The 56,566-nt window shown below is 56.9% G+C and carries 50 protein-coding genes and 8 pseudogenes (1 of these 58 cut by a window edge); 34 read left to right on the top strand and 24 right to left on the bottom strand.

Going from position 1 to position 56,566, the window contains the following annotated elements; genetic code table 11:
- From D3M70_RS08415 to D3M70_RS08405, 3 genes are all read left to right on the top strand, one after another.
- Positions 1-1,353, top strand: the 3' portion of a protein-coding gene (locus D3M70_RS08415) for an ABC transporter ATP-binding protein (RefSeq protein WP_256659767.1). 498 nt of this gene lie to the left of the window's left edge; only the last 1,353 of its 1,851 coding nucleotides appear in the window; the start codon falls outside the window, past its left edge; its stop codon occupies positions 1,351-1,353.
- 110 nt (positions 1,354-1,463) lie between these two features.
- Entirely contained in the window at positions 1,464-2,537 is a 1,074-nt protein-coding gene (locus tag D3M70_RS08410) for an NAD/NADP octopine/nopaline dehydrogenase family protein (protein ID WP_165869759.1), read from the top strand.
- A 372-nt stretch (positions 2,538-2,909) separates the two neighbouring features.
- Positions 2,910-4,073, top strand: a complete 1,164-nt coding sequence (locus tag D3M70_RS08405) for an MFS transporter (protein ID WP_062391087.1) — start codon at positions 2,910-2,912, stop codon at positions 4,071-4,073.
- Between the two features lie 247 nt (positions 4,074-4,320).
- On the opposite strand, the gene D3M70_RS08400 is transcribed toward D3M70_RS08405, so the two are convergent.
- Entirely contained in the window at positions 4,321-5,697 is a 1,377-nt protein-coding gene (locus D3M70_RS08400) for an L-serine ammonia-lyase (protein WP_120125333.1), read from the bottom strand.
- 128 nt (positions 5,698-5,825) lie between these two features.
- Between D3M70_RS08400 and D3M70_RS08395 the strand changes: the two genes are divergently transcribed.
- The 6 genes and pseudogenes from D3M70_RS08395 (at position 5,826) to D3M70_RS08370 (ending at position 11,173) form a co-directional block, all read left to right on the top strand.
- Positions 5,826-6,740 carry a LysR substrate-binding domain-containing protein gene (locus D3M70_RS08395; RefSeq protein WP_120125332.1) on the top strand — a complete coding sequence of 305 codons (915 nt, stop codon included), beginning with the start codon at positions 5,826-5,828 and terminating at the stop codon, positions 6,738-6,740.
- 360 nt (positions 6,741-7,100) lie between these two features.
- Positions 7,101-7,357, top strand: a pseudogene (locus D3M70_RS08390) (DNA polymerase ligase N-terminal domain-containing protein); the annotation flags it as partial.
- Positions 7,346-7,681, top strand: coding sequence for an MbcA/ParS/Xre antitoxin family protein (locus D3M70_RS33940; protein WP_305955078.1), 336 nt, complete (start codon positions 7,346-7,348; stop codon positions 7,679-7,681). The pseudogene D3M70_RS08390 and the gene D3M70_RS33940, both read left to right, overlap by 12 nt.
- A gap of 653 nt (positions 7,682-8,334) precedes the next feature.
- Positions 8,335-8,652, top strand: coding sequence for a hypothetical protein (locus D3M70_RS08380; protein ID WP_120125331.1), 318 nt, complete (start codon positions 8,335-8,337; stop codon positions 8,650-8,652).
- Positions 8,653-8,983: 331 nt separating this feature from the next.
- Entirely contained in the window at positions 8,984-9,646 is a 663-nt protein-coding gene (locus tag D3M70_RS08375) for an HAD family hydrolase (protein WP_120125724.1), read from the top strand.
- 282 nt (positions 9,647-9,928) lie between these two features.
- Entirely contained in the window at positions 9,929-11,173 is a 1,245-nt protein-coding gene (locus D3M70_RS08370) for a hypothetical protein (RefSeq protein ID WP_133306447.1), read from the top strand.
- Positions 11,174-11,304: 131 nt separating this feature from the next.
- On the opposite strand, the gene D3M70_RS08365 is transcribed toward D3M70_RS08370, so the two are convergent.
- Positions 11,305-11,793: a helix-turn-helix domain-containing protein gene (locus D3M70_RS08365; RefSeq protein ID WP_256659766.1), complete on the bottom strand. Its 489-nt coding sequence runs from the start codon at positions 11,791-11,793 to the stop codon at positions 11,305-11,307.
- A gap of 276 nt (positions 11,794-12,069) precedes the next feature.
- Between D3M70_RS08365 and D3M70_RS08360 the strand changes: the two genes are divergently transcribed.
- From D3M70_RS08360 to D3M70_RS08350, 3 genes are all read left to right on the top strand, one after another.
- On the top strand, positions 12,070-12,801 hold the full coding sequence (locus D3M70_RS08360) for a metallophosphoesterase (protein WP_120125329.1): 732 nt from the start codon (positions 12,070-12,072) through the stop codon (positions 12,799-12,801).
- Positions 12,801-13,115, top strand: a complete 315-nt coding sequence (locus tag D3M70_RS08355; RefSeq protein WP_120125328.1) for a hypothetical protein — start codon at positions 12,801-12,803, stop codon at positions 13,113-13,115. The genes D3M70_RS08360 and D3M70_RS08355 overlap by 1 nt, the downstream gene beginning before the upstream one ends.
- Before the next feature lie 167 nt (positions 13,116-13,282).
- Positions 13,283-13,780 (top strand): hypothetical protein, encoded by a 498-nt coding sequence (locus tag D3M70_RS08350; RefSeq protein ID WP_120125327.1) that lies wholly within the window; start codon positions 13,283-13,285, stop codon positions 13,778-13,780.
- Positions 13,781-14,149: 369 nt separating this feature from the next.
- Here the strand turns inward: D3M70_RS08350 and D3M70_RS08345 are convergent, their stop codons facing one another.
- Positions 14,150-14,716 (bottom strand): hypothetical protein, encoded by a 567-nt coding sequence (locus D3M70_RS08345; RefSeq protein WP_256659765.1) that lies wholly within the window; start codon positions 14,714-14,716, stop codon positions 14,150-14,152.
- A 160-nt stretch (positions 14,717-14,876) separates the two neighbouring features.
- A complete protein-coding gene (locus D3M70_RS08340; protein ID WP_256659764.1) occupies positions 14,877-16,142 on the bottom strand; it encodes a hypothetical protein in 1,266 nt (421 codons plus the stop codon).
- A gap of 184 nt (positions 16,143-16,326) precedes the next feature.
- Between D3M70_RS08340 and D3M70_RS08335 the strand changes: the two genes are divergently transcribed.
- The 4 genes and pseudogenes from D3M70_RS08335 (at position 16,327) to D3M70_RS32900 (ending at position 21,269) form a co-directional block, all read left to right on the top strand.
- Positions 16,327-18,510, top strand: coding sequence for an AAA family ATPase (locus D3M70_RS08335; RefSeq protein WP_120125325.1), 2,184 nt, complete (start codon positions 16,327-16,329; stop codon positions 18,508-18,510).
- A gap of 559 nt (positions 18,511-19,069) precedes the next feature.
- On the top strand, positions 19,070-20,017 hold the full coding sequence (locus D3M70_RS08330; protein ID WP_120125324.1) for an STM4504/CBY_0614 family protein: 948 nt from the start codon (positions 19,070-19,072) through the stop codon (positions 20,015-20,017).
- 16 nt (positions 20,018-20,033) lie between these two features.
- Positions 20,034-20,398: pseudogene (locus tag D3M70_RS08325) on the top strand (histone-like nucleoid-structuring protein, MvaT/MvaU family).
- A gap of 55 nt (positions 20,399-20,453) precedes the next feature.
- On the top strand, positions 20,454-21,269 hold the full coding sequence (locus D3M70_RS32900; RefSeq protein WP_256659763.1) for a hypothetical protein: 816 nt from the start codon (positions 20,454-20,456) through the stop codon (positions 21,267-21,269).
- Between the two features lie 399 nt (positions 21,270-21,668).
- Here D3M70_RS32900 and D3M70_RS08315 read toward each other — a convergent pair whose 3' ends face one another.
- The 4 genes and pseudogenes from D3M70_RS08315 to D3M70_RS08300 form a co-directional block, all read right to left on the bottom strand.
- Positions 21,669-22,307: a hypothetical protein gene (locus D3M70_RS08315; protein ID WP_120125323.1), complete on the bottom strand. Its 639-nt coding sequence runs from the start codon at positions 22,305-22,307 to the stop codon at positions 21,669-21,671.
- A gap of 118 nt (positions 22,308-22,425) precedes the next feature.
- Entirely contained in the window at positions 22,426-24,111 is a 1,686-nt protein-coding gene (locus D3M70_RS08310; RefSeq protein WP_120125322.1) for a hypothetical protein, read from the bottom strand.
- Positions 24,108-25,010, bottom strand: coding sequence for a hypothetical protein (locus D3M70_RS08305; RefSeq protein ID WP_120125321.1), 903 nt, complete (start codon positions 25,008-25,010; stop codon positions 24,108-24,110). Before D3M70_RS08305 ends, D3M70_RS08310 begins: the two co-directional genes overlap by 4 nt.
- 212 nt (positions 25,011-25,222) lie before the next feature.
- Positions 25,223-25,984, bottom strand: a pseudogene (locus D3M70_RS08300) (mechanosensitive ion channel family protein); the annotation flags it as partial.
- A gap of 175 nt (positions 25,985-26,159) precedes the next feature.
- Here D3M70_RS08300 and D3M70_RS08295 point away from each other — a divergent pair.
- A complete protein-coding gene (locus tag D3M70_RS08295; RefSeq protein ID WP_120125320.1) occupies positions 26,160-27,500 on the top strand; it encodes a DEAD/DEAH box helicase in 1,341 nt (446 codons plus the stop codon).
- Positions 27,501-27,610: 110 nt separating this feature from the next.
- Here D3M70_RS08295 and D3M70_RS08290 read toward each other — a convergent pair whose 3' ends face one another.
- Positions 27,611-27,886 carry a hypothetical protein gene (locus D3M70_RS08290; protein WP_120125319.1) on the bottom strand — a complete coding sequence of 92 codons (276 nt, stop codon included), beginning with the start codon at positions 27,884-27,886 and terminating at the stop codon, positions 27,611-27,613.
- A 181-nt stretch (positions 27,887-28,067) separates the two neighbouring features.
- Between D3M70_RS08290 and D3M70_RS08285 the strand changes: the two genes are divergently transcribed.
- The gene (locus tag D3M70_RS08285) at positions 28,068-28,478 is read left to right on the top strand and encodes a transcriptional regulator (protein ID WP_120125318.1); all 411 of its coding nucleotides are present in this window, start codon (positions 28,068-28,070) and stop codon (positions 28,476-28,478) included.
- A gap of 153 nt (positions 28,479-28,631) precedes the next feature.
- Here D3M70_RS08285 and D3M70_RS08280 read toward each other — a convergent pair whose 3' ends face one another.
- From D3M70_RS08280 to D3M70_RS08265, 4 genes are all read right to left on the bottom strand, one after another.
- Positions 28,632-29,504 (bottom strand): DUF6279 family lipoprotein, encoded by an 873-nt coding sequence (locus tag D3M70_RS08280; RefSeq protein WP_120125317.1) that lies wholly within the window; start codon positions 29,502-29,504, stop codon positions 28,632-28,634.
- Between the two features lie 62 nt (positions 29,505-29,566).
- The gene (locus D3M70_RS08275) at positions 29,567-30,310 is read right to left on the bottom strand and encodes a TorF family putative porin (RefSeq protein ID WP_120125316.1); all 744 of its coding nucleotides are present in this window, start codon (positions 30,308-30,310) and stop codon (positions 29,567-29,569) included.
- 161 nt (positions 30,311-30,471) lie between these two features.
- Complete coding sequence (locus D3M70_RS08270; RefSeq protein WP_120125315.1) at positions 30,472-30,957, bottom strand: hypothetical protein; 486 nt, start codon at positions 30,955-30,957, stop codon at positions 30,472-30,474.
- A 186-nt stretch (positions 30,958-31,143) separates the two neighbouring features.
- Positions 31,144-31,323, bottom strand: a complete 180-nt coding sequence (locus D3M70_RS08265; RefSeq protein WP_037012170.1) for a hypothetical protein — start codon at positions 31,321-31,323, stop codon at positions 31,144-31,146.
- A 380-nt stretch (positions 31,324-31,703) separates the two neighbouring features.
- Between D3M70_RS08265 and D3M70_RS32895 the strand changes: the two are divergent.
- From D3M70_RS32895 to D3M70_RS08255, 3 genes and pseudogenes are all read left to right on the top strand, one after another.
- Positions 31,704-32,052, top strand: a pseudogene (locus D3M70_RS32895) (S1-like domain-containing RNA-binding protein); the annotation flags it as partial.
- A gap of 1 nt (position 32,053) precedes the next feature.
- Positions 32,054-32,495, top strand: a pseudogene (locus tag D3M70_RS32890) (GntR family transcriptional regulator); the annotation flags it as partial.
- A 130-nt stretch (positions 32,496-32,625) separates the two neighbouring features.
- Entirely contained in the window at positions 32,626-33,030 is a 405-nt protein-coding gene (locus tag D3M70_RS08255) for a DUF2177 family protein (protein ID WP_120125722.1), read from the top strand.
- A 124-nt stretch (positions 33,031-33,154) separates the two neighbouring features.
- Here D3M70_RS08255 and D3M70_RS08250 read toward each other — a convergent pair whose 3' ends face one another.
- A complete protein-coding gene (locus tag D3M70_RS08250; RefSeq protein WP_120125313.1) occupies positions 33,155-33,535 on the bottom strand; it encodes a hypothetical protein in 381 nt (126 codons plus the stop codon).
- A gap of 240 nt (positions 33,536-33,775) precedes the next feature.
- Here D3M70_RS08250 and D3M70_RS08245 point away from each other — a divergent pair, with 240 nt between their 5' ends.
- The 3 genes and pseudogenes from D3M70_RS08245 to def all read left to right on the top strand — a co-directional run.
- Positions 33,776-33,967: a CsbD family protein gene (locus D3M70_RS08245; protein ID WP_120125312.1), complete on the top strand. Its 192-nt coding sequence runs from the start codon at positions 33,776-33,778 to the stop codon at positions 33,965-33,967.
- A gap of 243 nt (positions 33,968-34,210) precedes the next feature.
- The gene (locus tag D3M70_RS08240; protein WP_120125311.1) at positions 34,211-35,260 is read left to right on the top strand and encodes a YihY/virulence factor BrkB family protein; all 1,050 of its coding nucleotides are present in this window, start codon (positions 34,211-34,213) and stop codon (positions 35,258-35,260) included.
- A gap of 60 nt (positions 35,261-35,320) precedes the next feature.
- A pseudogene (gene def / locus D3M70_RS08235) lies at positions 35,321-35,853 on the top strand (peptide deformylase); the annotation flags it as partial.
- An 87-nt stretch (positions 35,854-35,940) separates the two neighbouring features.
- Here the strand turns inward: def and D3M70_RS08230 are convergent.
- On the bottom strand, positions 35,941-36,771 hold the full coding sequence (locus D3M70_RS08230; protein ID WP_120125309.1) for a class I SAM-dependent methyltransferase: 831 nt from the start codon (positions 36,769-36,771) through the stop codon (positions 35,941-35,943).
- 302 nt (positions 36,772-37,073) lie between these two features.
- Complete coding sequence (locus D3M70_RS08225) at positions 37,074-37,490, bottom strand: GNAT family N-acetyltransferase (RefSeq protein ID WP_375232942.1); 417 nt, start codon at positions 37,488-37,490, stop codon at positions 37,074-37,076.
- A 108-nt stretch (positions 37,491-37,598) separates the two neighbouring features.
- Between D3M70_RS08225 and D3M70_RS08220 the strand changes: the two genes are divergently transcribed.
- The 7 genes from D3M70_RS08220 (at position 37,599) to D3M70_RS08190 (ending at position 43,159) form a co-directional block, all read left to right on the top strand.
- Complete coding sequence (locus tag D3M70_RS08220; RefSeq protein ID WP_120125307.1) at positions 37,599-38,540, top strand: fatty acid desaturase; 942 nt, start codon at positions 37,599-37,601, stop codon at positions 38,538-38,540.
- 15 nt (positions 38,541-38,555) lie between these two features.
- Positions 38,556-39,335 carry a phosphate/phosphite/phosphonate ABC transporter substrate-binding protein gene (locus D3M70_RS08215; protein ID WP_120125306.1) on the top strand — a complete coding sequence of 260 codons (780 nt, stop codon included), beginning with the start codon at positions 38,556-38,558 and terminating at the stop codon, positions 39,333-39,335.
- Positions 39,336-39,746: 411 nt separating this feature from the next.
- Complete coding sequence (locus D3M70_RS08210) at positions 39,747-40,256, top strand: sigma-70 family RNA polymerase sigma factor (RefSeq protein ID WP_120125305.1); 510 nt, start codon at positions 39,747-39,749, stop codon at positions 40,254-40,256.
- 60 nt (positions 40,257-40,316) lie between these two features.
- Positions 40,317-41,330, top strand: a complete 1,014-nt coding sequence (locus D3M70_RS08205; protein ID WP_120125304.1) for an ABC transporter substrate-binding protein — start codon at positions 40,317-40,319, stop codon at positions 41,328-41,330.
- A gap of 167 nt (positions 41,331-41,497) precedes the next feature.
- Complete coding sequence (locus tag D3M70_RS08200) at positions 41,498-42,046, top strand: GNAT family N-acetyltransferase (RefSeq protein WP_120125721.1); 549 nt, start codon at positions 41,498-41,500, stop codon at positions 42,044-42,046.
- Between the two features lie 106 nt (positions 42,047-42,152).
- Complete coding sequence (locus D3M70_RS08195; protein WP_120125303.1) at positions 42,153-42,662, top strand: hypothetical protein; 510 nt, start codon at positions 42,153-42,155, stop codon at positions 42,660-42,662.
- 59 nt (positions 42,663-42,721) lie between these two features.
- Positions 42,722-43,159 carry a nucleoside deaminase gene (locus D3M70_RS08190; RefSeq protein ID WP_120125302.1) on the top strand — a complete coding sequence of 146 codons (438 nt, stop codon included), beginning with the start codon at positions 42,722-42,724 and terminating at the stop codon, positions 43,157-43,159.
- Between the two features lie 128 nt (positions 43,160-43,287).
- Here the strand turns inward: D3M70_RS08190 and D3M70_RS34110 are convergent.
- The 5 genes and pseudogenes from D3M70_RS34110 to D3M70_RS08170 all read right to left on the bottom strand — a co-directional run.
- Positions 43,288-43,725, bottom strand: a pseudogene (locus D3M70_RS34110) (methyl-accepting chemotaxis protein); the annotation flags it as partial.
- A 99-nt stretch (positions 43,726-43,824) separates the two neighbouring features.
- Positions 43,825-44,607 (bottom strand): annotated as a pseudogene (locus D3M70_RS34105) (PAS domain-containing protein); the annotation flags it as partial.
- A gap of 466 nt (positions 44,608-45,073) precedes the next feature.
- Positions 45,074-46,075, bottom strand: a complete 1,002-nt coding sequence (locus D3M70_RS08180; RefSeq protein WP_120125300.1) for a diaminopimelate epimerase — start codon at positions 46,073-46,075, stop codon at positions 45,074-45,076.
- An 80-nt stretch (positions 46,076-46,155) separates the two neighbouring features.
- A complete protein-coding gene (locus tag D3M70_RS08175; RefSeq protein ID WP_120125299.1) occupies positions 46,156-46,758 on the bottom strand; it encodes a LysE family translocator in 603 nt (200 codons plus the stop codon).
- Positions 46,759-46,811: 53 nt separating this feature from the next.
- Positions 46,812-47,648: an AraC family transcriptional regulator gene (locus D3M70_RS08170; protein WP_120125298.1), complete on the bottom strand. Its 837-nt coding sequence runs from the start codon at positions 47,646-47,648 to the stop codon at positions 46,812-46,814.
- 389 nt (positions 47,649-48,037) lie between these two features.
- On the opposite strand from D3M70_RS08170, the gene D3M70_RS08165 reads away from it, so the two are divergent.
- On the top strand, positions 48,038-48,379 hold the full coding sequence (locus D3M70_RS08165) for a hypothetical protein (RefSeq protein WP_120125297.1): 342 nt from the start codon (positions 48,038-48,040) through the stop codon (positions 48,377-48,379).
- A gap of 49 nt (positions 48,380-48,428) precedes the next feature.
- The gene (locus tag D3M70_RS08160) at positions 48,429-49,589 is read left to right on the top strand and encodes a PQQ-dependent sugar dehydrogenase (RefSeq protein WP_120125296.1); all 1,161 of its coding nucleotides are present in this window, start codon (positions 48,429-48,431) and stop codon (positions 49,587-49,589) included.
- A gap of 394 nt (positions 49,590-49,983) precedes the next feature.
- On the opposite strand, the gene D3M70_RS08155 is transcribed toward D3M70_RS08160, so the two are convergent.
- The 3 genes from D3M70_RS08155 to D3M70_RS08145 are packed head-to-tail and all read right to left on the bottom strand — an operon-like array spanning position 49,984 to position 54,889.
- Entirely contained in the window at positions 49,984-51,327 is a 1,344-nt protein-coding gene (locus tag D3M70_RS08155; protein WP_120125295.1) for an HlyD family type I secretion periplasmic adaptor subunit, read from the bottom strand.
- A gap of 12 nt (positions 51,328-51,339) precedes the next feature.
- Positions 51,340-53,502 (bottom strand): type I secretion system permease/ATPase, encoded by a 2,163-nt coding sequence (locus tag D3M70_RS08150; RefSeq protein ID WP_120125720.1) that lies wholly within the window; start codon positions 53,500-53,502, stop codon positions 51,340-51,342.
- A gap of 31 nt (positions 53,503-53,533) precedes the next feature.
- Positions 53,534-54,889, bottom strand: a complete 1,356-nt coding sequence (locus D3M70_RS08145; protein ID WP_120125294.1) for a TolC family outer membrane protein — start codon at positions 54,887-54,889, stop codon at positions 53,534-53,536.
- A gap of 421 nt (positions 54,890-55,310) precedes the next feature.
- Between D3M70_RS08145 and D3M70_RS32205 the strand changes: the two genes are divergently transcribed.
- On the top strand, positions 55,311-56,566 hold a 1,256-nt coding region (locus D3M70_RS32205), incomplete at its 3' end, for a retention module-containing protein (RefSeq protein ID WP_177418392.1).

The following is a 56,566-nucleotide window of genomic DNA, read 5'->3' as shown; positions in this document are numbered from 1 at the left end:
CATCAGTTCTCGGGAGGAATGCGTCAGCGCGTCATGATCGCGATGACGTTGGCCTGCAATCCCGCAGTGTTGATCGCCGACGAGCCGACCACAGCCCTTGATGTGACCATCCAGGCGCAAATCCTGGAGTTGATCAAGGAATTGCAGGCGCAAGAGCACATGGCGGTTGTGTTCATCACTCATGATATGGGCGTGGTTGCCCAGATAGCAGATCGTACATTGGTCATGTATCGCGGCGATCTGGTAGAAACGGCTTCCACATCGGAGATTTTTTCGGCGCCTCAGAAGCCGTATACAAAAGCGCTTTTGTCTGCAGTGCCCGAACTCGGATCAATGGCAGCTGAACCGTCGCCTAAGCCGTTTCCGATCTATGACATGGCCGCTGGAAGCAATGTCCCTGCGCCCGAGATGAAAGACAGTGTGCGTCATACCAAACCCTACCTCCTGGAGGTGTCTGGCCTGACAACTCGGTTTGATGTGCGGTCTGGTTTTTTCAAGCGCGTCACTGGCCGAGTGCATGCGGTCGAAAACGTGAGTTTCAATCTTAGCCAAGGTGAAACGCTTGCAATTGTTGGGGAGTCCGGGTGCGGCAAATCGACGACTGGACGACTCATCACGGGGCTCCTTGATCCAACCCATGGGTCAGTCAAGTTGGAGGGTGTCGAGCTCGGGTCTATCACGCCAATGGAGCGTGCCAGGAAGATCCAGATGGTCTTCCAGGATCCTTATTCGAGCCTGAATCCACGACAGACTGTAGCTCAATCGATCATTGAGCCGCTCAGAGTGCATGGGCTTTACGATGCCAAGCGATGTGAAGAGGTCGCCATTGAGTTGCTCGTAAAAGTGGGGCTGCCCGCCGATGCTGCTTGGCGCTTGCCGCACGAGTTTTCTGGCGGGCAGCGTCAACGTGTGTGCATTGCTCGGGCTCTGGCGTTGAGACCAGGCACGATTGTCGCTGACGAGGCGGTTTCGGCCTTAGATGTATCGGTAAAAGTCCAAATTGTGAATCTGTTGCTCGAATTGCAACAAGAGCTGGGCTTGGGCTTCATATTCATTAGCCATGATATGGCGGTAGTTGAGCGTGTGAGCCACCGAGTGGCGGTGATGTACATGGGGGAAATAGTCGAGATTGGGCCTCGTGCCGCAATCTTTAACGATCCTAAACATCCCTATACACGCCGTTTGATTGACGCAGTACCTATTCCTGACCCTGCACGAAAGCAGGTGCAGCGAGTGTCTGCCGGTACTTTGAGAACTCCGTATAAAGCGCATGATTTCATTCCTCCGGCACGGGTGTATCACCAAGCCGGGGAGGGTCACTTTTACATGGAGCCCGAAGGCGAATGGTGCTGAGTCTGAGCTAGCGGTTCAGGTATTACCATCATCAAGTAACGAAATGCAGTGCTGTTTCTCGGTGTTTATTTTGAGACCCGGGACGGCACTGCTTCACCTGGGATTTGAAAATGCAGTCATACAAAGTAGGAATTATCGGAGCTGGTGGCATTGGCCTTGCTTACGCGGCATGGACTGCAAATCGTGGTAACGGCGTCACGATTTGGAATGGGCGCTCCTCGGATCAGCCTTCGTTGGGACGCCTCAAGTTGCATGCAACGGGGGTGTTAGAGGGAAGTGTGGACGTTGATAGAGTCAATAACGCTGAGGACACGGTTTCAGCGGCTGACGTGGTAATTATCTGCTTGCCTGTGAATGCGCACCGACAGGCAATTGATGCTGCGCTCCCAAGCTTGAGAAGCGGCCAGACGGTTATCGTAAGTTCAATGGGCTCGTTGTCGGCGCTTTATCTTCGGGAGCGCGCGAGGAACCTGGGGGTAGATCTTGTCGTCGCCAGTTTTGGCACAACTGCACTTACCGCGCGAAGGGTTTCGGAAGACAAGGTCAATATCATGGTGCGTCGCCCATCGCTGGGCGTCTCCTGCTTGCCAGCTTCAAAAGTTGAAGATGCGCAGCGTGTATGCAGTGATTTATTCGGTAGTGATTTCGTGGTGGATGAAAACCCACTGATGTCGACATTGAATAATACCAATGCCGTTTTCCACGCTCCGCTTGCTATCCTTAATTGGACGCGTATCGAACGAAAAGAAAGCTGGCCTCAATATCATTATATGACATCTTATGTGTGCAAACTCATTGCGCAGCTTGACGCTGAACGATTGAATTTGGCCTCTGCTTTTGGATGGCAGCTTAAGACTTTGGGGCAGAAACTGAAACAGTCATTCGGTATCCAGTCCGAAGGTTTGAAAGAAATTGCGGAGGAACTACACCAGAAGAGGGGTGGGCCGCCCGGGCCTATTGAAGTAGACACCCGATACATTTCTGAAGATGTGCCATACGGTTTGGAGTTCACTTTGGCGTTGGGGCGCATAGCCAATGTACCGATGCCGGTCACCCAGAGCATTGTTGCAATGTCGGCCCTACTGCTGCCAGATGGCTTGTCTAACGAAAACGACCTGGTTGAAGGACTGAAGCTTGAGTCCGAGTCCATGGAAGGGCTACTGGCTCGTGTAGCTGCAGCGTAAGCTGATACCTGACGTAGTGCGTGGCTATAGTCTGAGCGGGGAGTGGCTGATGTCCATGGCAGTTATTTATCACATGGAATCACCACTGAGATTTCCCCCGCTCGGCGGTGGATCCATCAGATTAGCTTATAGGGTGCGTGTATATTTTTATTTTATTCCGTCGGTGGATAATGCCAAAATTAAGACCTGTGATGCGGCGCGGTCACATAATGCTCACATCATTGTCGCCTCTTGCTCTCGTTCACACCCTTAGATACAGGGGCAAGATGATTTAATCCTTTGTACTTTTCCTTGAGCCCCACGCGGCTCAGGGATTTTTTGTTTTCGAGAGAAAAGTTAATGTGCGTTACACTACCGTAGTGAGTGCATAACATGTCACGCTCCCAATTGCTTTTGATACTCTGTGCTCAAACCCTCATGCTAGCGGCATTCCAAGGGTTGAAGCTAGCAGCGCCTCTGTACGCGCTTTCCATAGGTGTAAGTGACGGAGCGGTAGGGGCGCTTGTGGCACTATTCGCCGCAAGCCAGATATTTCTCGCCATTCCAATTGGACGCTTTGCCGACAAAAAGGGGCTGCACGCCCCAATGGCTTATGCTGCAGTGGGATCCGGTGGAATGCTTTTCTTGGGGGCATTGCATCCGGAAATAGTGATAATTTCAATGATTGCCGTTGCGCTGGGGGCTGCAAACTGCGTCACTTTGATTGTCATGCAGCGTCACGTCGGGCGGGCTGATCTAAGCGATGAAGCTCGTCGAAATTACTTTGGCTGGCTCGCGATATCGCCCGCTTTATCAAGTTCTTTGGGCCCATTGGCTGCCGGGCTCATCATAGATTTACTGACACCAGCCAAAGGCGATTATGTGGCCTTTCAGTATTGTTTTGCATTTTTGGCACTTTTATCCTGCTCGTCGTGGTTGTTCACCCGTAAGGTAATCGCGATGCGCAGTGCAAGTGTCCCAGTTGCGATTAAGGCGCCTGCTTGGGATCTTTTGAAATCTGCAAATTTCAGGGGTATTCTATTTATTAACTGGCTCCAATCTACGGTTTGGGATGTGCACTCGTTTATCGTGCCTGTTATAGGCTTTAAGGCCGGCTACAGTGCTTCAATCATAGGCGTAATATTAGGTGGTTTTGCTTTTGCTGCAGCAGCGATCAGGTTGGTCTTGCCAATTTTGAGTAAGCGCTTTTCAGAAAAACAAATCATTGCTTGCTCATGTGTAGTGGCAGTCATAGTGTTTTCGATTTACCCATTTGCGCACAACCCGTTGATGATGTTCACGTGCTCTACTGTGCTGGGCGCAGCATTAGGATGTGTCCAACCTATGATATTGACGATGTTAGTTCAAGTAACTCCACTGCATCGTCAGGGCGAGGCATTTGGTATCAGGCTTACGGCACTGAATGCATCAAATTTTCTTGTGCCAATAGTCGCCGGTTCGTTTAGCGGGTTGGTCGGCTTGAGCAGTATTTTCTGGATGGTCTCGGCTCTGATGATCCTGGGAATTCCCAAGATTCGCAATATTCAGATTCGTTGAGTTCTGATGTGAGTCGCGACAGCGTTGTATCCCGACTGACCTAGAGCTCGATGGTTGGCAAATTAGTTCGATAACGCTCGCCTTCGGTTTTCCACTGCGGGATAGGCAGACAGCTGTTATGGCACATGCCTTGTCTGTTTTGAAGGGGATGGAGGAGTAATCGTTGATCGCTTAGTCATCGTCAAATGCGATTTGCTCCAGGTGGCTCCATCGACAGTTTCGAGGAGCCACCTTCAATCAGCGTGGATCAGCACTCGATCAGATTGACTGCTAACCCGCCCCGCGATGTCTCCTTGTACTTATCGTGCATGTCAGCACCAGTGTCTCGCATTGTCCGAATCACATGATCGAGGGAGATAAAATGCTCACCGTCTCCGCGAAGCGCCATCTGCGCCGCGTTGATCGCTTTGACTACCGCGATGGCATTGCGCTCGATGCACGGTACCTGGACAAGGCCTCCCACCGGATCACATGTCAGCCCCAGATTGTGCTCAAGGCCAATCTCTGCAGCATTTTCAACCTGCTCAGGGGTTGCCCCCAATATCTCGGAAAGGCCTGCTGCGGCCATTGCACAGGCCGAGCCGACTTCGCCTTGGCAGCCGACCTCTGCACCCGAAATAGACGCGTTTTTCTTGCACAAGATCCCGACAGCGGCGCAGCTCAAGAAGTAGCGAATGACGTCGTCGTCGCACGCCTCAGGGTTGAATTTCATGTAGTAATGCAGCACCGCCGGGACAATTCCTGCTGCCCCGTTTGTAGGCGCCGTCACCATCCTCCCGCCAGCGGCATTCTCTTCATTCACCGCCATTGCAAACAGGTTTACCCACTCCATCGCGCTCATGGTAGAAACGATGACGTTGGGCTTCTCAAGGGCCAACAAGCTTTGATGGAGCCGGCGAGCCCGTCGGCGGACTTGCAGCCCTCCAGGCAAAACGCCTTGTTCCTCCAACCCCTTTTCAACGCACTCCTCCATAGCGGCCCAGATCTTAAGAATCTCAGCTTTGATCTGAGCTTCAGTACGCCAGGCTTTCTCATTTTCCATCATCAGTTGCGAGACGCTCAGCCCATGCTCCTTACAAAGCCTGAGCAGTTGTGCACCGCTGGAGAAGTCATACGGCAACACGGTTTGATCGGAGTCGAGCACGCCGCTCGCCGCTTGGTTGGCGTCGACTACGAACCCGCCACCTACGGAGTAATAGGTCTGCTCAAAAAGCTTCCCGTTCGGGCCATAAGCGCACAGGCTCATGCCGTTGGGGTGGTAGGGAAGGCTTTCATCGAGCATAAGCATGTCTCGCTCCCATATGAACTCGACGGGATGCTCATCCCCCAAGCTGAGTATCGAGGTGCTACGAAGAGCATCTATGCGCACGCCGATTTGGGAGGGGTCAACCTGATCAGGCCATTCGCCCATCAGACCCATCACGGTCGCACGATCACTCGCATGGCCAATGCCGGTTGCCGAGAGCGAGCCATAAAGGCGCACCTCAACCCGTTCAGTCCTGTCCAAGATCTGCGAAGCACGCAATTCGTCGATGAACAACGCACCTGCGCGCATCGGGCCAACCGTGTGAGAGCTGGAAGGGCCGATACCAATTTTGAACATGTCGAACACGCTGATCGCCATTGCAAATCACCTCCAAGAATTTCATCGAGGGGATATCAGTTTTCCCCTTTGCTTGGTCGTTATCTTTGGCTGTCAGGGCGATGGGGACAAACGATCCTTCCTACCCAATGTATTAGCAGGTCTCCTCAATGAGCCGAATCGTGAACGCTCAAATGCATGCCTCACTTCAGGTGTTTGCTTGCGCGGCGCGACATTTGTCGTTCACGAGGTGTGCGGATGAACTGCATGTGACGCCTGGGGCAATCAGCCAGCAGATTCGGCACTTGGAAGAGCGTCTTGGCTTTGCGCTGTTTCACAGAGTCGGGAGAGGCTTGGAGTTGACGGCTGAAGGTCAGCGTCTGGCATCTGTTGCCAATGAGGTACACAGTCGGATCAGTGAAGAGCTGAGGATCCTGCATTCGGGGCGGATTGGTGGCGTGTTGAAGCTCAGGTGCATCCCCTCATTCCTCAGCAAATGGCTAATGCCTCGCTTGCCAGAGCTGCAAGCTGACTACCCAGACATGGAGCTGCGAGTCGTGGCCGAGGATAGCAGTGGATCTCTGCGCGACGATGATTTTGATTTGGCTATCGACCTGAACGACGGCAGTTACCCTGGACTGCTCACAACGCCATTGCTGGAGGAGGAGTTGTTTCCAGTTTGCTCCCCCGCGCTGTTGAAAGGAAAACCGCCCTTGGATTCGCCCTCTCAACTGGTGCACTACCCGTTGTTGCACGACATAACGGCATGGCGGGGAAGCTATGAATATGCAGAGTGGGAATTTTATTTGGCAGCGATAGGAGTGTCTGGAATTGACGTCCGACGAGGCCACACCTTCAACCGAAACCATCTGACAATCGAAGCTGCAAGGATGGGGATGGGCGTGGCGATCGCACGGAAAGCGCTGATCACCGATGAGCTGGAGCAGGGGTCGTTGATCGTACCGTTCGGGCATCCCATTGCAGCGCGGAAAAAATATGTGCTGGCTTACCGAGAGGGCGCCTTGAATACACCTTCTCGGAGAGCAGTGCATGATTGGTTAGTAGCCCAGGCAAGCAATGCATGAAGCGGTGGAAGGTGCTCGGATGCGGCCCCTTTCCCGATGAACCACAGCGATGGCGGACGCATCGAATGGTAATCCAGTTCCAGCCTTGATCATGTGATCTTACCTACACCGAGGCAATTAGCGGGCTGTCCCTCGCTACCCTGAGGATCGCTCCATGGTTAGCTTTCCTGATCTTCAGCGTCGACCATCCGGAAGCGGCAGGACAGCTACAAGCGCTGAATGAGGCGAATGCTCTAGAAGCCGGTGAGCTTTGTTCGCGCTTCGAGACACTATGGTTTCGCAGATTCTGGGCGCAGAGGCAAAACAGCGTGGTTTTTCGCCCGAAGCGTTGGTGCAGGAGCGCATCGGCAAATCGAGCCAATGGCAGGCGAACCGGACACAGTTCCAGGCCTTGAAAAGTACAACGAGATGCGCGACTTCGGTGCCTCGCCTGAGTCTTCAGGTTTATCCAGAGCCACGAAGCGAAGCAGACACTCCGAACCCCAGGCCCTGCAGTTTTGCGTGTAAAACACGACGCCACCAGGCTCCACTACGATTTCCGTTTTGAGCTCAACGGCACGCTCAAGAGCTGGGCCGTACCTAAAGCCCCATGCTTCGATCCGAAAGTGAAGCGGCTATGCTCCATCAGCTATTGCGCGCATGATAGCTGTCTAACCAATAGGGCTAGCATCCATTTGGTTTCTCACCGTGAGGTCTCCGTCGAGATTAGCCATGATGATCTCGTGGTCGCCAAGACTCAGGAGGGGGTTGTGGATTATTTGAAGCACACATTGGCTGAGGCCGAGAGGGTGTTTGGAGAGAAAAGCAAGGCAGCCGCTTGGGTGTCGCAGCCACGAGCTGTGTTCGGCAATAAATCTGCTTTGGAGCTCGCGTGCGATGAGGCGGGGTATCAGAGGGTGAAGGAACAGCTGGCCCGTTTGGAGCAGGGCTTCGTCTGCTAAGCCAGCTTCGCTTCCTACCAAGAGACGTTTCTTCTCACGTAAAGATTTTCGGGGCAGGCTCGGACAAACGTGCATGAATGAGACGTTTCTTTTAGATATGCGACATTCTGTTCACCCCCCCCCTCTTGAAAATTTTTAAACGAGACGGAGTTTTTATTTTTGAGGGCAAAAGAAAAGCGGTGATGTCTCGGCAACCCCGTTCCGGCAGGATCCTGCTGTGTTTTTCCATCTGACAGTTCCGAATTTCGCTTACTCGGTCTACAGGGTAAGACAGTGCTCTGCTGGCACCGAATCGGGTGGGGGGCTAGGAGGGATCGCCTTTCTTTGCAGCCGTAAGGCTGCTGCTTATGCTTTGTTTACAAACCAATCGGTCTATTTTTAAAAAAATCAATATATAGTAGTTTTTATGATGTTTGTCGGTAATTTTGCCTATATGTGGTGTTTTGGTGGTGGCTGAATCTGCGGGTAAAGGTTAGGCCTGACGGGCTGTTTAAACGCTGGGTAGGAATTTCGTAGCGTCACTTGCTCTGTTTGGGAAGGGGCTGTTCCTTGCAGTGTACAATTTATGACCTGGGCCTCCTCTCGCCCATTTCGGTGGAGGCGATCGGTATGAAGATTGTCCACCCGTCATCAGTGGTGTTTGAGATCGAGATATGAGTAAGACCCTTAGCGAGGAAGAGATGAGAGCGGCGCTGTTCGGTGACACCGCTGGGCCTGTCGGCGGGCCAATTCAACATCAACCCCAACCCAGGGCAGTACCGGCGACAAAGACACATGGGGTTAAGCGCCTGTCCTCTAGGTTACGCGTCACTATGCGTGTTACTAAGGAGTTCGAAGGGGAGGAAGAAGTCTTCGTCCATGATGCGAACACGCTGAGTACGCTGATCGCGGAGGCCGAGGCCAAAACAGCGGCGAAAAAGAAGAAGTATCGCTATTTCGATGTGATTTCAGTGACACCGGTTCAGGTGTGAGCGCTTCGTCCCGCAGCATCTTGAATAGAGCCGTGCCCTAATCAGTTTAGTTTCGGTATGTGAGAGGTATGGATGCGTTCTAAGCGTGAGCAACGGCCCGAAACAGTGATCTGCGGGAATCTCAAATGTGCGAGGACGCTGAGTTTCTGCGGTTACCGGCAGGGGTATGTCGACGACGAAGTTGAACCAGATCGAGTCCATTGGCGGGCATACCCACTCCTCGATGGCGACTCTGTGTTATGTCCATGCGGGCACTACACGGCTTACTACAACCCTGCAACGCGCACCCCACCTCCAAGGTGAGGCGCCTGCAACATGTGAGGCTAGCCCTGTGCCGATCGTAGCAGCTATTTTTGACGCCTTTGGAACCACGGTTCAGATCAAGTGCAAGCGTCATCCATTTCGGCAACTGCTGCGCATTGGCGCGAAGCAAGGCCGTAAGCCGCGCGCCGCTGATCTCCACTGTCTGATGACCTCCAGCCTCGGGATAGAGCGTGCTGCAGAGCTCTTCGGCATCAGTCTGAACGCAAATGAGCTTCGATCCCTGGAGCATGACCTTGTGGAGGAGCTGGAATCGATCACGGTGTACCCCGATGCAATTGAGGCGTTCCGGAGGTTAAAGGCCGCAGGCGTAGCGACGGCCATCTGCTCGAACCTTGCCTCCCCATATGGGCCAGTGCTGAGACGCTTACTGGGTGACGTCGACGGATTTGCGTTGAGCTATGAGCTCGGGATGATGAAGCCGCATGAGGGTATCTATCTCGATGTATGCAATCAGTTGGCTGTACGCCCGCAATGGGATCACAGCCCATCAGCTGAGCGTGTGGTGATGATCGGTGATTCTCGGCCATGCGATAGAGATGGCCCTCGGGCTGTTGGCATTTCCGGCTATTACCTGGATCGTAGTGGGGGCGGGGAAATTGCCGATCTAGTGCAATTCGTGGAGCTCGTAGTGGGGGAAAGCTGTCTCGATGACGGCACGACCCGAAAATGACCGGCAAGTGATCCTTTCCAATGCCGCGATGGTTGCAATGGCCCTCGCGCGATGCTCTGAGTGAGCGTAGTTACACCTGCTGTTCGAGTCTGATGTGTGATGACCCGCACAATCACAGCCGGCTCGAACAGTCCAGAGCGGATGGTTCCCTAGGATTACTGGAGGTCGTCTGCGTGAGATGCAGGCGCTGAGCAGGTGCACCTTTCGTTAATCAGCGTCGTGCCTAGCGAAAGTGGGCAAATCGCCATTATGATCAGGCTCTTACCCAGGGAGAGGTGCGTAATGTTTGGTTTTTCACCCAAGAGTGAGGGCTATTTGTTTTCCAGCACTAGCCTAGTTGATGGCCTGGCTCACCGTCGATCGACCACACTCGCAGAGGTTGAGAGCTTGGATGCCAACCGTCTGCTCAACACTGCGCCAGATGATCTGGTTGCGTATCTGGTCGAGAAAGCCTCGGTGGAACCAATCGTTCTTCGCAAGCAGGATTGGTATGCGGATTCTAAGGAAGTCCAAATCGATGTTCGGTATGACCGTAATCGGTATATCCGAGATTCCAGCCGCCCAGTTCTGATTGCAGGTGAGAGAATAGAAGTTCACGTCCCTTTCGATGGGCCTGCTGATTTCTTCTACGCGCAGTCGAATCAAATGACCACAAATCCGCCCCGCGCGAAGGTGGTCGGAAGCGAGCTGATTCTTGAATTTCAATATGCAGCGGATTCGCCTCGTGAGATCCGTCCAGAGGTCGACCGCCTGCTGTCGAGTATCGAAACGTATCTGAGCTGGCAGCAGCCCTTGATCGACGCCCACAACTCGTCGATGCCCAGCATGGCTCGTCAGGCGGTGGACACGCGAAGAGAGCGACTCCTGGCTCAGTCCCAGCGCACGGCTGCTTTGGGCATTCCGATTCGCCAACGCTCGGATGCGCCCAAGACTTACGCCGTGCCAACTGCACGACGTAAAGCCGCACCGACCTTGCCAGCTGCTACTTCCAAACCCTACCAGCCAGAGCCGACTTGGGCGATTGATCAGTACGAGCATGCTCTGAAAATTGTGCAGGACATGTCTCTGGTCATGGAGCGCAGTCCGGCTGCGTTCAAAACCATGGACGAGGAGGCGCTGCGCCAGGCCTTCCTGATGCAGCTAAACGCCCAGTTTGAGGGTAAGGCAACCGGCGAAACCTTCAACATGAGTGGGAAGACCGACATCCTCCTGCGTGAGGGTGAGCGCAACGTCTTCATTGCCGAATGCAAATTCTGGAAAGGCCCGAAGGCATTTGGTGAGGCAATTGACCAACTGCTCCGATACACGACGTGGCGAGACAGCAAGACGGCCATTCTAGTCTTCAACAGAGGCGTGGAAACAAGCCGCGTCTTGGCCGGTGTAGATGCGACTGCCCAGGCTCATGAGAATTTCAAAAAGCGCGTGAGCTACCCTCATGAGAGCGGTTTCCGTTACGTGTTCCACCAGGTAGGCGATGCGAACCGGGAGTTGATCATCACCGTCCTGGTCTTCCATGTTCCGTCATGAGCCGGTAAGGCGACATGGGGGTTGAGGTGTCAGTAATTCTCAGCCCCTGGCTTGCTGTGATCGCCTCCGTGGTGAGCGCCTAATCTGAGCTTCCTTTGCAGTGCCTTGGTAGGTCAGCCGGGCGCGAGTTACTAGCGAACCGGGGGAAGCGCTCGTTGCCAAAGAAAACTCACGGTGGATCGGCTGATTCGCAACTGCCTTGCAGTCTCCGCCTGAGTTAGCCCTGACTTCTTGCATTCCTGAACCTTTCGCAGCTTGTCGAGATCCGCAGGGCGCGCGGCTGGCCGTTTTAATATCTCATCACCCTTCAGATGGGCAGCGATATCAGCGCGGCTCACTCGATCCTTGAGTGCCCTCAATTCCTCTGTGGCCTGTGCGAGCAAAAGGTCATGGGGCTCGTCGTCTCTTGTCGCTAGTACTAAGGCCAACAACGCCAAAGGGCTCAGCTCCAAGACGGCAGCGAGCTCAATGAATTTGTCCAACGAAGGGGTGCTCTGAGCGCTTTCGAGCTTGGTGAGATAGGTGCGCGACGTGGCCTGCGCCATTTCTTCTTGAGTCAGTCCCAAGCTGCCTCGGACGGCTCTTATGACTGCTGCGAGCGCTGGTCTTATCGGCGTCAATGCGAATGCCCTCGAAAACCGAGGATGTAGCCACGTTGCGTTGTACAGTTACACATCATATAGTGTATAAAACTGGTCGAAAGGCTTTCTGAGCCTGGCAGGGCTATGAGGTGACTGATGCTGAGGTGCGTCTGCATACGGTCGAACCATCGCCGGCAGAAGTGTACGAGCCCATCAGCTCTGGCAATGTTGGCGCACTGCTGATGATCAATTAATCGCTAAATCGTATCGCAACCCACCGTCTCCGGCGGGTTGCAGGTCAATGGAGGCCTGGCTGTGAGAGTGCGGATTTACTCCGACCTGCACCGCGAATTTGAGGCTTGGGAGCCCCCGGAGTGTTCAGGGGTCGACCTGGTGATTCTGGGCGGTGATATCGATAAAAAGGGCAGGGGGGTCAGATGGGCCAATCAAGCTTTCAGTTGCCCTGTCGCGTACGTCGCTGGGAACCACGAATTTTATGATGGTCACATTGATCGTACTCTGTTGAAGATGAAAGACGGCGCCGCCGGCCATGTTCATATTCTTGAAAACGAGACCTTGGTGCTGGGCAATCTGAGAGTCCTCGGCACGACAGGCTGGACTGATTTCTCATCTACTGGAGATCAGATCGCAGCAAGCAACATGGCGCGCGAGTGGATGGGCGATTTCAAATACATTCGTACCGACTCAAATTACCGGCGTTTGAGGCCCGATGACGTCATCGCCAGAAATCATGCCGCCAAGGCTTGGCTGAGACAGGAGCTGGCTAAAAAATTTGAAGGCAAAACATTGGTGGTGAGTCATCACTCTCCTTCTCCGCTCGTCATCGGAAACGAGCATGAGGGGCATCTGACTGCTTCGTACACAAACGACTGGCAAGACCTCATTCCTCTCGCGGACGTGTGGGTGTTTGGGCATACGCACAAGGCTGCGGAAGTTGAGTTGGCAGGGTGCAGAGTCATATCGAACCCCAAAGGCTATCCAAATGAAAACACGGGCTTTGATCCCGATTTTGAGATCCAAATCTGATGCCTAGTCTCTTGAGCAAGCGATCTGCGTTCGCTGTCGATGCCATTCCGGTTGCACAGCGCGCGCCATCCGAGGTGATCAGAGCGCAGAGCATCGATTGGAATGTCCCTGTCGACGCGTTCTTGGTCGATGCTGCTCGGGCCGGGAGGAGATATGCCGCTTTGGTCTACGGCGATCGATCAGGGATGAACCAGGATGGTATGACCATCGCCACACCGCCACTTGAATACGTCGAGGCCAAGTCGGGTTTCAAATTGATGCGGAGCGTCAGTGGCGAGGACTACTACGTGATCACTAGCGAGCTGAACATCTAGCCGCGCAACGCCGGGTATCATTAAGGCCGGATCGAACGATTCTGCCTTCGGTGCAATGTTCCAGATCTCTTATCCGTCATGTCTGATTGATGGCGGCGATGTATGGCGCTGCCGATGAGGTTTACGCGCAAGCCTCAGTGGTTAATAAGTACACTTAAGGATAATGCATGTCTGAACTTAAAAAGATTACAGTTACAGTTAAGAACTACGACCTTCAAGCGAGTGGTGATCTAGATGCCCTCTATCGAAATGTTCGGTACGAGGATGAGGAGGGCAGAACGTCTTACTTTAAGGAAGTGGTGATGCTCAACTATCTTAAGAAGCACGGGGCGATCGTTACTGACGCTCGCTGCACCTGGTACTATAAGCATCTTTCCAAAAAGTCGATTGTTCTCGTAGCTTTTGAGAAGAATAACGGCAAGGTTGAGTATGATTTAGAGCATATGCGGGTGGTCGCTAGGTCTAGTGTTATCAAAGGCATTATCTTTGCGGCGGCGGCCATCCCTGCGGGGCTTGTCATCGCTACAGCCACCTACGGCGTCGGCTTAGTATTCATCCCGGTTGGATTTTTTTATGCGTATAGATGCGCTTTCAAAATTCCAGGCTTGCTCCGCCGAAAGACACTTGTGCGTGAGCTGGCTGGGTATGGAGTTGTCGTCCGATAACGGGCTTTATTACTTTCGTGGGTGGTCAGCTGCTTTTGAAGCACAGCTGAAGATCTTTTCGATCATCAGCGCCTGCGATCATTAGGGTGCATCGCCACCGGGTGTTCCTCAAATCCCTGACTGACACCGGCTTCTCAATGCTGTCCTGAAAGCAGGCCAGCCCTGAGAGAGATTGCACTGACTTCAGAGGTTTCTTCCTAGCGACCTGATAGAGTGGACTCATTGCTCAGTCGCTTTGGGCACCTTAAGAAGGCGAGAAGGAGCTGAATGTGTCAGTTTTGAAGAATTCAGCCATGCACATGGTCGCAATCGTCGGAGTCTTTTGCACCTTGTATCCAGGGATCGAGCCGGTCACTGCAACATCGGTAGTTAGCGATGGGGCATGGCTGCAACTCTGTAGTGACAAAGCCTAGCGAGCTCGAATGCCACCAAGGGTTGGTACCCAAATGACCTGAACAACTCAAAAACGCGTGGTTCCAGGATCGATTCGAAGAAGTTTGTCAGGTCGAGCTTGATCAGCCAATCCGCCCCGCAGTGAAGCTCGGCGGCTTCCAGCACCCCGTGGCGATTGTCATACGCGTTGCTGGCCTCATGAGGCTCGATCTTGGACAGAATGTGGGTGTTTATCCATCGTTGCACCTTCAGTAGATCTTCGCACGGGGCGCATATCCATCTGTAACGATCTACTTGGTGGCCAACATTCTGTTTCCTGAGCTTGAAGACGTTGTACGCCTCGGTCTCGTAGGTGCGGCTGATCGTACGATGTAAGAAGGGGTACGGGACGCCTGTCAGTTGGGCGAGGTGATTCAGGGTGAGGATAGGTGGGCACCCGTGCTTTACCTGCTTTGCCGTCTTCACAGCGTTTTTCAGTATGCGCTGGGGCACACCTGCCTGCTGCCCGGTTTTTAAATAGGGCTGAGAGCTCCAGCGACTCATCTACCTTTAGATTCCGCCCTGGCGGACGTGAGCCTTCTGATCGCAAGACGTCGCAAGCGAGTAAAAGAAGGCTCACATCTCCAGTAGGCGTGGGATCGTCCGACGGTAAGCATAATTTGCTCCCATTACGCCTGCACAACGTGCAGGATTCTAGATTCCGCTACTGCGGAGCTCTCAGCTGGCTCGGATAGTACGAAGTAAAGGGATCAGGAGCTACAAAAAATTTCCGTCCTTCCCGGCGCAAAAGTCGGATGCGTTTCTGGCCCGCGAGCGTTAACGCTCCGGATCTGGTTATCCAACCTCGGGTCACTGCGCGTTCAATCGCGCTAAGGATCGTATCGAGGGAAAGCGGAAGGACTTGCCGAAGCTCTGCAATTCTCCGCCTGCTTTGGGAGTGAGCAAGCAAGATTATGGTCGCGTTTTTGTTCTGCTCGCTCGCCCGTTTGAAGGTGGGTGATCGTGATATCTCGGGCACGTCAAGCCGATCCAGAGCATTACTTATCACCCTGACCCTGTTGACCTGAGTTGACTGCCAGAGGTTGTCAGTAACGCGCTTGGGGAAGAGAGGCGCCCATTTTTTTTTGCCCCTGGTTTTTTCAGAGACAAAAATCGCCGGCATATTGTTCGGCGCCCCGTGCTCAAATGTCAGCAATGCCGCAGTGTCTTTCCAGCCCAGGGGGGCGCTGCTATGTGCGCCATACGTTTCACACAGCTCGACCATTTCGTCCAGGTCATCGTCAAAGCTGTTAAAGAGCGTTGGGCACTCGGTCACGACCCGCACGTTAGGGGCGAATTTGTGACTACGCACATGTTTGATGCCTTGGTCGGTGCCGCTGTAGGCCATCACCCAAAAGGTGACAAACTTTCCTGAGTACCAGCTTCTGATCGACGCCACATTCCACATCGCATCGAGCATCCTTGTAGCTCGATCACCGCTCCCGATAAAGTCGGTCAAAATGACGAAGTTCCGAACCTCTGATTCCCTAACCTTTTCTGCTGTAGGCTGAAGCAGAAAGCGCGCTGGGTTCGAGCGACACAGCGTGTTGGCCATGAATGCCACCAAGCCTTCGCTACCCACATCTTGAGTCGAGTAGGTCAGTGATTGGACGGCTTGCTTCGCTGCACCATAAGCCCGTAGGTGCTTCTTTTTTGATCTGAGGTTGCGGGATTTCTTCTGCTTGTAGAAAGGCGGGGGAAGCTTGGCTTTTGTCTTCTGCAGCTCACGCTCAATGAACAGAGCCGAAGACCTCCTCATTGGCAGCTCGCTTTTTATGAGCTTGGTCAGGCTATCCTTGAATTCGTTAAGGGGGCAGTAGTTGATTGAGTCCAGCAAAACCTCAGCCAGCTCGCGATCGCTAGGCCGCTTATCGAACTGGTTAAGCCACAGCTGAGTTTTTTCCTGTTCCCGAAGAGGGGGCTGCATCATCCTGATCCCTTAAATTGCTGGGTGCCTTGGTCAAGGAGGGCTTTGGCGCTCCCTAGCATACGCCAGCGGCATCGGACTGGTGTGAGTTGGCCGTTCTGGGGGCAGAAACAGCTCTGTGGTGGCACATTGCAATTTTTGGCAGAGGGCTTAATCTCGGAATCTCTGTGTGCCACGGACTGCCCTTGTGATTGAGAATCTCCTCATACGCGGCGTATCAAGCTATTCGACTAATGCCCCGACCCTGATCGGCCCTCTAAAGCGTGTGAGCATGCTTTACGGGCAAAATGGCACCGGTAAGAGCACGATTGGCAACTACCTGCAGGCGGCAGGTAAGGCGTGCTACCAGGGGTGTAGCATGGTGCCTGCTGACCCCGAGCGCGAAATATTGGTCTACAACCAAACCTTCATGGAAATGAATTTCCACGAAGACGTTGCGCAGCCAGGGGTGTTTACGCTCAACGCCGGCAACATTGAGGCCGAGAATGCTCTGAATGCCGCGCAGGCCGCCATCAAGTTGCTGTCAACTCAGCAACAGGAGGAGATGGCCAAGGGCAAGGCGAGTAAGGCGGCCCGAGACGCTGAGAAACAGGCATTGAAAGACGGCTTGTGGAAGCTCAAAACACCATTCGATGGTTCACCCTTGAGCTACTGCTTTCAAGGTGTGAATACCAAAGACCGACTATTGGAGAGGATCCAGGCCACCTCTGAAACGCCGGATACCGTTACCACTGCCGAGTTGATGGCAGAGGCCACTGAGCTTCAGGCTGCAACGGACGCGCAGTTGCCCTCTATTTCGCTTGTGGGGTTCCCAAGCTCCGAGCTTGAGTCCAACCCTATTTTCAGGGAGATCATCACGGGCACAGACAACTCTTACTTGGCAGGTCTCATCCACGCACTCGGCCATTCCGACTGGATTCAGCATGCGCTGACCTTTCCCCCTATCGATGGCGATCTATGCCCTCTCTGTCAGCAGCCGTTACCGGAAGGTTTTCATGGCGAGATTGCCAAGATCTTCGATAAGACGTACGAGCAACGCATACGTGACCTGACGAACCTGCAACGCCGTTACGTCGGAGCTGTCGAGCAAACCCTGCAGCGCCTGGGTAATTCGAGTTACCAGCAGCCTTCGTTTCAACTGGCTATCTCCAACTTATCTGCAGCCCTTCAGCGCAACGTTCAGGCTATCGAGAAGAAGATAGCCAGCCCGTCGATCGTGGTTGAGCTTGAGTCCAGTGCAGGGTTAGTTGAAGCCCTAAATGAGTGCATTGCGGTCGAGCAGGAAAAAATCGACGCCTTCAACCTTAAGGTTAAGAACAAACAGGTTTATCTGGCCCAGATCAGAGAGCGGTTCTGGGGCGTGCTCAGGACTTCAGCTGGTGCACTGTTGGATCATTATGCTCAGGAGGATCAGGAGCTGGCCCAGGCTCAGCAAAAAGCCAGGGACACCATTGAGGCGCTGCGGCTCAAGGCTAGGGCTGAGCGCGAAATTATTGCCCAGTCCAGGGCAGCCATTACGAATGTCGACCAGTCGGTAGACAGCATCAACCACTGGTTGCGCATCCTCGGTCTCAAAGGCTTTGAGCTGACCAAGGAGGAAGGAGATGTTCCTCAATACAGGCTACAGCGGCCCGAGCAACGCGCGGGTGTGTTCAAAACGCTGAGTGAGGGCGAGAAAACGCTCATCTCGTTTTTGTACTTCTTGGAAGTCTGCAATGGAGAGTTGGACGCGACTGCGGGGAGGTTGATCAGCGATCGCATCATTGTGATCGATGACCCCATTTCAAGCTTGTCCCATAATTACGTGTATGACATTGCCTCCTTGATCAAGCGTCATGTGATAAGCCCTAGCACTCGTTTCAAGCAGGTGATCATCCTGACTCATAACCTGTTTTTCTTTCACGAGATGATCAAGCTCATGAACGAAGACGGAGGGCGTGGCCGGGGGAGCGGTGGTCAGCAGGAAGGCCAGTTGGCCCTATTCCGAATCACCAAGTCCGATTACAGCGCAGTGGTCGCGATGCAGCCCAAGGAGATCCAGAACGACTACCAGTCTTTCTGGCAGGCCATCAAGGACGCCTTGAGTGGACGAACCTCGGCCACCGTCATCCCGAACATGATGCGAAATATCCTGGAGTACTACTTCACGTTCGTGCACCGCCAGGACAAGCTCGCCAAGGCGCTCGAAGACCTGAGCGACGAAGATCCCCAGTTCCGCTCGTTGTACCGCTACATCAACCGTGAGTCCCATGCTGATGCAGTGAACATCACCGATTTTGGTGAGATCGACCCGATGGTGTACGTCGAGCGCTTCCGCCAGGTGTTTGTCAGAACGGAATTTCAGGAGCATTACGACAAGATGATGGGGTAGCGCTCGCTTATCGCTTGAGTCAGGCAGGGGACGACTTGCGTGGCCGCTTGCAGCGGGCTCCTCAGATCGACGACTACTCCAGACACTCTTTTCTGAGAATGCGCGAGAAGTGAATCGTTTTACCCTTTCGCTGGGCTTTCCAGGCTCTGGCAGCGCTGATAGCATTGCGCCTGCAGCTACCACCCAAGGACTCTCCTTCCTGCCTGTCATTCATCTGCTCGCTTTGCACGTGGTGTAAAGGCTGTCAGCGGCCCGCTGAGATCAGATGGAGAATACGCCATGAACAATCATGGAAAAGTTGTCCTGGTTCGCCAGTACAACCGATTCCGGTTCGGGCAGTGGGAGACCGTGTGCATGCACATGCGATCCCTTCCGCGCCGTTAATTTGAACGTACCTCGGTGGTAGCTGCACCCTCTCTATCAAGCACCTTTCTGATGCCAGCATGGTTATCAATACCCAGCAATTTTCAGCGCTTTCTGCGCGCTAGACTTACTCGTCTAGATGTGGCTGTGATGTCAGAGGCATGGCACAATCTCCTACCAGTATCTGGAGATCACCATGCCGGTTTACGACACTTATTCGAAGCGAAAGAAGCGCTTGGCGGGCCTCGTCCCGGATGTTTACACCTACGACAGCATCCCGCTCGGACTCAGAAATCAGATCGTTTTCATCGTTGAGGATATAGTCTCCGGCGTGTTCGGTGATCGTCAGAGCGAAAGTGTCTACGACTACCTGTCAAGGATTCTGTCTAGAGAATGGGGCACCAAGTATCTTGTCGCGCATGGTGAACACATTGATCGCGACGAAGAAGTAAAGGAAGCCATTCGGAGCGTTACCGACGCAGACTATGTGCTCGACATCATAGAGCTTCTGCTCAAGACGGCTCAAAATCATGCGAAAGACGAAAGAAATCAGGTAACCACAAAGGCCAAAGGAGCCTTGACTCACTATATAGGAGAGCTGAATCACCGGTTCAAGGAGCATGGGGTAGGTTATGAGTATTCGGACGAGCAAATCATTCGTATTGACTCACAGCTTCTCCACTCTGAGGTGGTAAAACCTGCGCTCCAATTGCTTAGCGAACCAGGCTTTGAGGGTGCACACGACGAGTATCTTGCTGCTCATGAGCATTTCAGGCATCGACGCTACAAAGAGGCTTTGAACGAAGCATTGAAAGCATTTGAGAGCACCATAAAGGTTATCGCTGGTGTCCGAGGATGGACTATTAACAAGGGAGATACCGCCAACAAGCTTGTAAAAGCATGCATGGATAATGGTCTTTTTCCTTCTTATTACCAGAGCCATTTCTCTGGTTTGACAAACTTATTGGTTGGAGGAGTGCCGAGCATTCGCAATGCTGAGGCTGGCCACGGTCAAGGGGCGGTAGTCAAAGAAATTGAGTCTCACATTGTGGCTTACACCCTTCACATGACAGCTGCGGCCATCGTACTATTTGTGCAGTCTTACCAGGCTTTGCCTCAGGTTCAAACCTTGCCTAACCAATAACCCAAAAGTAATCCATATGTCTAGGCTCGCAGAGTTTCGCGCCCTTGAACAACAGCTCGCTGCTCAACTGGCTGAACTGGAAAGCTTGAAAAATGACGATGGTCTGAAGCGCGAGATCGAATTTGAGAAAAAACTTCGCGACTTATTGGGCGAGTACGGCTACAGCCTGAGTAACATCGTGGCCATCCTCAAGCCGCGTCTCGCCGCGCAGCTCCTGCCGCAGTTTCTGAAAAAGGCGATCGCAAGCCACGTCAGGCCAAGCAGTATAAAAACCCGCATACTGGTGAAGTCATCGAAACTAAAGGTGGAAATCACAAGCAGCTCAAAGAGTGGAAGGCCGAGCACGGTGCCGAAGAGGTAGAATCCTGGTTGGCTAAGTAAGGCTGTTTGAATACAAGTCAGGGCCCTGCGGGGCCCTTTTTTATGGAATAGAGATATGCGGGATTTTTTGAAGGACATGTCGGAGAGGAAGTTCTGTGCTTGGGCCTTTGTGGCATTGCTGTGCCTGTGTGCAATCAAGGTGAAATTTCCAGCCACGGATTACATGCTTTCCGGGTGGCCTAGGGTCGTACTATTCTTTCAGTCAAAAGCTTTTGAAGACATCGTGGGAGACCTTCTGACAGGGTTGATCGCAGCGTACTTTTTCTACGTGGTGATCAACGTGATCCCACGAATCCGGAAGGAAAAGCAGGCAATGGAAGTCTTGAACCGCTTGGCGGGTTCGGTCGTTGACTCCTACGCCAAGGCCCACTGGTTTGGCCACACTATGGCGATCACCCATGTGAACCTCGACTACCTTAGGCTCGAAAGTCTCGACAGGATGATCGAAGAGGTAAAGCAGGATAAGCCGAGCTTCGGCAAGCTCAAATGCGCTTTATTCACTGCACATTCAAGGTATTCAGACTTTTCCTCTACCCTGGGCCTTGCTGCTTCCCTGGGCTCCGAGCGCGCTCTTCAGTGGCTAGTCCTGACTGACAAGGTTCGCCTGCTGGTAGATAACTACGGTGCCCACCCGGAAAGCGAGGACTATGATTCGAGCCATGTATTCGGCAGCGCACGACGTGAAATCGATGATACCGCTGCGGATTTTCTCCAGTACGAGTCAGCGCTGATCGGCTTCATGGAGAGCCTCCAGTTCTGCGTTCAGGAATACCTGGAGCAGACTAGGAACTGGATGAGTCCACTCCAGGCAAACGATCCCTCGACCGTACCGAGCGACCTCGATAGCAATGGCACTCCAACCGCTGGCTGACCTGCCTACCGCACCCGCCGCGCGTTGATGGTCGGGTGTGGCACTGAGTAAGCCGCCTCTCCAGAAGCGAGCAGAGCGGTTGTCCCCCCGAATGTTGGTTCAGGTTTCGACCTTTCTGCCAGGGCAACAGTGCTGAGCGCTAACAAGCTTCAGAATTTTGCAGTGATTAACGCCCAGACGGATTAGCTGCAGAGGGAGGAGTACGCCAAGGTGCATATCTATAGCCGGCAGCTGATATTTGAACGGTTCCCAGGGCATATTGCACCGCCGATTTGATGCTTGATCTCGACGCTTGAACACCGCTCGGAGTAATTGTCGGTTGAACTTTGGGTGGGGCAATTTTGGTGGCTGGGTGTGGCCGTCTGGGGGCGGCGGCCTTACAACCTAGATGGCAGAAAATCAAAAAGTTTCGTCAGGGTTTGCGCACGGCCACTTGAAATGCTCTGGGTACATGATTTTGTTCAACAAATTATCCACTGCGATGTAGAAAACACCCTCGTATGATGCTCGCCCACCGCTCATCAATCCAAAGCTGTGGTCAGTTAGTATCCTCTGAAAGCACTGAACTACACCTATTAAGTCGTCGATGCTCACAGGATAGTCTTCGTCCAGTTTGGCCCTGTTCAGAAAATATTGCTTATCGGAATGCGCTAAGAATTTGTCGCGGCGTACAGTGATCCGATTTATAGTCGCTTGTTGTTCAGCGATAAGCCCTTTGTGCTTTTTTGATAGCTCTGCAGGAATATTCCCGTTTTTCCAATTTATCGCCAGGCGATTGCTGTCACTAAAATCAATAAATTTAATAATATTTCTGTCGGATCGCTTGCCGTCAAGTAATTTTGCCATGAGCAAAAGGGTGTCGACTTCTAGTGACTGTATTATGTAGGCAAAGATGCCGGCCTTATCGAGAAATACCTCATTATTCTCTTCGTATTTTTTATATAGTGAATGATAAAGAGCCAGTTTGGGGGTCAAGTCATCGAAGACAATTTGTTGATATCCTTTCAATAAGCTTTCGTACGTCTCTTGCACGTCCATGGGTTAGCCTTAATTTTGCAATTTCCATGCTTCGGAGTAGGGGCAGTCTACCTCCCAATGTGGTGTAGGTCTGGCCTAGCCTTGCTATGGATTGAAATGGTGGATGGGTCGAGCCGTATTATGACGATCGCTGTAATCCCGCGAGCTTCGCCAGGTACCAAGTCGGTACAGGGTGGCGGTGCAACCTTGCCGAAAGTGCAATTAATACTTCCCAGGGAGTGCCGTGCCAAGCAAAATCTTCGGGGAGCGCGGCCTTTTCAGGCACCTTCAGAGATGCCTCCAGCTCCTCAGCTGGTGATGGCTGGAAGCCGGAAAGGCCTCGTGATATCCCAACACCATTCACGTAGGCATCGGAGCAAACCAGTGTCTCCAGCGCTCTTTGAGGGTACCAGCGCTCCTTGGTCACGCCTTTTAATCTCGGGATAATCTCATCAGACAGCTGGGTGAGGCAGTCCTGATCACCCAGCACGGCTGCCATGGTTCCTAGCATTGGCACGAGCGTCGTGGTTTTGAAGAATCGAGCCTTGTCAGGTTCCTTTCTGTAGTGCAACGCCAATGCGTCTTCCAGGTCATCAGTGTCTACAGGCATGACTCTGTTCTGCCTTAGAGCTGTGTCGAAGCGATCTATACATTCCTGAAGCATAAAGCGTGTGCTGGTGTTGTCACCAGTTGCCATGATCGCCCCCATAGCAAGCGAGAGATCGATGGCCTGTCCGTCATAGACCGGCAGGAGACAGCCGTTGTGTTCGTTGACGAGGTACACCAAACACCCATGCGCGGCCACCACGCTTTTCCGATCGGACTTCAGAGCTAAGAGCAGAAGAATCGTGGTGCCCAACCGGCCCAGCTCTTCGCAGATCAAGTCCATATAGAGCACGTGATCAGGGCGGTACCGGAGCATGTTCCGGCGGTTTAGAAGTGACGGCATCACGCGTTCGTAGTAGCGCAGCAGGGCATCGGCGTGGAGCTGAGCAAGTGTTTCGAATCTCTTGGTGAACTGAGCCTCATTCTGCAGCCCCCGCTTGACCGATTCGCCCCAAAGGCGCAGTAAGAGGTATTCACCTGCCAGAACCCCTGGCTTTTGGTTACCTTCACTTTCGCCCCATACCAGCAGCACTGCCCATCCCACCGCCGCTGCAGCCGAGCGTTTATAGAAACGGCTCCGACGAGAAGTGTCAGAAATGTCCTGGTCATCTTCCCTGGCGCTCAAGCAATCATCGACGAACCGCACGAACCTGGAGAATGAGGCGTACGTGTCTTCCAGGCCTGCCAGTGCTGCTCGGAGGTCAGATTTACCTTTTTCGAGCAGCAGTGCATCGTCAAAGAGATACTTCTCAATGAACGGGCTCAGCTGATCCATACCCCAAAAATCCAGCGAACACAGGGGGGCCATCTCGGTTACCTGGGTCGACAGGGAGGCATAATCCGACTGTGCATCCTGTTTCAGAACACCGTTTGAGACAAGGACGATCCGCTTCTTGAAACCGCGCAACGCTTCGGGCAATCGGTTCCGGAGGTACTCGGTCGATGCCTGGAGGATGGACGGAAGGATTGCTTGCTGACTACCGTAGAAGTCACCTCGGTTTACGTTCCCGAATTTGATGACAAACATGAAGACTTCCATGTCACCCTCTTCATTTTCCTTGGTGGACATCACGTCAACCCCGCCTTGGTTCACACCAACTTGGGCGCGGCTCAGCACCGAGTGGCCCATCGCCTGAAGCAGATCCGGGAGGAGGGCGTCTAACTCGTCGCGTTCGCGAAGCCCTGAAAGGTAATGGGATAAAACCAGTTGGATACTCATTGGCCGGCCTCCTTCCACAGGTTCATCACCATATGTCCGTAAAGGAGAGGGTCGGCGATCCAGGTCTGGGGCAGTTCCACACTCATCTCTTGAGTGAACATGGGGATAATGGTTTCCACTGTTTGCTGATCGTTCTGGTGCTCCAGCGCGACTTGGTTGGAGTATTTGAAATGCTCCGAGAGCATGAACATGTCGGCCAGGAAGGATTCGCCTTGCGCTTGCTCGGTGACCGCTCGGTTTTCGCTTCGGCGAAGGTAGCGGAAGCTCCGGCGCATTTCCGATGACATCTGGAGCTCGACTAACTGTGGTAAGGCTTCCAACGCGTTGAGTTCAGTGGCAAGCCTCTCTGCTATTTGCTGGGCAACCTGCGAGTCAGCAAACGGTGATGACTTTGATTCCAGAAGGCGTTTACAGGTTGCCGGGTGTTCCGTAGCTAGGAAATTGGTCACCTTGGCTATGGTGCTCGCAATCAGCTGGCTCGGAGGTAAGTCTTCGCTCATGCTCAGCGCCCATCCGAGCGAAACAGCTACCGGTACATCCAGCGCACACAACCTACGGGCTACCGTGGTGGCGCATTCTTCGGTGGTTTCGGATAGCGCAAATTTCAGTAACTCAGGCTGTTGCAGGTAATGGACGCTAACCTCGTGAGCCAGTGCCTTGCCGAGCTTGAAATGACCCTTTGTCCCGATCCACTCACAGGCAGCCAATAAGAACAAATCCTTGGCCACGATTCGCTGAAGGACGCCCTTTGCTTCTTCGCGGAGAGACTCCGCGTCCACGCCCGAATTTTCCGCCTCCCGCCAGAGGGTGTAGAAATCCTCCAAGATGGCCGGGCCGTCTTGCTTGGCGTCGCCCTTGTACAGGCGGAGATAGAAATCGTTGAACCGCATCATGTCCATCAAAATTGGCTCCGGGGGGGGGGGCGTCGCTGGGTGGCTGTTGGCTGGCGGCTGGGTGGCTACGTAGGTGAGCAAGGGGGCTGCCAGGGAGGGCAGGTAATAGAGGGCTATTAAGATAGTAGTAGGATGTGGAGTATGTCTACTATTTTAGGGTCAAGGCTTTGCAGGGGGTTGTAGGCCTGATAGTAGTTTTAGTGGGGTGCTTGGATCGAGTTCTTGAACGACTCGGACATCAGGCGCCAGGTCGGGATCGAGACGATGGTCTTGTCGAAATTCTGCACTTTGACGGTGTGCAGCGTGATGTCCACCACATCGCCGTCGGCCCCGACTTGCGGCATTTCGATCCAGTCGCCGACCCGCAGCATGTCGTTGCTGGTCAGTTGCACGCTGGCGACGAACGACAGCAGGGTGTCCTTGTAGACCAACAGGATCACCGCTGACATCGCGCCCAGCCCTGACAGCAGCAAGAGCGGCGAACGGTCGATCAGGGTGGCGACGATGATGATGCTGGCGAAGACGTACAGAATCATCTTCGCCAGCTGCACGTAGCCCTTGATCGAGCGGGTACGGGCATGTTCGGTGCGGGCGTAGATGTCGAGCATGGCGTTGAGCAGGGCGCCCAGGGTCAGCATCATGAACAGGATGGTGAATGCCAGAGCGATATTGCCTAGCACGTGGCTGGCGGTGGCGCTGAGGTCCGGCACCAGATTGAGCCCGAACTGGATCACCAGTGAAGGCGTCACCTGCGCCAGGCGGTGGAAAACCTTGTTGTGCAGAAAGTCGTTGAGCCAGAACAGCGCGGGCTGACGTCCCAAGGCTTTCATCGCCGAGAGGATGACGAAACGCACCAGGCGCCCCATCGCCAGGGCTGCAAGCAGCAGCGTCAGCAGCCCCAGCGAGGTGCGCAGCATTGGCTGATGTTCGAGCAGGTCCCAGAGTTGCTGGACGCGTTGCCAGAAGGGGTTGATGTCCATGGGCGCTGGATCTCCTTGGGAAAAGGGCGCGATTAGAGCACTGTTGCCGCGAAGAAAGCATTACAGCGCAGATCCCGTAACAAAATAGGCCCTTCGAGGTAAAGAAACTCGGCGAAAGCGGCTTAAACCGGTACCCTATGCGACTGTTTTTTTGTATTCCGCCGAGGTAACACCCGTGTTCTCCCAATTCGCCCTGCACGAACGCCTGCTCAAAGCCGTGGCCGAACTCAATTTCGTCGAGCCTACGCCTGTGCAAACAGCGGCCATTCCGCTGGCGCTGGAAGGACGCGATCTGCGGGTGACGGCGCAGACCGGCAGTGGCAAGACGGCCGCATTCGTCTTGCCCATGCTCAATCGCCTCATGGGACCGGCCAAGGTTCGCGTCGACATTCGTGCGCTGATCCTGCTGCCGACCCGTGAACTGGCGCAGCAGACCCTCAAGGAAGTCGAGCGGTTTTCTCAGTTCACGTTCATCAAGGCCGGCCTGATCACCGGCGGTGAAGACTTCAAGGTCCAGGCCGCGATGCTGCGCAAGGTGCCGGACATTCTGATCGGTACGCCCGGTCGTCTGCTGGAGCAACTGAACGCCGGCAATCTGGACCTCAAGCAGGTCGAACTGCTGGTGCTGGACGAAGCCGACCGCATGCTGGACATGGGCTTCGCTGAAGACGTCGAGCGTCTGGCGGGCGAGTGCGCCAACCGTCAGCAGACCATGCTGTTCTCCGCGACCACAGGTGGTTCAGGTCTGCGCGAGATGATCGCCAAAGTGCTGAAGGACCCTCAGCATCTTCAGGTCAACAGCGTCAGCGAACTCGCTTCTGGCACCAAACAGCAGATCATCACCGCTGACCACAACGTGCATAAAGAGCAGGTGCTGCACTGGTTGCTGGCCAACGAGACTTATCAGAAAGCCATTATCTTCACCAACACCCGTGCCATGGCTGATCGTATTTACGGCCGCCTGGTGGCGCTGGAGTACAAGACCTTCGTGCTGCATGGCGAAAAGGATCAGAAGGATCGCAAGCTGGCGATCGACCGCCTCAAGCAGGGTGGGGTGAAGATCTTGGTGGCCACCGACGTCGCAGCCCGTGGTCTGGACGTCGAAGGCCTGGACATGGTCATCAACTTCGACATGCCGCGTACCGGCGATGATTACGTTCACCGCATTGGCCGCACCGGCCGTGCCGGCGCTGAGGGTCTGGCGATCTCGCTGATCACCCATGGCGACTGGAACCTGATGTCGAGCATCGAGCGCTACCTGAAACAGAAGTTCGAGCGCCGTACCATCAAGGAAGTCAAAGGCAGCTACACCGGGCCGAAGAAGGTCAAGGCGTCCGGCAAGGCGGTGGGCGTGAAGAAGAAAAAGACCGACGCCAAGGGCGACAAGAAGAAAACCGCCGCCAAGGGGCCGACCAAGCGCAAGACAGTGAACCGTCCGAAGGCCGAGTCGTTGGTGAGCCAGGACGGTATGGCTCCGCTGAAAAAGCGCGTGACGCGTCCGCCGGTTTCCGAATAAACAACCCGTTCTTGTAGGTGCGCTTGCCCGCGATTGCATCATGTCTGTGGCGGTAAATCAGCCTGACATAGTGCTGTCGCGGGCAAGCGCGCTCCTACACATCCATCGCCTCACCCCTGCGCCTTCTTCGCCGCCTCATCCATTTCTTTCAATCGCTGATCGATCAACTGGCATTTGTCCGGCACATCCTTGCTGGCGGTCTCCAGTTGCATGTCCTTTATTTCCTGATTCAACTCCTTGGCCTTGGCGGGGTTCTGCTGTGTCAGGCGTTGCACCTCCTGCGCCAGTTGTTCGCGTTTGGCCTCGGCTTCTTCCGGCGTACAGGCCCAGACCGGCGCAGCCGCTACCAGGGTGAGCGCGACCGTAAAACTCATCAGGGTTTTCATGATTTGCCTCTGTAACCATTGCGGGCTTACTGAAATGGAGGGCGCGGCGAGGGCAAAAGTTCAGCCTTCGACCGCTGAGCTCGAGGGCTGAACGGCTATCAATGCCTCATGTCACAACCTTTGAGCACTCATCCCGATGACCGGACGTCACGGGTCTTTCATCTCTGCTGGAGGTTGGAATATGTCTGATGCATCTGACGAGAAAAGCTACGACTGGGATTTGATCGAGCGTCTGCTGCATGAAGTACAAAACAGCGCCGACAAACCGTTCGTTCCTCGCAAATACGCTGAAGAGTTCGCGGCAGCCAAGGCTGCTGAAGGCCAGAGTACCGGCAATCTGGATACGTTGAAGATGGAAGCGGCTGACCTTGAGGCGTTGTTGTTCAAGCGCGGTTTCATTGAATCGCGGCCGGAGGAAGAGGGTGGCAACGGCGAAAACTTTATCCTGACGCCGCGTGGATCAAGCTTGCTGGCGATGATCGACAGCAGCATTCCCGGCAACGACCATCCGCGTCAGGTGCTGGATGAACAGGCCGACGCGCTGGATCCGGTGACGTTCGATGAGGTCTCATCCAAAGCGCAGGTGGCCTAGGGCAGTCTGGCGAACGCTGAAAATTAATGTGGGAGATTCTATGTTTGGGGGGCAACCCCCAAACGTTTCATAGGGTCGTACTCTCCCCCGTTTCTTCATCAGCAAGCCGGCGCCCACAGGTTTATGCGCAGCTTCGCGGAATTCCATCCAGATTCAGCCCTGATTCTTTGCCCCCTTCAAACAGCTCAGATTGGTGAAGTCTTTGCGTACATCCGCAATCTTTTCCAGCAGCTTCCCACGTTGTTCGGGCGAGCTTTGGGCCATCAAATCGGTGATCAGAGAAATCGCTGCCTGTTCGGTGTGGTCATAGGCTTCGCGGTATTCGGGGGTCCAGAAGGTTTCACGATCTTGTAGCAAGCGAGCGATCTTATTATCGAAATCCGGTGCCTGGCGTTGTTTGACCGCCGTCACCAGCAACGACTGCCAGTGGGCGCGGTTGTCGATCCACAGTCGGTTCTGTTCGCCCAGGGACGTCGACCATTGCAACACGCGGTCTTTTTGCACAGGGCTCAGTTTGCCTATCCAGGCACTCAGACGTTTCTCCATACGCTGGGCGCGATCACGAATCTGCCGATCCAGTGGCTGATCGACGAAGTCCGCTTCGTGCTTGTCCCGATCCTTGGCAAACGCCGCTTGCATTTCGGCCACCTGCTGATCATTGAGCTGACGCAGCAACTGGACGGCCGATGGGGTGATTTCCTGCGAGATAGTGGCAATCGCCTGCCGTGCTTCGGCGGTGCGCGCCTTGAGTTGCGTTTCGTTGACCTGATTGGTTTCGACCATGCCTTGCAAACGATCGAGCCACGTCAGGTAACCGGGAATCTGTGTGGTGCAGTGCCAGCTCAGGTGCTCCTTGAGACGCTCGTCGAGCCAGTCTTTTTGCGTGGCGTTCATGTCCAGGTAATCGTTGAGCGACCAGGGGATGATCAGATCAAGATGCCGGTACGTGAGGCCTATCTGACTGCAGCCTGTCAGCAGAATCAGGCCCAGCCACAGCGAAATAAAGCCCCTCAACACGATACGCATGACAGCTCCTTGCCGGTTCGTCTCCCAGTATAGAGCCGGTAAGGGGGCACCAGTTCAGCCCATCAGAAAAACGAACGCACGACCTTGAGCGTCACGGCACTTTCACACTGGCTGTTGTGGCCGCTGTAAGCGCTGCAGTCGGCGCCATTGAGACTCGAACCGCTGTACATCAGATTCATGTCCATACCCAGCCACGGCTTGGATACGTTGAGCGACCAATCGCTGTACGCGCTGACCATGCCGCCACCGTCAATGACCGCCGGGGAGTCCAGTTGGTGATTGCCGTATTGCACGCGCAGGTCCAGGCCCAGCGACGCCAGCGCACCGAGGTCCAGAAACAGCGTGCTGTCCTGGCGTCCCGCGTCGGTGCTCACGGCGGTGCCGATGCGACTGTCGAAGATGCGAAAACCGGCGTACAGCTCGTGGCTGTCGATCTGGTCAGTGTTGGGGTAGCTGTAACGAATGACCCCGAGCTCATAGCCCAGGGTCTTGTCGAACGGTTTCTTGAAGCCCATGTAGGAATCGACTTCGAGGGTCGTGTCCGGTGAAAGCCCGGCGCTCGGCGACCACTGACCGAAATAGAAACCGCTTTCGTGGGTCAGGTCCAGCCCGCCATGGAAGGCAGTATCGCCAGTACTTGGCGTTACCAGCCCCTGTGCCATGGTGCGGCTGGGCGTCGTGCCCAGCTTGAGGCTGAAGTCACCCACGTCCCGCTCCAGCACCTGGGCACTGGCGGGCTGGTAGACAAGCGCCGCGCAGGTCAGCACTGCGCCGGTCCAGCGTGTAAAACAGCGAGCATAAGGCATGCTTCACTCCTTTGAGATTCTGAGGAGTGGGATCGAAGGTGTCGTATCGAAATGCCAAGGGCCCGATAGGAACCGCGAGCTAGAGCCTCGCAAGGATACCGTTGAATCCGCGGTTCAATCTACCGCTGGTCGATTGGCTAAGCGAAAAGTGAACTTTGCGATCACTTATTGTTGGAAACCAGGCGGTTAACCACGACCAGGGCTTGGGGAAACGAGGGATAACCACTCTTGGCGACATCCAGTTCGTCGTATTTCAGGCGGTATGCGCGAGCCTTTTCCTGATCACGCATGCCCGCCTGTTGAGCGAGCAGGGCAATGGCCAGCGGATATTTGCGGTTGGCGGAGTCCTGCAACATGTCATTGACCTGAGCCTCATCGGCATTGAGCCGAAGCAGCAGCACGGCCTGATAAAACTCGGCCTCGCCAGTGTTGTCTTGCCGAGCGGCGCGTTTGAGCAGCGCGCTGGCCAGCTCATAGTTTTCCTGGCGGCGTTCGTTGATCAGCAGCTTGGCTTGCAGCATGTCGTTCTGATAGAGCAGATAGTCGGCCCGGCAAGGACTGCCGACCGTTGAGGTATCACAACCGCGTGTCGCACAACCGCCCAGGCCGAGGCAGAGCAGGGCACCGAAAAACATCCATTTCTTCATATCGGGTTTCCGCAGAGACGTCTGGTAATCAGGGCATCGTCCGGTCTGTCTGTTCGTTGCGGCCAGTGCTGGACGAGCGAGCTGTGTCGAGACAGTAAAGCAGAGGTTTGTCGAAGCGGGGGAGCGATGGACCTGGCGCTTTGTGATCAAAGCGCCTGGATGTCGACCGCAGAGGCGGGGAAAGATTTACTTTTTACCGAGGGAGATTTGTTTGGATGGGCCGAAGGTCTGGCCGCTGACGCCTTTGGCGATCTGCTGGATTTCGCCGCCGGATTTCAGGAAAGCCGCGATTTGTGCGTTGATCGAATCGCTGGTCTCAACGGCAGGAGCTGGCTTGGCTTTCGAGTTGGATGCTTTTACGCGCATGGCTGCTATTAACCTATATAAAATTAATACGGCCGGCCATCATATCGGAATCGTCAGGAAATTGCTTGGTAAATATTGGCGCGAGACCATAGACCGATTAATCGTGATCACGCAAATTATTTCGCCTGAGGTCGCGTAAATGCCTGTTTTAACTGCCAAGTTTTGAGTCGAAAGGTCGGGCGAATTAGCGCAGATTCCCTCGGATTGCCCCTCGATGATCTGACGAGTGGCCCGGTAAGCGGGGGGGCTCTGCTCAGCCTGGCGAGCAACGCCTTGATTTTCAAGGCCTGCGGATGACGCTGTCAGCGCGGTTGCGGGTAACCGGCAACACAGGGGCAAACTCGGGTAGAATGCCGCCCACGCAATGAGGGTATTTGGACATGGCTTTAGTCGGGCGCTACAACAGTTTGCAAGTGGTGAAACATACCAACTTCGGTTTGTATCTTGACGGTGCGCAGGACGGCGAAATATTGCTGCCCAACCGTTATATTCCCAAAGATATTCCCAGCGAAGATGAAGACTGGCTCAACGTCTTTATTTATCTGGACAGTGACGACAAATTGATCGCCACCACTGAAAAACCCAAAGTTCAAGTGGGTGAGTTTGCAAGTCTGAAAGTCGTTGAAGTCAACAGCATCGGCATTTTCCTGGACTGGGGCCTGCCCAAGGATCTGCTGCTGCCGTACTCCGAAGAAAAGCGTCCGCTCAAAGCCGGTGATTACTGCGTGGNACGTCTGGACCGCTATCTGGACAAGGTGCCGGCCAACTATTCGGTCGGGCAGGAAGTGGACTTGCTGGTGGCCGAAGAAACCGCCATGGGCTTCAAGGCCATCATCAACAACAAGCACTGGGGCCTGATTCACAAGAATGAGGTGTTCAAGTTCCTGCGCTCGGGCAAACAGGAAAAGGGCTTCATCAAGGAAGTGCGCAGCGACGGCAACATCAGTCTCAGTCTGCAGCCGGTCGGCGAACAACTGGCCAGCAGCCTCAATGCCCAGATCCTCAGCAAGTTGCGTGAAAACAACGGGGTATTGCCGGTCAGTGACAAGAGCGATCCGACCGTGATCAGCAACCTGTTCGGTGTCAGCAAGGGCAACTTCAAGAAGGCCATTGGTGCGTTGTACAAGCAGGGCCAGATCGTGATTCACGCGGACCGTATCGAGCTGGTCTGACCGGCCCGGACCTGCGCCCTCGTCGAGCAAAAGGTGCAACGCTTTTTGCAGCTATCGTCGACGAGCGCAGGTCACAGCACATGAGCGCCCCAATCGGTGCGTTCTCATGGCTGACTCGGGGGCTCCTCACATGAAACGATTTCTCAGCGCTTATCTGTCAACGCTTCTGGCATTTCTGGTGCTCGATGGCCTGTGGCTGGGCGTCCTGATGGGGCCGACCTATCGCGACTGGCTAGGCTCGCTGATGCTGGCGCAGCCCGTGATCTTCCCGGCGGCGCTGTTCTACCTGATTTATATCATCGGTATCGTGCTGATCGGTGTGTTGCCAGGGGTCAGGCTGGGGAGCGTGGGGCATGCGGCGGGATACAGCGCGCTGTTGGGCGTCATGGCTTATGGCACGTACGACCTGACCAACTGGGCCACGTTGCAGGGCTGGCCGTCTCAGTTGGCGCTGGTGGACTGGGCCTGGGGGACGTTCGCCTCGGGTGTGGCGGGGGCGGTTGGGTATCTGACGAGCCGCCGATTCGGGGCTTGAGGATACGATGCGGCTGGCGCCCTGCTGTAGCAGTCCGGCTTGCCGGCGGTGACGTATTTGGGTTCGCTACCGCCGGCAAGCCGGACTGCTACAAAATTCAACTTCGTGGTGAAGGATCTGTTGGTTACTTCTGCACAAACGCCGCAAAACTCAGGTTTGCACCATTGGGGCGCATGTCCTTGAGGTAGGAGTCCTTGTCCGCCGACAGCTCGAGGCTGACGGTGGATTTGCGCTTTCCTTCGTTGCGGATCACCACGGCTTCTTTCTGCTCACGCAGGAATTTGGTGGTCACCTTCAGGTGCAGCAGCTCATCAGTGGCTGGCGTGTGCAGCAGCAGGTGCAGCCATTCGTATTGACCGACCGCAAGGCGGCTCACCGGCAGGTCGAACCACCAGATGTTGCGCTTGGGGTCCAGTACGGCGAAGTGGGTGTTGTTGGTGCCGAGGACGGCCCCGCCCAGTTGCTCGTTGCGCCGGGCAATGGCTTGCTGCTTGTCGATTTTCATAATGTTCCTGTGGATCAGAATCTGGTGAACCGGTTTTTGCACGATAGGCACGCTCGGGTTCGGCCGCGCATTCTCCGGGGTTGTCGGGCAAACATAAAGGCAAAAGTGGCCTCTGCGATGAAAAGCGCCGTTACACCTGAACAAAAACCGCTGGGCAAATAATTGAAACTCTCGGGAGCAGGATCCAGTCAACCCTTACGTCGAGGTTATGACACCTGATTCTTACCGAGGAGAAACACGATGAGCAGCACTGGCGATAAAGTCAAAGGCATGGCCAACGAAGCAGTCGGTAACGTCAAACAAGGCGTGGGCAAGGCGACTGACAATGACAAAATGCGTGCAGAAGGCAAGGCGCAAGAGCTCAAGGGTGAAGCGCAACAGGCGGTAGGCGATACCAAGGACGCTGTGAAAAAAGGCGTCGACAAGGCCTGACGGCCGGCGCGCTTCGGGTGTAAAAACCTCAAGCGGATCAAGAGACATCCTGTAGCGGCCATCCTCTGATGGCCGTTATTGTGTCCGGTCGAAGATGTTCTGAAACGTTTCGTCCATGACAGAAGTGCTTAACTCAATGTAAAAAGCCCGCCCGGACTGGCGGGCATACGGAATTTCAAAGCGTTTGCCTGCTCGTATAGGTAAATGTGCTTCAGATAAGTCTACGTCGCGAAAGGAGACGCCATGATATTCCCGGATTTGCGCCAGCTACGTTTGAAAACGGTGTTGGTCAGAACGGTCAAAGAGTTTCTCGACGACGAGATGTCGACGTACGCCTCGGCGTTGGCTTATCAGACGCTGTTCTCGCTGTTCCCGTTTTTGCTGTTCCTGATCGCCCTGATCGGTTTCCTTCATCTTCCCGACTTCTTCAGTTGGCTGCGTTTGCAGTCCGAACTGGTCTTGCCGCCACAGGCACTGGATCAGGTCAACCCGGTGATCGACCAACTGCAGCAGTCCAAGGGGGGGCTGTTGTCGGTCGGTATCGTCATCGCGTTGTGGAGTGCCTCGGCCGGTGTGCGGTTGATGATGAGTGCCATGAATGCCGCTTACGACGTGGTCGAAGAGCGGCCAGTATGGAAACGCCTTCCGTTGTCGGTGCTGTACACCGTAGGCTTTGCCGGGATGCTGCTCGTGGCCGCCGCGCTCATGGTCACAGGACCTCAGGTCATGGGCTGGCTGGCGGCGCAGATCGGCATGGAAGACTTCATCGTGACGCTTTGGACAATCCTGCGCTGGCCGGTGATCATCCTGCTGCTCATGGTTTCGGTGGCGATGATGTATTACGTCATGCCCGATGTGGAGCAGGAATTCCGTTTCATCACGCCGGGCTCGGTGCTGGCTGTGGTGGTCTGGATCCTCGCCTCGCTCGGCTTTGCCTGGTACGTGAAGACCTACGCCAATTACGACGCCATGTATGGCAGCATCGGCGCGATCATTGTGCTGCTCCTGTATTTCTACATCTCTGCGTCGGTGCTGCTGCTGGGCGCGGAAATGAATGCGGTGATCGAGCATATGTCGCAGGAGGGCAAGGACAAGGGAGAGAAAATGGTAGGGGACGGTGGTGTAGAGGCTGAGCCCGGTACGCCGGTGCCAGCGGGCGAGAAACGGCACGTCTCAGGTCTGGGGCGCGACCATAGCCGCGATTTCATCGACCATCACAGCGATCGTGGCGATCACAGTCACGATCATGACTATGACCCGACGCTGCACCCCCTCAAGACTGACAAAACCTGATCGCTACTGTGGCAGGATGCGCATCTGTCCGGCGCATCCGCCCACTCAAAAGGCTCTTCCATGATTCGTGAAATTCTGAAAATGGGTGACGAGCGCCTGCTGCGTATCGCACCGCCCGTGCCCGAATCGATGTTCGGCTCCCGCGAGCTGAAGACCCTGATCGACGACATGTTCGAAACCATGAGAAGCGTTGGTGGCGTAGGGCTCGCCGCGCCGCAGATCGGCGTCGATCTGCAACTGGTGATCTTCGGTTTCGAGCGCAGCGAGCGCTATCCGGATGCCGAGGCCGTGCCTCAGACCATTCTGTTGAACCCTCTGATCACGCCCCTTGAACAGACCCTCGAGGAAGGCTGGGAAGGCTGTCTTTCGGTACCCGGCTTGCGTGGCGTGGTGGAGCGTTATGAGCACATTCGCTACGAAGGCTTCGACCCTGATGGCAAGCCGATCCAGCGCGTGGCCCGGGGGTTTCACGCGCGGGTGGTGCAGCATGAATGCGATCACCTGATCGGTCGTCTGTACCCGTCACGCATCACCGACTTCAGCCGGTTCGGGTTTACCGAAGTGCTGTTTCCTGACATGGACCCGAATGCGGANTGGTCGCGATCTGGTGGCTAAAGATAGCCTGACACACCGCTACCGCCGGCAAGCCGTGCTGCTACAAAAGCAACGCCGCCCTATCCCTATTTTTCCGGTTTGATAAACCGCAACGTCATGCGGTCTGACTCGCCGATCGCCAGGTATTTTTCCTTTTCCTGCTCGCCCTTCACCAATGCGGGCGGGAGCGTCCAGACGCCATCGGGATAGTCCTTGGTGTCTTTCGAGTTGGCGTTCACTTCGCTTTCGCCCGCCAGAGTAAAGCCTGCGGCCTGCGCCAGCTTCACCACATAATCGGTGGGCAGGTAGCCGTTCTGCTCGTTGTCCTTGGCGGTCGTGCCAGGTTTGGCTCGGTGATCGACAACACCCAGCGTCCCGCCCGGCTTCAGCACGTTATAAAACGCCTTGAAGGTCGCGGCTTCATTTCCCGCATCGACCCAGTTATGCGCGTTGCGAAAGGTCAGTACGGTGTCGGCAGATCCTGCCTTGCCGAAGACCGGCGCCTTGGGCTGATATTCCACGACCGCGACCTTGCCGTAGTGGGCCGCGTCCGCCGCGTATTTCTGCTTGAGGTTGTCGGCTGATTTCTTCGCGTAGTCGCTGACTGAAGGGTCGACGATCGCTGCCACGTAATGCCCTTTGTCCTTGAGCAGCGGCGCCAGCAACTCGCTGTACCAGCCGTTGCCGGGGGTGATCTCGATGACAGTCTGGTCGGTGCGCAAGCCGAAGAACTGCAACGTCTGCTCGGGATGGCGATACTGATCGCGCGCGGCGTTTTGCGGCACACGCCAGTCGCCCTTGAGCACCGTGGCGAACTGTTCGTGGCTGACGTTGGAAGCAGGGGCGGGTGGTGCGGCGCTCGCCAGGGTCGATCCGAAAACAGCAGCAAGGGAAAAAGCCAGAAGCGTCGATTTCATGTGCATCCCGTTCAACAACAGAAAGTGATGGGACGAGGCTAGCACGGGAGTTTCAGCGGGAGATGGCACGTTTGGTTTGATCGACCGCTCAAACCGATCTAAGCCCCGGAACGGATTCGTCTGCACTACCGCCATCGGTAGCGAGCTCACTCCTACACGGGACTCGCCGTACTACCGCCATCGCGAGCAAGCTCACTCCTACACGCGACTCGCCGTACCGCCGCCATCGCGAGCAAGCTTACTCCTACAGGCCAGAGCTGTGCCTTTTAGGAGTGGGCTTGCTCGCGATAGCGTTGGTGAAGTCAGCATCGATCTGAATACAAAAACGCAATCAGCGACTTCGTTTGTCGATAACGCGCCAGTCGATCAACCAGCTCTCGCGGCAGAACCTCGGTTTCAACAAACCCCAGTCGCTGATAAAACCCCGCCAGACCGGGTTCGCAAAACAGCCAGACTCGGCGATCACCCCCTGCGATAGCCGCCTCGACCAAACTGCTGGCGAAACCTTGCCCGCGTTGCTCGGGGGCGACGAACAGTCCGGTCAGCCACTGCCCATCGTGTACGGCTCGCAAGCTCAATGCCGCGACGATTTCACTGTCTCTGGCGACCCATATCTGCGCATCGCCCTTTGCGCGCATGGATGAGCGATGAGCCCGGTAGAACTTCTCCAGCAGGGGGCGTTGAAGCTCGGGCAACTGAGTGAACCGCATGAGTGGCAGAGGCTCGGCAGGGATTCGGGCCTTCGTTCTACCCTCATAACCAATCGGTCTACAAGATTTTCTGGTGTCGCGTCACAACAGGACATCACCCGGACGCAGGACCCAGCGATGCCCCATTACCTCGACGACGCTCAACGCCAGGACGTGCTTCGTCTGCGCGCAAGTTTTACCGGTCGAACGCAGTGGCCGACCTGGCTATTGCTGATCGGGGTTTACGTCGTCTGGCCGACGATGTTGCTGCTCAGTCCGCGATTGGGGGTGTGGCCGACCACGGTGCTGATGATTCCGCTGATCGTGCTGTGGATGTCGCTGCAACATGAACTGCTGCACGGCCATCCGACCCGCCATCTGTGGCTGAACAAATGCCTGGGTTATGCGCCGTTCGCAATCTGGTATCCCTACACGTTGTATCGCGACACCCACATGCAGCATCACCGCGACGAAGACCTGACCCATCCGGGCCTTGATCCGGAGAGCCGTTACCTGAGTCAGTCGCACTGGCGGCAGAGTGGCCGGGTCATGCGCCTGCTTCGCTGGCTCGACAAGACGCCCCCGGGACGACTGGTGTTCGGCGTGCCACTGGCGCTGGGCAGTCTGCTCGTCGATGAGTCCAGACGCCTGCTGCGGGGCCAGTTACAGGCCTGGTTGATGTGGGCGACTCACGGGTTCTTTCTGGTGCTGATGTTCGCCTTCATCGAGCGCTACAGCGCACTGTCGTCCCTGCATTACGTGCTGATGATCTCAGTGCCCGCGCTGGCGATCTCAATGGTGCGTTCCTACTACGAGCATCGTCCCAGTGAGCAGCCGCAACGACGGACAGTGATCAACGAGGCGTCGTGGCCTTGGCGGTGGCTGTTTCTCAATCTGAATCTGCATCTTGTGCATCACGATCTCCCGGGCCTGGCCTGGTATCACATTCCTGTCGTGTATCGCGCCCGCCGCGAGCAATGGCTGGCACGCAACGGTGGTTTTCTGGTCTCTGGGTATGCTGAACTGTTTCGCCGTCACAGCGTCAACCCCATCGACAGTCCCCAACATCCCTACGTCTAGCGCCGGTGCTCGAACATGCTTCAGGGTTTCGCCGAATTACAGATGTACGTCGCGCCTGAAAGGGTGCGTGAAGCCCAGGAACAATGGCTGATCCGCGTGCTGGAGCGGCTTTCGGCGACGCGTCTGGACCCCCGGACCCTGGACCTCAAACAGCTGTGGCTATCGCCGCGTTTGCTGTTGGCGCAAACCTGCGGCTATCCCCTGATGACGGCGCTGCACGGGCAGGTGCAAGTGGTCGGGCGGCCGCTCTATCAACTGCCGAATGCGTCTGGAGGCAACCATTGCAGCCTGATCGTTGCCCGTGCCGACGATCCTCGGCAACGGCTCGAAGATTTCCGCGGCAGCCACGGTCTGCTCAACGCTCAGGACTCCAACTCGGGCATGAATCTGTTCCGCCACACGCTGGCGCCGTTGCACGAGGATGGGCGTTTTTTCGCACAGGTGTCGTTGACGGGCGGACATCGCAACAGCCTCGTGGCGATCAAGGCGGGGGAGGGAGACCTGGCGGCCATCGACAGCGTCACGTTCGACTATCTGGCGAGGGATCACAGCGAAGAGATTGCGGGGGTGAAGGTGATTGCGCGCACCGCGTCGGGGCCTTGCCTGCCTTACATCACGAGGATTGGTGCAGATGCACAAGCGATTCGTGAAGTGATGAATCAGGCGTTGAAAGATTTGCCCGACGTCGCGGCGGTATTGGCGATCGCTGAAGTATGGCCTGCCAACGAAGCAGATTACCAAGTACTGCTGGAATACGAACGTGCCGCGATGCAAATGGGGATAACAGATCTGTAGCCGTCCGGCTTGCCGGCCGTAGCGATTTGGAAGCCCCCACCGCCGGCAAGCCGGACTGCTACAGGCTGCGTGGGGCCAATCGTGATGAGTGGTCTGACGAGGACTTGTAGCAGCACGGCTTGCCGGCGGTAGCGATTTGGAAGCCGCCACCGCCGGCAAGCCGGACTGCTACAGACTGCGTGGGGGCCAATCGTGATGAGTGGTCTGACGAGGACTTGTAGCAGCACGGCTTGCCGGCGGTAGCGATTTTGCAGATGCGACCGTTTCAGCAGCCGTGCCTATTACAAGATTGGTTATTTCCATTTGAACTATAAAAATCGCTTTTAAGTATTATTAACGCATAAAAGCCCTTGCTAGGATGGCTCCACCGGAACACCGGACAGAACAATCAATCCATGCCAGGGAAGCCTTATGTCCGGCGCCAATCTGTCCCAACGCCAATACCTCGGCGGCCTTTTTGACCAGCATTATTCATGGCTGTGTGAGCGCCTTTGCCGCCATCTGGATTCCCGCGCCTGCGCCGAAGACATAGCTTCCGAGGCTTTCCTGCAACTGTTGGCATCGCCCAATGTGGTCCCTATCCGGGAGCCGCGAGCGTTGCTGACCACCATCGCCAAACGCCTCGTTTATCAGCGCTGGCGCCGTCGTGATCTGGAGCGAGACTACCTCGACGGACTTATCCATGAAGAGCCTGCCGCCGTGTCATCCACTGAAAAGCTGGCTGAGACCCTGCAACTGCTCGACCGCATGGACCGTCGCCTCAATCGGTTGCCGGCCAAGGTCAGGACGACCTTCGTGCTGTCTCGCGGCAGCGGTCTGACTTATCCCGAAATCGCCGTCAGATTGGGTATTTCCTCTCGCTCGGTCAGCGACTACATCGAGAAAGCTGAAACCTGTTGCCTGCGCGCTTGTCTGGAATGAAGCGTGTGCTGTGCTAAACCCAACTGAGTGTTTTCCATCCCTGAGCCTCGAGAGACAACAATGACATCGATCAAACACCTGCTGGGCGGCTCGCTGCTGGCATTGGCTGTGCTGACCGGCCCGGCGCAGAGCGCTGAGAAAACCGCCCCGATCCACTTCGGGGACATCACTTGGGAAAGCGGCAGCCTGATCACCGAAATTCTGCGCACCATCGTCGAGAAGGGTTACGGCTACCCCACCGACAAACTGCCGGGCAGCACCGTGAGCCTTGAAGCGGCGCTGGCGAAAAACGACATTCAGGTGATCGGCGAAGAGTGGGCGGGGCGCAGCCCTGCGTGGGTCAAGGCCGAAGCGGAAGGCAAGGTGTATGGCCTTGGCGATATCGTCAAAGGCGCAACGGAAGGCTGGTGGGTGCCGGAGTTCGTGATCAAGGGCGACCCGCAGAAGGGCATCAAGCCCTTGGCGCCGGACCTCAAGTCGGTCGCCGATCTGCCCAGATACAAAGACGTGTTCAAGGATCCGGAATCGCCTGACAAGGGCCGCTTCCTCAACAGCCCGAGCGGCTGGACCTCGGAGATCGTCAACACGCAAAAGCTCAAGGCCTACAAGCTCAACGACAGTTACGTGAACTTCCGTACCGGCTCCGGCGCCGCCCTGGACGCAGAAGTGGCGTCGTCCATTCGCCGGGGCAAACCGGTCTTGTTCTACTACTGGTCGCCGACGCCGCTGCTGGGCCGATTCAAGCTGATCAAGCTTGAAGAGCCACCCTTCAACGAGGCCGCCTGGAAAACCCTGGCCGATGCCAGCAACCCGAATCCGGTCGGTTCCAGTTCCCTGGCGGCGCACCTGGCGATCGGCGTTTCCGAGCCGTTCCACAAGCAATACCCGGAACTGGTGAGCTTCTTCCAGAAAGTCGATCTGCCCATCGATCAGTTGAACAAGACCCTGGGTGAGATGAGCGAGAAGCGCCTGGAGCCGGATGCCGTGGCCAAGAGCTTCCTCAAAGACCACCCGGAAATCTGGACCCAGTGGGTACCAGCCGATGTGGCGAAGAAGGTGACGGCGGGGCTTTGATTGCAGTGCACTGACTGTAGCAGCACGGCTTGCCGGCGGTTCCGATCATAAGAGCGCTACCGCCGGCAAGCCGGACTGCTACAGGATGATTGGCGCAGGACTGGCAGGCATCCTCAGCCTGCGCCATGCTCATGGTTGGTATCCGATCCGCCCGCGAGCCCGCCATCATGAACACGCCCCTTTCTTCCCTGAACACCGAACACCTGATCCTTCGTGAACTCTCCCACGACGACACCCCGGCCCTGGCGCGGATTCTGGGTGACGCAGAAGTCATGCGCCATTCGGTGCGTGGCGTGCTGTCGGAGCAGGCGACCGGAGAGTTCATCGACTGGTGCCGACACTCCTACCGCCAGCACGGTTTCGGGCCATGGGCGGTCGTCGACAAATCCTCATCAACCTTGGCCGGATTCTGCGGTCTGAATGCCGAGCGCGTGGATGACGCCGACGAAATCGAGATCGGTTACCGGCTGGCACAGCGCTTCTGGGGCAAGGGACTGGGCACCGAAGCGGCTCGAAGTGCGCTGTCCCATGGCTTCGACACACTGAAGATCGATTCGCTGATCGCCATCGTCGAGCCCGCCAACATCGCTTCGGTCAAGGTGATCCAGAAACTGGGATTCAGCGGTTTCATCCACAGTCAGTATCACCGTCACGGCGTCAGGATCTATCGGATGAATGCGCAGCAATGGTCGTCGCGGCCTGCCGCGCAGGACTGATACCCGTTGTCGCAGACCGGACTGACTGGCAAACCGTGACTCAGGTGCTAGCTTCACCGAGCAGTCAATGAGTTGATCACACAGAAAAAGTCGCCGGGGAGAGGACATGGGATATAGCAGATCGACTGCGTTGACGATATTGAATGTGGCCACAGGCCTGTTGTTCGGCCTGCTGCTGGAAGTGCCCGGTTTTGCCATGGCCGCCGAAGCCGCGCCGTTGCCACCCAGCGCGCTGGCGTTCGTGCAGGACCGGCATCTGGGCGAAAGCCTTGGCTGGCTGGGCTATCAGGTCGCATCGCGCACTGTCACCTTCACCACCATCGTGGAGGCGGTTGGGCGCACCAAGGCTCAGGAAATTGTTAAGGACGAGCTGCAGTACCTGCAACCGCACTATCAGCAGGAATGGGATCGCAACCTTGCAGCCGCCTATGCGGCGTCGTTTACCCCCGATGAACTGACCGCGCTCAACGTCGGCGATCCGCCCCCCGACGTCGCCAACAAATTCCGCGCCAGGCAACGCGATGTCGGCATGGACATGAAGGGCCGTTCCAGCGAGCTGCTCAAGGTCTATGTTTCCACGGCGCTGGACAACGCGCTGAAAAAAGCCAAGCCTTAGCGCTTCAAGCCCCTCTGGTTCGGGGCTGTATTTTTTGATCGAAAGGTAAAGGAGAAACCATGGACCCATTCATGCAGGCGGCCATAGAAGAAGCGCAAAAAGGACTGGCCGAGGGCGGTATTCCGATCGGGTCGGTCATCGTTCATGACGGCAAGATCATCGGTCGTGGCCACAATCGCCGGGTTCAGGAAGGCAGCGCGATCAAGCACGGCGAAATGGACGCGTTTGAAAATGCCGGACGCCAGCCCGCAAAGGTCTACCGCGAAGCCACTCTTTACACCACGCTCTCACCTTGCGCGATGTGCAGTGGCGCAATCCTTTTGTACGGTATCCGCAAGATCATCGTCGGCGAGAACGAGACGTTCATGGGCGAGGAAGAGCTGCTGCGTTCGCGCGGTGTGCAGGTGGATGTGGTGCACAACGCGACCTGCGTCGCGCTGATGAAGCAGTTCATCGCCGACAAGCCTGAGTTGTGGAATGAGGATATCGGGGAATAATCGACGGCACGGTCGAGCGACCGCAACGCGCTCTGTGGCAGCACGGCTTGCCGGCGGTAACGATCTCAAGGACGCCACCGCCGGCGAGCCGGACTGCTACAGGGGCATGGCTTCAATGCTTCAATGCTTCAATCCAGCCGCAGCGTCGAGCTGAACTGACTGATCGCATCCACCACATGCCGGGACCCTTGCTGGATTTCCAGGATCACTTCCCCGGCCTCGTTGGCCAGCTCGACGCCCGTGCCGGTCCGGCTCAGACTCGATTGCATGCTCGACACCGCGCTTTTCGCCAGTTCGTTGTTCTGCCGTACCACATCGACGATCTCGACCGTGGCCTTGCTGGTTCGCGCTGCAAGGCCACGCACCTCATCGGCAACCACCGCAAAACCACGGCCGTGTTCGCCGGCGCGCGCGGCTTCGATGGCCGCGTTGAGGGCCAGCAAGTTGGTCTGGTCGGCAATGCCGCGAATGGTCTGCACGATGGTGGCGATGATCTCCGATTGCTTGTTCACCGCGTCGATACTGCGCGCCGCTTCGTTGAGGTCGTGGGAGATCTGCTCGATCACCGAGACCGTCTGTTGCACCACGCTGGAACCCTTCTGCGCGCAAGCGTCCGTGCGCACTGATGTGTCGTGTGCGGGGGTCGCGGCACTGCGTTGTACGGTCACTTGCTCGGTAATGTCGCTGGCGAATTTCACCACTTTGTACAGTCGGCCCTTGGCATCGAACAGCGGGTTGTAAGTCGCTTCCAGATAGACCTTCTCCCCTAGCTTGTTCACCCGCTCGAAGCGATGAGAGTGATATTCGCCGCGATTGAGCGAGGCCCAGAATGCCTTGTACGCAGGCGAGTCGACTTCCTCCCGGGTGCAAAACAGGCTGTGGTGCTGGCCGACCACCTCGTTGAGCGAGTAATGCATGGTCTTGAGAAAGTTGTCGTTGGCGGTGATGACGCGACCATCCGGCGAAAACTCGATTGTCGCCATGGAGCGTCCGATGGCGTCGATCATGCTCTGGTTCTCGTGATCCTTGTAGGCACGGGCAGTGATGTCGGCGGCGACCTTGATCACGCTCTGTACCTTGCCGTCGTTGTCGAACACCGGCATGTAGCTCGCTTCCAGCCAGATCTCGCGTCCTGACTTGTCCAGACGCATGAACGTACCGCACAGCGGCTCGCCGCGTGCCAGGTCGCGCCACAATTTGCCGTAGGCATCGCTGTCGCAGAATGCCCTTTCGCAGAAGATGCGATGGTGTTTGCCCACCAGTTCGCCAGGTTGATAGCCCATCGCGTGGCAGAACTTTTCGTTGGCGTCGAGGATGATGCCCTGGGGGGTGAATTCGATCATCGCCATGGAGCGGCCGATCGCCGCCAGCTTGGCCTTCGACTGGCACAGGGCTGCGGTAGATACCTGCAATTGGGCTTCGACCGCCTTGCGCTGGGAGTTGAACATCTGCCACTTACCTCAATATTTACGCGGTCGAAGTGACCGTCTTCCATGATGGGCTGTAAAGGGTGTCGACCTCACAGGTGCTAGCTTGAGTCATGGCGGTATGACATTCGCTGCATGGAGTGCCCGGGCAAGTGGCTGCAAGGGTTGAAGCAGAGCGCTTCGGACGGGATGAATAAGCAGTTGACCGATCGTCTGATATCGATCGAAGCGAGCAATTGTCCCGTAGTTGACGGTTTGGTCAGCAATTCCATATGGGTGCCTGACGTCCTGGTCGAATGACATCGCTACAGCCCGCGCACCTTCCCGTTATCGAGCCAGGCGCGGCGGTTTTCCAGAGCATAGCCAAGCGGAAGATGGATGCAATCCCCAATAGTGGCAATTTCACATTCTTCTGCGTTTCAGTTCGCAAATCACTGAAAAACAATCGGCGCCGGCTGTGACGAAGACAGCACGGTGGCTCGCAACGTCAGCGCTGGATATGTGCGGCGCCGAATAATTGAACCTGCTGCAGACGACCTTCATGTTCGATCAGACGCACCGGAGCGGTGCCACCGGGCATGACGATCTCGACCAGACCTGCGCCCACCCAGCCGCATAGCCAGGCAGCGCAGGCCACGGCACTGGCGCTGGTGCCCGAGGACGCCGTTGGTCCTTCGCCGCGCTCGAACACCCGCGCCATGATTTGGTTCGGGCCGATTTTCGCGGCCCATTGCAAATTGACGCCGGCGGGGCAGGGTTCGCCCGTGCCGAACTCGCCCGCCGCGAAGGCGATTTGGGTCAGCGCATCATTGAGCGGCGATTCGTGCAATTGTTCGAAGCTCGGTAACGCCTCGACGTCGGGCACCAGTGTGACGCAGTGGGGATTACCGACCCTGACGAACACGCTGGTCTGCCAGTGCGGGTGAAGGCTTGCCAGACGTTCAACCCGGTTGACCTGCGCATGATCGAGCATCGCATCGCCGACACCGGTACCTCTGGCACCGACGGCCTTCGCGCCGAATGCCGGTGTGCCGATGTCCAGCCAGAACCCCGGTAAACCCTCGATAACGGCCGCAACCGCATCGGTCGGTACAGGGCTGGCCGAGTCCTGATTGTCGTGATGAACCCGCAGGGTGAAGCCTTCAACGCTCAACACCCGACCCGTGTCAGTCAGTGACTGGGCAAAGATGGTCAGACCGTTGCCACTGCGTTCGGCGAGGGTGCCGTCGGTGTTGACGATCAGCACGTCGAAGGGCGCCGCGTCCTGAAACGGCCCAACCAGCAAACCGTCCGAGCGATGGGTTTTGCTGCCTGCGGGACGTTGGCCGTCTGGCCAGTCGCAGATCGCAGCAACGGCGCCGGCCGTCCAGGATTGTCGCGCCAGCGCTGCCTCGGCCGCTGAGTCGGGCAGACTCACACCCAGATTGCGCAGCGCTTGAGGGGAAATCACGGCGTAGATATTGCCGCGTGCATCGTAGAAAGGGGCCATGGCAAGTGTCCGGATCGGCATCGGGAAGTGCGCATTAGATCATGCTACGGGTAGGTCTTTGACGATCATCCGTGGCGGGCTCAAACCACCAGCGTCACCCACGCCGACACCAGCAACAACACCGCCATCACTTGATTGAAACGCTTCATGCTCCGGGGCGAGCGGCAGAACTTCGCGGCACTGACCCCCAGATACGCCCAGGCGCCCATGCACGGCACCGCCACCATGAAAAAGATCAGCGACAGCCATGCCACACGCAACATGCGCTCGGCATCGGTGCCCGCGAACACACTGACCACCGCCAGTGCCATCAGCCAGGTTTTCGGGTTGACCACTTGCAGACTGGCAGCACTCCACAGGCCAAGGCGCGGGCCTTTGCTGGCTTGGTCAGCATCGACGGCTTCGGCGGGCGCGCTGAAAATCTGCCAGGCCAGCCACGTCAGCCAGGCAATGCCAATCCACGACATCACGGTTTGTACCTGAGCGTGACGTGCCAGCACCTCGCCAAGACCGGTGCCGACGATCAGCACCAGCAATGCCGCACCGGCGCAGCCTCCCAGCATGATGGGAAGTGTGCGCACCAGACCATGGCGCGAGCTGTTGGTCATCACCAGAATGTTGGTCGGGCCAGGTGTGATGGAAGCGACGAAAGCGAACAGCAGAAACGGCAGGAAACTTTGCATGGGACCACTCGGCAGCAATTGATCATGCAGCGATGATCGCGGGGCGCGGGTTGTCAGTCTGGAAGATTTGAGCAGCGGCGGCGATAGTCGGCGGGCGTCATGCGATAGGCGCGCTGGAACCAGCGCCCCAGATGGCTCTGGTCGGCGAATCCGAGGGTTGCAGCGACATTGACCGGCAGCTCGCCACGGGCCAGCAGGCGGCGAGCGCGGGTCAGTCGCAATTGAATCAGATACGCATGGGGTGCCAGACCGAACGCGGCCTTGAACGCTCGGCTCAAGCGAAAGCGATCGACCCCGGCGGCGGCCGCCAGATCATCAAGGCCGATATCCTGGTGCAGGTGACTGTGCAGATAGTCCCGCGCCCGTTGCGCGGCCAGAGGCAGCCGCGGATCGGGGCTGATCAGGGTGCGCCAGCGAAGATGGCTGGTCAGGTTCGACAGCAGAGTGTCCAGCGCGGTCTGGCGCACGATGCGCAGTTCTGCGCTGTGCATGGCTTCGAATGCGTTGGCGGTGGCCATGGCCAGGCGGCTGTCATCGGCCAGGGTTTCAGCGAAACTCAGTTGCGCGTTGTCCGGTGCCTGTTCGAATTGCGCGCGCAGTTCGCGCTGCAGCCAGTGGGGGTCCAGATACAGCGTGCGATAGGTAAAGCCGTCTGCCTCCGGTGCGTGACCATCATGAATGTCGCCGGGCTCCAGCAGGAACACCTTGCCGGGCGTGCTCTTGTACTGCTGCCGACGGCAGTTGAATTGCTGCACGCCTTGCTCGGTGATGCCGACCAGATAGCTGTCGTGCCAGTGCGGATCGTACGCATGCCCCTCGAAATGCGCGCGCATCGTCTCGATGCCGGACGTTGCGTCCTGCTTGAGATCGATCCAGTTGCGATCGGGCATGGGATTTCCTTTTTGATCAGCCATTGCATTTGCGGTAGCAGCCGCCTGTAGCTGCACGGCTCGCCGGTGGTGGCGTTCGCCAGTTCGCTACCGCCGGCCAGCCGTGCTGCTACACAAAGAGGTCGTCGTGCATCGGTATCATGCGTCGGTAAACTTAGCGCGCAGCTTAACGCCGAGTCTGGAAGATTTGTGCAACAGGCGACCGGCGACTTCGGGCTGGTCTCAAGGGTTGGCCCCAAGGGCGTTGATCACAGACGGACTATCCTTGTTACAAAGAGAACCGTCCTACACGTTGCTCATCCTCCCTCCCGAGGCGAACCTACCCGACTCTGCACCATCAAACACCGGAATCGTCACTCGTTCGGCACCCTCCCCACGTGAGGTAAATAATGAACCGTTTCCTGCGACACCTTGCACTTGTCTCCCTGGGCGGACTGTTGACTCTCGGCGGGGCTCAGGCGAGCGACAGCGTTACCCCGTCTCCCCAATGGCTGGCCTCGGCGAGCTACCTCAACCGTACCAATAGCAACCCCGACAACGGCGCGATCCGCCGCGCCAATCCCAATAGCCGTCAAGGCACTCAATCCATCTCGCCACCGGTGCGCGGCCCCAGTCTTGGGCCCACTCAACCACGTCCACCGACCCTGGAAAACGGCGGCATCGGCAACGGCCAACCCACCCGACAGACATCGCCACGGCCTTCCGGTGGCGCGGAGCGGCGCAGCAACTGAATCGGCAACACGACAGCCAGAGTCATTTCTCAGTCAAAAGGAATCGCCCATGTTGCGTAGAACCACCTTTCGCAAGACCTTGATCGCCGGTGTTTGTGCATCCGTATTGCTTGGCCTGTCCATTCAGGCATCCGCTGCCACCTACCAGAGCGAGGAGGGCACCTTGACGGTGGATGAAGTGGTGACGGGCTTGCAGCACCCTTGGGCGGTGGCGTTCTTGCCGGATGACAAGGGCATGCTGGTGACCGAGCGCACGGGCAGCCTGAGGCGGGTAGCGTCCGATGGAAAACTGTCGGCTCCGATTTCCGGTGTGCCCACGGTCTGGGTTCAGGGCCAAGGCGGTTTGCTGGACGTCGAGCTGTCACCGGACTTCGCCAAGGACCGCATGGTCTACCTGACCTACGCCGAGGCGGGCAGCGACGGCAAGACCGGAGGCACGGCGGCAGGGCGCGGTCGGCTTTCGGATGACATGACGAAACTGGAAAACTTCACGCGCATCTTCCAGCAGCAGCCGAAACTGTCCGTGGGCAACCACTTCGGTTCGCGCATCGTGTTCGACCGAGATGGCTATCTGTTCATCGCTTTGGGCGAGAACAACAATCGCCCGACGTCGCAGGATCTGGACAAACTCCAGGGCAAGATCGTGCGCCTGTACCCGGACGGCACGGTACCCAAGGACAACCCCTTCGTCGGTCAGAAAAACGTGCGCCCCGAGATCTGGACCTACGGCCATCGCAACCAGCAAGGTGCGGCGCTCAACCCCTGGACTGGCACGCTGTGGACCAACGAGCATGGGCCCATGGGCGGCGATGAAATCAACATCATCGAGCGCGGCGCCAACTACGGCTGGCCGATTTCCACCTTCGGTATCGATTACACCGGACAGCCGATTTCCGAGTCCAAGGGCAAGATCGTGGAGGGGGTGAAGAACCCGTTCCATGTCTGGGAGAAATCCCCGGCCATCAGCGGCATGGCGTTCTACGATGCCGACAGATTCAAGCAATGGGATCACAACATCTTCATTGGCGCGCTGGCGGCGCAGGTGCTGATTCGTCTTGAGCTTAAGGACGACAAGGTGGTGCATGAAGAACGTTTGCTGGGTGAACTGAAGTCGCGCATCCGCGATGTGCGTCAGGGGCCGGACGGTTACCTGTATGTGTTGACCGATGAGGACGACGGCAAACTGCTGAAGGTGGGACTGGCGCAGTAGCCGGGGTTCCTTGGCTCGCCGCCCGCAACTACCCGGTCCACCTCAATCCCGGAACGCCGCAACCATCCGGTCCACCCCAATCCCTGTAGGAGCAATCCGAGTTTACGAGGGTCGCGATTGCGGTGTATCAGACACGTTTTCGCTGCCTGACCCACCGCAATCCCCGATCACCGCAACAANATCCCTGTAGGAGCAATCCGAGTTTACGAGGGTCGCGATTGCGGTATATCAGACACGTTTTCGCTGCCTGACCCACCGCAATCCCCGATCACCGCAACCATCCGGTCCACCTCAATCCCTGTAGGAGCAATCCGAGTTTACGAGGGTCGCGATTGCGGTATATCAGACACGTTTTCGCTGCCTGACCCACCGCAATCCCCCGATCCCCCAAACGTCACCGCTCCCGCAACGCCTCGGTCCGCGCTTTCAGGACCGGTTTCAACAGGTAATCCATCACGCTCTTCTCGCCGGTGATGATGTCCACCGTCGCGACCATCCCTGGAATGATCAGCAGCGGTTTGGCGTCGCTACCCAGGTGGTTTTTGTCGGTGCGAACCTGGATCAGATAGAAGGTATTGCCCTTGTCGTCGGTGGTGGTGTCAGCGCCGATCAGTTCCAGTTTCGCTGGCAACCCGCCGTAAATGGTGTAGTCGTACGCACTGAATTTCACCATCGCTTTCTGGCCCGGATGAAGGAAGGCGACGTCCTGTGGCCGCACCTTGGCTTCGATCAGCAGGTTGTCTTCCAGCGGCACGACTTCCACCATGTCGCTGCCGGGCTGCACCACGCCGCCGATGGTGTTGACCTTCAGCGTCTTGACGATGCCTTTGACCGGCGAGGTCACGGTGGTGCGGGTCACGCGGTCGTCGATGGCGATGCTGGTGGCGCTGGCTTTTGCCAGGTCCGCGCGCTTGTCGTTGAGGTCTTTGGCTGCATCCGAACGGAAGCTGTCGAGGGACTCCTGAATCTTGCTCTTGATCTCGTTGATTGCCGCTTCCGCCCGTGGAATCGCCAGCGACGTCGCGTCCATCTGCCCGCGCGCTTCAGACGCCTTGCCCTTGAGCCGAATGATCTCCACCGGCGACACCGCACCACTGTTGACCAGCGGCGCGGACATGCTCAGCTCCTGCTGGATATAACCCAACTGGCTGCGGTACTGATCCTGCTTGGAGCGAAACTCGGCCACTTCCTGGGTCTTCTGCCGCAGCTGCTCCTGCAGGGTCCGCTGCTCGCTCGCCAGACGACGCTGGCGAGAGTCATACAGCGACTGCTCGTCGGCGGCCACTTGTGGCGCCTTGCTCAATACCTCGGCAGACGGCTTGAACGGACGCCCTTCGGATTCGGCCGAGAGCCGGTCGACCTGGGCCATCAGTGTGTACTTGTCGACCTCGCTCTCGCCCTTGTTTGACAGAAACCGCGTGTCATCCAGACGCAACAGGGTGTCGCCCTTGTTCACGATCTGCCCTTCGCGAACGAATATCTCGGTGACGATCCCGCCTTCCAGGTTCTGAATCACCTGAACCTTGCTCGATGGAATCGCCTTGCCTTCGCCCATGGTGACTTCCTGCAACACGGCGAATCTGGCCCAGACCAGCGCCGTGACAATCAATGCCGCAGCAATCCAGACCGTGATGCGTGAACCCCTGGAAGAATCCTCGGCAACCACACCGGCGACTTCCGGCATGAACTCGGTATCGACCTGACGACCAGGGTGAAAATAGCGCTGAGCGGATGACATAGGGAACGCTCCTTAAACCGTGGTCGGGCCGACACGGCCCTTGCGCAATGCTTCGATGACCAGCTGTTTGGGGCCGTCGGCAACGACCCTGCCGTTGTCAAGCACCACCAGGCGATCAACGAGGCTGAGCATCGACATGCGGTGAGTGACCAGCAACAGCGTCTTGCCCTGCATCAGGTCGAACAGCTTCTGGCGCAGTACGTCTTCGCTGGCGTTGTCCATGTGACTGGTGGGTTCGTCCAGCAACATGATTGGAGGGTCGAGCAGCAAGGCGCGGGCCAGCAGAACGGCCTGACGTTGTCCGCCCGACAGCAACTGGCCGCGCTCGCCCACTGGCCGGTCGAAGCCCAGCGGATGATTGCGCGCAAGGTCGGTCACGCCGGTCAGTTCAGCCACCTCCAGCATTCGTGCATCGGTGACATAACGGGCGCCGAGGGTCAGGTTGTCGCGCAGGCTGCCCGCCAGCAGGGGCAGGTCATGGGCCACATATCCGACTTGCTGACGCAGGTCGGCGACGTCCACCTGACGCAGGTCCAGCCCGTCCAGCAGCAACTGTCCTTCGTCTGGCGTGTAGAAGCCCATCATCATTCGGGCCAGGGTACTTTTGCCCGAGCCGCTGCGCCCTATGATGCCGATGCGCTCGCCCGGTCTGACGGTGATGCTGACCTCATGCAACGCAGCCAGCGTACCGGGGCCGCCATAGGCGAAACTGGCCTTGACCACTTCCACCGCGCCCTTGAGCTGGGTGTGTTGCAGCGGGTGCTTCCCAGGCGTGCGCTCCTGCGGCAGGGCCATCAACGCGTCGGTGCTTTTCATGGTGACCTGCGCCTGTTGATAGCGCGTGATCAACCCGGCGATCTGCCCCAGCGGCGCCAGTACACGACTGCCGAGCATGTAACTGGCGACCAGTGCACCGACGCTGAGATTGCCCGCGATGATGATGTAGACCCCGGCGACGATGGTGGCCATGCCCGAGAACTGCTGAATGAACAGCGTGCCGTTGCTCGCCAGCGCCGACAGATCTCGCGCATGGCTGTCCAGGCGGGTGAGGGCGCCATGGGTATGTTCCCATTTGTGCTGGCGTTCGCTTTCAGCACCACAAGCCTTCAGGGTCTCCAGGCCGCCGAGGGTTTCGACCAGCAATGCCTGCCGCTCGGCCCCCAGCGCAAGGCTGCGTTCGACGGTGTCGCGCAGGCGCATCTGGATGATCCAGGCGAAGATGATGGTGATCGGAAACGCCACCAGTGGAATCACCACCAGCCAGCCACCCAGCAGACCGATCACTGCCAGCATCAACACCGCGAAGGGCAGGTCAATGATGCTGGTCAGCGTCACCGCAGTGAGAAATTCGCGCAGCCCCTGAAAGTCATGAATGCTCTGGGCGAAACCACCGATGCTCGCCGGGCGGGCTTTCATGGCCATGCCGGTAATGCGCTCGAACAGCGTCGCGGAGAGGATCACATCCGTTTTCTTGCCAGCCTGATCCAGCAGGTGCGCCCGCACCAGGCGCAGGGTCAGCTCGAATGCCGTGCCGATCAGCAGACCGATGGCCAGCACCCATAGCGTCGACGTCGCCTGATTGGGCACGACGCGGTCGTAGGTCTGCATGACGAACAGCGGCACCATCAAGCCCAGCAAGTTGATCAACAGGCTGGCGAGAATCGCGTCGCTGTACAGCCAGCGCGACAGTTTGAGGGTGTCGCGGAACCAGGCATTGACCCGCGGCACCAGCGGTGCGCGCAGGTTTTCCAGCTCATGGCGGGGGCGGGCGAACAGGGCCTGGCCGGTGTAGAGCGTGGCCAGCTCCTCATGGGTCACGCGTTGTTCGCCGCCGTCTGCTTCGCTCGGCAGAATCAGCGCCCGACCGTCTTCATCCCATCGTCGAAGGACCGCGCAACGATTGCCCTTGAGCAGCAGTAATACGGGCAGGTTCAGTCCGTCGATGGCGTCCAGGCTGCGGCGCAGAATGCGCGCCTGCAGTCCGGCGCGAGCGGCGGCACGGGGCAGAAGATCGACACTCAAGGACTGTTGCGCCAACGGCAGACCGGCACTGAGGCTGGTACGGCTGGCGCTGCAATCGTGCAGCCTGCAGAGGATGAGCAGGCCATCCAGTAGCGGGTCGTCGAAGGTCGAACGTGGGTCGAACGATGGAGCTGATTCAAACAGAGGCGGCATGCTGGTCACAGACTTCTCCCGCGCTCGCGCGCTACTTCAGTTCAGGCAGCCGTGCTTCGCTTTTGACGTCTGTCAGGGCGACCGCTTCGGTTGGCAGTACAACGCGCTCTTTGCGCAACAGCTCGCCTTCAGTGGCCAGCACCCGGTACATCGAGAACTCTTCGGTGTAGCGCAGTTCGGTGTAGCGGCGGGCTGCGTTATACAGCTCGTTTTCGCTGTCCAGCAGGTCGAGCAGCGTGCGTTGCCCCAAGCCGAACTGGTCCTGATACGCGGCGCGTACCTTGGTCGTGGTCTCAGCGTATTCACGGGCGATCGGGGTCTGGACGCGGGCGTTGTTCATGGCGTTCCAGGCCAGCGACAGGTTCTCGTTGAGCATGCGCAGGGCGTTGTTGCGGATGTCCATCGCCTGGCCGGTCTTGTAGGAGTCGGATTTGAGCCGAGCCTTGTCGCGGTTACCGTTGAACAGGTTGTAGTTCATCACCACGGCCGCACGCCATTCGTTGTCGTGGCCTTCTTCGCCTTGCAGGTTGTCATTGGCGCCTACCGCCAGTTCGCCATCGAAACGCGGATAGAACGGCGACTTCGCCACTTCGTATTGCTTCTCGGCGGCATTGACGTCGGCCTGGGCCGATTTCAGATAGGGGTTGTTGACCAGCATGCTCTGCCGGGCATCGTTCAGGTTCTGCGGCACTTGCCCCTTGATCGAGGCCGGCGCTTCAAGCTCGTCGGGCATCTTGCCCACGGCGCTGAAGAAGTTGGCTTCGGCGTCGGCCAGATCCACTTGCGCGGTGTAGAAGTTGTTCTCCGCCAGCGCGCGACGGGCCTTGGACTGATCGCTGTCGGCGTTGCTGCCGATGCCGCGATTTGCGCGCATGCCGATCTGGTCATTGATGCGCAGGTGGGCCTGCAGATTGTTCTTCGCCAGGTCCAGCATCTCGCGACGTTTGAGCACTTCCAGGTACACCTCGATGGCCCGCAGCGCGAGGCTTTCCGAGGTGCCGCGCAGGTAGTACGCACGGGAGTTGACGACTTCTTGGGTGCGACCCACTTCGTTCTTGGTGTTGAACCCGTCGAACAGCATTTGGCGCAGGCGCAGCTCGGATTGGGTGTAGTTCAGCGTCTCTTCGTTGTGATTGCCGAACGCCCGGGTGGTGGGGCTGTCGGTGTGTTCGCGGCCGTAGGCGGCAACCAGATCCACGGTCGGAAGATAGCCTCCCTTGGCGAATTTCACGTCTTCGTCTGCGGACAATCGGTTGTTCACGTTGGCGTGAATTTCCGGGTGATTGTCGATGGTGTTCTGAATCGCTTGATTCAGTGACATGGCTTGCGCTTGAGCGCAGGCGACCGCCAACACAACTGCACTGTAGAGCGGGGTCAAATCGCGCATGGAAACGTCTCCCTGGATTGTTGTCGTACTGCTAACGCCAAAAAACCGGCGAATGTTGCTGTTAAAACCGTATCAGGTTTGTAACATCACAGCTAAGAACAACTTTGGGAAAAGCTCAGACGTTTTTTTCATAAGGCTTATTCCAAAAAAAACTTATGCCATTTTCGGGTTTCAGGCGATTGTTCTTTTCAGGAAACGCTTGTATTCAACGTTTTACAGGCGTCTTACGGTTGCGGTTGGGCTTTCAACGGAAATTTGACGGCGTTCGATCAAGCGGTTTTTCGAGCAAAAAACCTGAAAAAATTCAGCGACATAAAATTGTCGCTCGATGCTGGCTCTAAGCCATTTCTGTGCGCCGATCGAACAGTTTCTGTTGAATTCGTAACATTTCTGATCCGGTATTTGCAGCAAGGGAGTGGATATGGCCAGGTTGATCGGTACTGTGCAGCAGGTGGTGGGCGATGTTTTCGCGGTGGCGAGCAACGGCACCAAGCGTCTGGTGATCGAAGGCGACAAGGTGTACGCCGGTGAGCTGCTGCAGACCGGGCCCACGGGCGCGGTGGCAGTGCACCTGGCCAAGGGCGGCGAATTGACCCTGGGTCGCGACAGCAGCATGCCGTTGACTCCGCAAATCCTTGCCAACCATGCGACCCACGTCGACACGCCGGACACCGCGCCCAGCCAGGCCCAGCTGTCGGATGTGCAACAGGTCCAGCAGGCAATAGCCGCCGGCGCCGACCCCTCCCAGATCACCGATCCTCCCGCAGCGGGCAATGCGAATCCTGGAGGCGCGCCGAGTGCGTTGGGAGGCGGTCACTCGTTTGTGTTGCTCACGGAGACGGCCGGTGTGGTAAATCCGGTCATCGGTTTTCCGACGGCCGGCCTGACGAGCACTTTTATCGTGCCGGAGGGCGAGGTCGTCGGTGACGATGACGGGGGCAATGCAAGCCTTCCGCCGGAGGTGATTCCGCCTGTAGTGGTTCCGCCCGTAGTGATTCCTCCTGTAGTGATTCCGCCGGTAGTGACACCACCGGACCAGCCGCCGCCCGATCAACCGCCGCCCGTCGAACCGCCACCGCCTGTAAACCCGGTGAACAATGGCGTTACACTCGGCGCAAGCGAAGTCTCGCTGAGCGAAGCCAGCCTGGCCGACGGTAGCGCACCGAACCCCGGTGCACTGACCCAGAACGGGGTGATCAAGGTCACAGCGCCCGATGGCCTGCAGACGCTGACCATCGGCGGCATCGACGTTGTGACAAACGGGGTGGGGATCACATCGCCTCAATCCATCACCTTGCCGTCCGGCAACACCCTCACCATCATCGGCTACAACCCGACCACCGGAGAGGTGACGTACACCTACACGCTCACCGGTCCCGAAACCCACAACCAGGGCGACGGCACCCTCAATAACGAGCAGATCCCGGTCCACGCCGTAGACAGCGACGGCGACGTGACGGACGGCAACATCAACGTGCATGTCACCGATGACGTGCCCCAAGCCATCGCCGATGTCGGCGTGGTGGTAGAGGGCGGGGACGTGACCGTCAACGTACTGGGGAACGATCAGGCGGGCGCCGATGGCCCGGCCGCGGGCGGACTCATCGTCGGTGTGCGGGCGGGTGGCGACACCTCGACACCTGTGGTCGGTGGGCTGAATACGGTGATCAACGGCCT

The organism is Pseudomonas sp. LS-2 (assembly GCF_003605735.1).
In the GTDB taxonomy this organism is placed as follows: domain Bacteria; phylum Pseudomonadota; class Gammaproteobacteria; order Pseudomonadales; family Pseudomonadaceae; genus Aquipseudomonas.
The sequence above is the reverse complement of the archived record's forward strand: the minus strand, read 5'-3'. Positions and strand labels throughout refer to the sequence as shown.

Excerpts from the sequence above, each read along its gene's own strand:
- D3M70_RS08315 (WP_120125323.1), bottom strand. The coding sequence starts at position 22,307 with ATGGACGTGCAAGAGACGTACGAAAGCTTATTGAAAGGATATCAACAA.
- D3M70_RS08200 (WP_120125721.1), top strand. The coding sequence starts at position 41,498 with ATGAACACGCCCCTTTCTTCCCTGAACACCGAACACCTGATCCTTCGT.
- D3M70_RS08245 (WP_120125312.1), top strand. The coding sequence starts at position 33,776 with ATGAGCAGCACTGGCGATAAAGTCAAAGGCATGGCCAACGAAGCAGTC.
- D3M70_RS08340 (WP_256659764.1), bottom strand. The coding sequence starts at position 16,142 with ATGATGCAGCCCCCTCTTCGGGAACAGGAAAAAACTCAGCTGTGGCTT.
- D3M70_RS08350 (WP_120125327.1), top strand. The coding sequence starts at position 13,283 with ATGTCTGAACTTAAAAAGATTACAGTTACAGTTAAGAACTACGACCTT.
- D3M70_RS08310 (WP_120125322.1), bottom strand. The coding sequence starts at position 24,111 with ATGAGTATCCAACTGGTTTTATCCCATTACCTTTCAGGGCTTCGCGAA.
- D3M70_RS08215 (WP_120125306.1), top strand. The coding sequence starts at position 38,556 with ATGCTTCAGGGTTTCGCCGAATTACAGATGTACGTCGCGCCTGAAAGG.
- D3M70_RS08395 (WP_120125332.1), top strand. The coding sequence starts at position 5,826 with ATGAGCCGAATCGTGAACGCTCAAATGCATGCCTCACTTCAGGTGTTT.
- D3M70_RS08155 (WP_120125295.1), bottom strand. The coding sequence starts at position 51,327 with ATGTCATCCGCTCAGCGCTATTTTCACCCTGGTCGTCAGGTCGATACC.
- D3M70_RS08165 (WP_120125297.1), top strand. The coding sequence starts at position 48,038 with ATGAACCGTTTCCTGCGACACCTTGCACTTGTCTCCCTGGGCGGACTG.
- D3M70_RS08190 (WP_120125302.1), top strand. The coding sequence starts at position 42,722 with ATGGACCCATTCATGCAGGCGGCCATAGAAGAAGCGCAAAAAGGACTG.
- D3M70_RS08250 (WP_120125313.1), bottom strand. The coding sequence starts at position 33,535 with ATGAAAATCGACAAGCAGCAAGCCATTGCCCGGCGCAACGAGCAACTG.
- D3M70_RS08150 (WP_120125720.1), bottom strand. The coding sequence starts at position 53,502 with ATGCCGCCTCTGTTTGAATCAGCTCCATCGTTCGACCCACGTTCGACC.
- D3M70_RS08275 (WP_120125316.1), bottom strand. The coding sequence starts at position 30,310 with ATGCCTTATGCTCGCTGTTTTACACGCTGGACCGGCGCAGTGCTGACC.
- D3M70_RS08270 (WP_120125315.1), bottom strand. The coding sequence starts at position 30,957 with ATGAAGAAATGGATGTTTTTCGGTGCCCTGCTCTGCCTCGGCCTGGGC.
- D3M70_RS08205 (WP_120125304.1), top strand. The coding sequence starts at position 40,317 with ATGACATCGATCAAACACCTGCTGGGCGGCTCGCTGCTGGCATTGGCT.
- D3M70_RS32900 (WP_256659763.1), top strand. The coding sequence starts at position 20,454 with ATGCGGGATTTTTTGAAGGACATGTCGGAGAGGAAGTTCTGTGCTTGG.
- D3M70_RS08290 (WP_120125319.1), bottom strand. The coding sequence starts at position 27,886 with ATGAAAACCCTGATGAGTTTTACGGTCGCGCTCACCCTGGTAGCGGCT.
- D3M70_RS08170 (WP_120125298.1), bottom strand. The coding sequence starts at position 47,648 with ATGCCCGATCGCAACTGGATCGATCTCAAGCAGGACGCAACGTCCGGC.
- D3M70_RS08330 (WP_120125324.1), top strand. The coding sequence starts at position 19,070 with ATGCCGGTTTACGACACTTATTCGAAGCGAAAGAAGCGCTTGGCGGGC.
- D3M70_RS08285 (WP_120125318.1), top strand. The coding sequence starts at position 28,068 with ATGTCTGATGCATCTGACGAGAAAAGCTACGACTGGGATTTGATCGAG.
- D3M70_RS08230 (WP_120125309.1), bottom strand. The coding sequence starts at position 36,771 with ATGAAATCGACGCTTCTGGCTTTTTCCCTTGCTGCTGTTTTCGGATCG.
- D3M70_RS08195 (WP_120125303.1), top strand. The coding sequence starts at position 42,153 with ATGGGATATAGCAGATCGACTGCGTTGACGATATTGAATGTGGCCACA.
- D3M70_RS08355 (WP_120125328.1), top strand. The coding sequence starts at position 12,801 with ATGCCTAGTCTCTTGAGCAAGCGATCTGCGTTCGCTGTCGATGCCATT.
- D3M70_RS08405 (WP_062391087.1), top strand. The coding sequence starts at position 2,910 with ATGTCACGCTCCCAATTGCTTTTGATACTCTGTGCTCAAACCCTCATG.
- D3M70_RS08265 (WP_037012170.1), bottom strand. The coding sequence starts at position 31,323 with ATGCGCGTAAAAGCATCCAACTCGAAAGCCAAGCCAGCTCCTGCCGTT.
- D3M70_RS08380 (WP_120125331.1), top strand. The coding sequence starts at position 8,335 with ATGAGTAAGACCCTTAGCGAGGAAGAGATGAGAGCGGCGCTGTTCGGT.
- D3M70_RS08255 (WP_120125722.1), top strand. The coding sequence starts at position 32,626 with ATGAAACGATTTCTCAGCGCTTATCTGTCAACGCTTCTGGCATTTCTG.
- D3M70_RS08305 (WP_120125321.1), bottom strand. The coding sequence starts at position 25,010 with ATGGACATGATGCGGTTCAACGATTTCTATCTCCGCCTGTACAAGGGC.
- D3M70_RS08160 (WP_120125296.1), top strand. The coding sequence starts at position 48,429 with ATGTTGCGTAGAACCACCTTTCGCAAGACCTTGATCGCCGGTGTTTGT.
- D3M70_RS08400 (WP_120125333.1), bottom strand. The coding sequence starts at position 5,697 with ATGGCGATCAGCGTGTTCGACATGTTCAAAATTGGTATCGGCCCTTCC.
- D3M70_RS08180 (WP_120125300.1), bottom strand. The coding sequence starts at position 46,075 with ATGGCCCCTTTCTACGATGCACGCGGCAATATCTACGCCGTGATTTCC.
- D3M70_RS08175 (WP_120125299.1), bottom strand. The coding sequence starts at position 46,758 with ATGCAAAGTTTCCTGCCGTTTCTGCTGTTCGCTTTCGTCGCTTCCATC.
- D3M70_RS08345 (WP_256659765.1), bottom strand. The coding sequence starts at position 14,716 with ATGAGTCGCTGGAGCTCTCAGCCCTATTTAAAAACCGGGCAGCAGGCA.
- D3M70_RS08410 (WP_165869759.1), top strand. The coding sequence starts at position 1,464 with ATGCAGTCATACAAAGTAGGAATTATCGGAGCTGGTGGCATTGGCCTT.
- D3M70_RS08145 (WP_120125294.1), bottom strand. The coding sequence starts at position 54,889 with ATGCGCGATTTGACCCCGCTCTACAGTGCAGTTGTGTTGGCGGTCGCC.
- D3M70_RS08370 (WP_133306447.1), top strand. The coding sequence starts at position 9,929 with ATGTTTGGTTTTTCACCCAAGAGTGAGGGCTATTTGTTTTCCAGCACT.
- D3M70_RS08220 (WP_120125307.1), top strand. The coding sequence starts at position 37,599 with ATGCCCCATTACCTCGACGACGCTCAACGCCAGGACGTGCTTCGTCTG.
- D3M70_RS08240 (WP_120125311.1), top strand. The coding sequence starts at position 34,211 with ATGATATTCCCGGATTTGCGCCAGCTACGTTTGAAAACGGTGTTGGTC.
- D3M70_RS08210 (WP_120125305.1), top strand. The coding sequence starts at position 39,747 with ATGTCCGGCGCCAATCTGTCCCAACGCCAATACCTCGGCGGCCTTTTT.
- D3M70_RS08280 (WP_120125317.1), bottom strand. The coding sequence starts at position 29,504 with ATGCGTATCGTGTTGAGGGGCTTTATTTCGCTGTGGCTGGGCCTGATT.